The sequence below is a fragment of the Pseudomonas sp. WS 5532 genome (genome assembly GCF_012985445.1).
GTDB classification, from domain to species: domain Bacteria; phylum Pseudomonadota; class Gammaproteobacteria; order Pseudomonadales; family Pseudomonadaceae; genus Aquipseudomonas; species Aquipseudomonas edaphica.
Genome location: NZ_JAAQWK010000011.1, coordinates 172,235 through 229,905 on the forward strand (window position 1 = coordinate 172,235; position 57,671 = coordinate 229,905).

The window sequence follows — 57,671 nt, forward strand, 5'->3', positions numbered from 1 at the left end:
CCAATAACTGGAAACGCTGGCGCACTTGCTGTTTGTAGAGGTCGGCGGCCGCCCAGGCGACGATGACCGTCAGCGCTCCACCTGCCAATAACACCACCAATGCCACCAGCCAAGCCGACGCCTGCTCACTGATAAAGCCTAGTATTTTCGGGCGAACGGCTTGCATCGGCATAGGCAACACTCACAACGCCAGCGTGCGGGGGGTGTCACTTTGGCTAGGCGTTAAGTTATAACCATGAGGCCGGTGTTTGACCAGTGCAAAAAAGCCGCAAGCCCGGAATATTCCGGGCTTGCGGCTTTTTGGTGCAGCTTGAGTGTGGCGATCAGCGAGCGGTGATTTTCCAGGCCCGGTGAATCTTCGCGTTACGTGCGAAGTCCGGGTCCAGGGTTTTGTCGCTGATTTCCTCGACCGCATAGCGCTCGCTGAGGTTGTCCTCCAGCACGAACTTGCGGAAGTTGTTCGAGAAGTACAGCACGCCGCCAGGGGCCAGGCGCGCCATGGCCAGGTCGAGCAACTGCACGTGGTCACGCTGTACGTCGAAGATGCCTTCCATGCGCTTGGAGTTGGAGAAGGTCGGCGGGTCGATGAAGATCAGGTCGAACTCATCACGGCTCGCCTCCAGCCAGGCCATCACATCACCTTGCTCCAGGCGGTTCTTGTCAGAGAAACCGTTAAGGGAGAAGTTGCGACGCGCCCAGTCCAGGTAAGTCTTGGACAAGTCGACGCTGGTGGTGCTGCGCGCGCCGCCCTTGGCTGCGTGCACACTCGCGGTGGCGGTGTAGCAATACAGGTTGAGGAAACGCTTGCCGGCCGCTTCCTTCTGGATGCGCATGCGCATCGGGCGATGGTCGAGGAACAGGCCGGTGTCCAGGTAGTCGGTGAGGTTGACCAGCAGCTTCACGCCGCCTTCGCTGACCTCGGTGAACTTGCCCTGAGCGCTTTGACGTTCGTACTGCTTGGTGCCGCTCTGACGTTCGCGACGCTTGACCACCACGCGGCTCTTGTCGACATTCAGCGCCTGGGGAATCGCGGCCAGCGCATCGAACATACGCGCAGAGGCTTTTTCCGGGTCGATGGATTTAGGCGCGGCATATTCCTGCACATGCACCCAATCGTGGTACAGGTCGATGGCCATGGAGTATTCCGGCATATCGGCGTCGTACACACGGTAGCAGTCAACACCTTCGCGCTTGGCCCATTTGCCCAACTGCTTGAGGTTCTTTTGCAGGCGGTTGGCGAACATCTGCCCGCCTTCGCTCAGGCGCGCCTGCTCAACCACCGGGGCTGGAGCCGGCTTGATCGGGTTGCCGTTCTTGTTGTACTGGCGCTCGACCGGCTCGGTCGGGGCTTGATCGTAAGCGGCTTGCTCACGCTCGGCCTGACGCTGCTCCGGGGTGCGGCGCTCGCCAGTGACGAACTGGTCCGGGTTGACCTTGATCAGCAGCAACTTGCACGGCAACGCGCCGTTCCAGAACGAATACTGTTTGTGGCTGCGGATGCCCATGCGCTTGCCCAGGTCCGGCGCGCCGGTGAACACCGCCGCTTCCCAGCCCATGCAGGCCTGGCGCAAGCGCTCGCCGAGGTTCTGGTAGAGGTACAACAGGCTGGCTTCGTCACCGAGACGCTCGCCGTAGGGCGGGTTGCAGATCACCAGGCCTTTCTGGTTCTGGTCCGGGCGCGGCTCGAAAGTACCGACTTCGCCCTGGTACACCTTGATCCAGTGGCTTAAGCCTGCGCGTTCGATGTTGTTACGGGCGGGCTGGATCAGACGCGGGTCAGCCTCATAGCCACGCACCCACAATGGCGGCTTGTTCATGCCAATGGCAGCACGCTCGGTGGCCTCGGTGTGCAGCTTCTTCCACAGCGCCGGTACGTGACCGAGCCAGGTGGTGAAGCCCCACAGCTCACGATTGAGGTTGGGCGCCATGTCGGCGGCGATCATTGCGCCTTCCACCAGGAAGGTGCCCACGCCACACATCGGGTCCGTCAGCGCGCCGCCTTCGGCCGCAATACGCGGCCAGCCGGCGCGAATCAGGATCGCGGCTGCCAGGTTTTCCTTCAACGGTGCGGCGCCCTGCTGCAGGCGATAACCGCGCTGGTGCAGGCTGTGACCGGACAGGTCCAGGGAAAGGATGGCTTCGCCACGGTCCAGGCGCAGGTGAATGCGCAGGTCCGGGTTGATCTTGTCGATGGACGGGCGTTCGCCGGTCGGGGTGCGCAGTTTGTCGACAATCGCATCCTTGACCTTCAGCGCGCCGAAGTGGGTGTTGTCGATGCCCGAGCCGTGGCCACTGAATTCAACGGCCAGGGTGCCGTCCGGGACCATGTGGTCGGCCCATTCGATATCCAGCACGCCGTGGTAGAGGTCCTCGGCGTCCTTCATCGGGAAGCGCTTGAGCACCAGCAGCACGCGGTTGGCGAGGCGCGACCAGAGACACAGGCGGTAGGCGGTTTCCATGTCGGCCATGCCGCGCACGGCCGAGGTGTGCTCGCGGGCTTCCTCAAGGCCAAGCCCGACGGCTTCCTCGATCAGCAGGCCTTCGAGGCCCTTGGGGCAGGTGAGGAAGAGTTCAAAACGGTCCGACATGGGGCATTCCAGGCTTTTCAGCAATAAATGAACGGGCGACGCATCGCCGGCTCGGTTTTCAATCAAGCACTTTTCTTGAAGAGTGCTCGCGTGGCACGAATGTGCCGTTCCACCCCGGCTACCGGGCGTTTGAGCCTGAATTGCCGGGGCAGATAAATAAATCATCGCAACAAAAAGAAATATTCCGACCCTTCGTCGAATAATAACCGACTGCAACAGGCGGGCATTCTCACTAAAGGATTAAACCCATCCTCTATGCAGGGCACATCATAGCTGGGTTTGCCTATTAAATGGGGCGAAAAGCCATCCCAGCTTATGGCTATAGCATCGTTATCGTTACGTGCTTATGACAAAACGATCATTGAATCCATGTGACCTATTGGTTAGAACTCAACACAGGTTGGCGCCGTAACGACGCCGACACATAGGCTCGCCACGCCGGCAGCGAGCCCACCAACGGCAGGAAAACCCTGCCCGGCCCCACGCGGGGCCGAAGGATATCTAGACAGTCAACAAGTGAGGGAAACACCCTATGAGAAGACTTAAGCGTGATCCGTTGGAAAGAGCATTTTTACGCGGATATCAATATGGCGTTCATGGTAAATCCCGTGAGCTTTGCCCATTTACTCTACCGTCGGTACGCCAAGCCTGGATCAACGGCTGGCGAGAAGGACGCGGCGACAACTGGGACGGTATGACTGGCACTGCGGGAATCCACAGACTCAACGAACTTCACGCCGTCGGCTGACACGGGGCACTTAATCCGACAACCACCTTGAAGATTTTGTAACGACTTAACCACGCACGTCCTATCCGGGCGGCGGGCTTCGGCCCAGGGGGCTCCTTTTGGAGCCCTTTTTAATGCTCGGAAATTGGCTGATCGTTCCCACGCTCTGCGTGGGAACGCCTCCCAGGACGCTCCGCGTCCAACCTGAGGTCTTGCGCAACGGCGACGCAGAGCGTCACAGGATGCATTCCCACGCAGAGCGTGGGAACGATCTATTGGCTGATCTATCAGCGCAAAGCCGCGATGGCATCCACCGACTCGCGAATCAACGCCGGGCCTTTGTAGATAAAGCCGGAATAGAGTTGCACCAGGCTGGCGCCGGCAGCGATCTTCTCGGCTGCGTGCTTGCCTTCGGTGATGCCGCCCACGGCGATGATCGGCAAGCGCCCCGCCAGTTCAGCGGCCAGTACCTTGACGATATGGGTGCTCTGGTCCCGCACCGGCGCGCCCGACAGGCCGCCCGCTTCGTCACCATGCGCCAGCCCTTCAACGCCGACGCGGCTTAAGGTGGTGTTGGTAGCGATCACCGCATCCATGCCCGAATCCACCAGGGCCTGGGCGACCAGCACGGTTTCTTCATCGCTCATGTCCGGGGCAATCTTGATGGCCAACGGCACGCGCTTGCCATGGCGCACGGCCAGGTCTTCCTGGCGCTGGCGCAAGGCTTCGAGCAATTGCTTGAGGGAATCACCAAACTGCAGGCTGCGCAGGCCTGGCGTGTTGGGCGAACTGACGTTGACCGTGACGTAGCTGGCGTGGGCGTAGACCTTGTCCAGGCAGGTCAGGTAATCATCCACGGCGCGCTCGACCGGCGTGTCGAAGTTCTTGCCGATATTGATGCCGAGAATGCCTTTGTACTTCGCGGCTTGAACCCGCGACAGCAAGTTATCAACGCCCAGGTTGTTGAAGCCCATGCGGTTGATGATTGCCTCGGCTTCGGGCAAACGGAAGATACGCGGCTTCGGGTTACCCGGTTGTGGTCGTGGCGTGACGGTGCCTATCTCGACAAAGCCGAAACCCAGTTGCGCAAAACCGTCGATGGCCGCGCCGTTCTTGTCCAGACCCGCAGCCAGCCCGACCGGGTTGGGAAAATCGAGCCCCATCACCGAAACCGGCATTTTTGCCGGTGCCTTGCATACCAGACCATTGAGCCCCAGGCGGCCACCGGCACCGATCAAGTCCAGGGACAGATCGTGGGAGGTTTCCGGGGAGAGTTTGAACAACAGCTGGCGGGCCAGGGTATACATGGGCGGGCTAGACTCGGATGGCGGCGAAAGGTGGCGCGATTATAGCCGGGGTGGCACGCCGGGTGCGAGGCGTGCCGTCCATTCGTCACTGGCGATGTGCAACCAACGCTTCATACTGCGCCCAGATTTTTTCTGCATAACGCAGGCGCAATGCCTCACGCTCGGGTGCCGGCCCGGCATTATAGGACCCCACGGCTGTCCAGTTGTAACCGAAGCGCTGGATGAAGTCGGCCAGGATCGAAGCCCCCACCTCGATCGATAAACACGGCTCAGTCAGCAACCTTTCCTCGGTAATCCCCTGCTTGGCCAGACGAGGCAAGTGCATGCTGTTGATCTGCATCAGGCCAATGTCTCGCGAACCATCGCTATTACCCGGGTTCATCGCGCCCGCGCGTGCGCCCGACTCCACCACAGCAATGGCTTTCAACAGCTCCGGCTCAATGTCATACCGGCCGGCGACTTCCTCCCAACAACTGGCCCAGGCCGGGTAGCTGCCCATCAGCAGGCACAGCAGCAAGCCTTTGCGCAAACGCTTAATCATGGTTCACCTGGCCACAGGCCGAACAGATGCGAGGCACACACGCCTGCCCTGGTAGCCGTTGGGTGTGTTGCCGAACGGTGACGGCACAAGTAAAGCGATACCCCCTGCCATAGATCGTCTTGATAAAGCCTTTGTCTTCTCTCAAGTGCTTGCGCAATTCATAGATACAACGGGTGAGCGACTCTTCCGCAACCTCGCCACGGGACCAGGCCTGCTCGAGTAAACGGTCCTTGGTCATCAGCACACCACCGGATGCCAACAGCAACCGCAGCACCTGCCACTCCTTGGGTGGCAGCTGAATATCCACACCCTCACCCGTTAACCGGCCATCAACATGCAAGGTCCATCCGGCAAAAAACCACGAGGCTGCCAGCCCTTCATTCGCGAGGGTCATATTCACCTCTGTACCTGATCTACTGACATTGATTTCCTTGTTTCCAGAAACGGTCGATACGCCAACCCCGCGACTATAGAAAGTCGGCCCCTGAGCAACGTTAGGGAAAAACCCATGTAATCGAAGCTTTGTGTGCGTATCGCGTAGGACTTTTCGCCATTACCGGCAACGAACACTCAGGAAAGCGTTGATAGGCGTTCAGAAAGTTATTGGATGTCAGAGGCTTCGCGGTTTTCGCGCACAAATGCACGTTGCACACGCTCATATTGACTTTGCGTCAGCGGCGGCGGCCCGATAGCACCCGCCAGCATCCGCGGCTCTGCACCAACCGCCCGGGCCTGGATCACAAACAGCCGTACCTCGGCGCGCCGACCGGAACCCACGCCGCCCTCACGTTCAAACGCGCCCAGCCACAGTCGCTTGCCCTGAGGCACGCGCACCACCGTGTTGATTCCCACCCGCCCTACTGCCCCGACCGAGCCTGGCTCGAGTTTGCTGTCCAGTTGACGGCCATCCTCAAGGGTCAGCTGCATTTCAATCTGATTCGCTGCCGCAAAGCGTGGTAGCACGCTGGCTTCGGTGCCATACCCAACGGGCTCCCACTTGCCGCTGTCAGCACCAGGCTTGGGCAGGTAAAAAGTATGGTTGTCCTGGAAAACCGCTGGAACATTCTCTTGGGTAAGCAGCACGGGGAACGCGGTGATCCTGGCTTTGCGTCGCCGCTCAAGAACACCGAGCTGTGCCATCAAACGGCTGTCATCCAAGGGCTCCAGCACCCGCGTCACGGAGGCTCCGGTGCCGGTTTCCTGAGCCCAGGCCACGCCCATCTTGTCGAGTTCTCTACGGTCTACATCGATCTGCCACAGCGACACTTCGATTGGTCGCTTGGGCTTGTCCAACTCCGCCACCAGTTCCTCTATCACCTTGACCTGATCAGGCTTGCCCTTGATCAGCAAGCTGTTGGAGTCCGGGTAGGCCATCACCAACAGGCTCTTGTCAGCCAGCAAACCCGGAGGGCGCTGCCTGGCATCCTTCTGCTCGATAGCCAACAGGTTCTCGATCATAGTGGCCATGCCCGGTACATTGACCTTGTCGTCACCCATGACGTACTGACGGTCTGCCACATGGGTGTTGAACACCTGCACCACACCGAAGGCCTGTTTACCGACACGCACTTCGGTGCGCGGCCTGTCCATCAGTTGGGCCAGGTGCAACACCTGGTTCACATAATTAGGTGGCCCGGACACATAGAACGTGCGCGCGCCGCTCTCTCTGAGCGGATAACGTGATTCATCAAGCCCCGAACGGCGCATGAACCCGCGCAACCTGTCGACCGGAATGTGCCGCAGCGCAACCGCCGAGCTTTTTGCTTCGCTGGCGTCATACAGGTAAAGCACCTGCCCGTCGCTGTACCAGATCAGGCCCTGCTGCTCGGCGACGGTCGCGAGGGTCTGCTGCGCAGCCTCCAGATCGAAGGTGCCGCAAATGCGTTTACGCGCCGCTTCGCGGCTGACAACGACGGGCACCCCCAAAGAATGCGACAACGCACTGAAAAAGGTATGCAGGCTTTCATCCCGGGCTTCGTAGCTTGCGCCCCAGGCGCAGGCATTGGCCCACAGCAACGCACCGCACAGCAGCCAGCGGCATAGCCAGGGAGAGCTCATCGGTGGTAGCTCATCAGGATCGGTGAATCGATAGGCAACTTGAGTGTTCCTAGCAGTCGGGCGCAAAGAAGCGGCCATACTGAAAGGCACTCGAGTTTCAATCTTGATGGAAAGGTGACGGCAGGTTCCATCCGCCTGCCCGTGGCATGTGCCTTGCTACGGACTCTGCATCAGAGCCCGCGCCAACGTCGGAGCAGGCTTACAGACAAAGGCGTCGTTACCCGGCAATGGCTTGTACTGCCATGCGAAGGAGCGATGCTTTTTTTTTGACAGAAAAGGTAGGTGTTGATGAACGACTCGGTCGGCAACAGCCCGGTGAACACCCCACTGGCGTGGGTCAACGGCAGTGACGCCCCGGAAAAGAGCAGCCTGGACCTGGGTTTCATGGCACTCACCGACTGCGCTTCATTGGTGGTCGCCGCCACCCAGGGATTTGCCCAACCCTACGGCCTGACGCTGAACCTCAAGCGCCAATCCTCCTGGGCCAGCCTGCGCGACAAACTGGTCAGCGGTGAACTGGACGCCGCCCACAGCCTGTACGGGTTGATCTATGCCGTACACTTGGGCATTGGCGGCGTAGCGCCCACCGACATGGCGGTACTGATGGGGCTCAACCAGAACGGCCAGAGCATCAACCTGTCCCACGGCCTGCAACAGCAGGGCGTGACCACTCCTGAGGCGCTCGACCGCCACGTGCACCAAAGCCGAACAAAGCTGACGTTCGCCCAGACATTTCCCACAGGCACCCACGCCATGTGGCTGTATTACTGGCTGGCGAGCCAAGGCATTCACCCGTTGCAAGATGTAGACAGTGTGGTGGTGCCGCCACCGCAGATGATCGCGCACCTGCAAGCCGGGCGCATCGACGGTTTTTGTGTCGGTGAGCCCTGGTGCGCCAGCGCGGTCAAGCAAAACCAGGGGTTCACCCTGGCCACTACCCAGTCGATCTGGCCAAACCACCCAGAAAAAGTGCTCGGCTGCACCCAGGCGTTCGTCGATCAATACCCAAACACCGCCCGCGTACTGGTTATGGCGATCCTCGAGGCCAGCCGTTTTATCGAACAAAGCCAGGAAAACCGCCGCTCTACCGCACAACTGCTCAGCGCTCGCGAGTACCTCGATGCCCCGCTCGACTGCATCGAACCCCGCTTGCTGGGGGCTTATGACGACGGCCTCGGCAACCAGTGGCAAGACCCGCACGCCCTGCGCTTTTTTGCTGATGGCGAGGTGAACCTGCCGTACCTCTGCGATGGCATGTGGTTCATGACCCAGTTTCGACGTTGGGGCCTGCTGCGCGAAGACCCGGACTACCTGGGCGTGGCTCGCCAGGTGCAGCAACTGGACCTGTATCGCCAGGCCGCGACTGCCGTTGGCGTCCCGGCCAACGCCCAAGACATGCGCAGCAGCCTGTTGATCGACGGCAAGATCTGGGACGGCTCCGACCCCGCCGCCTACGCCCGCAGCTTCCGACTGCATGCCCTGGCGAACCTTACCAGCCGCCAGGCACTGCGCTGACAGGACCACGACTATGTTACGAATCCTGTTGATCAACGACACCCCGCGCAAGGTTGGGCGCCTCAAAGCCGCTTTGACCGAGGCCGGTTTCGAGGTGATCGATGAGTCCGGCTTGACCATCGACTTGCCGGCGCGCGTCGAAACGGTGCGCCCGGACGTGATCCTGATCGATACCGAGTCACCCGGTCGCGATGTGATGGAGCAAGTGGTGCTGGTCAGCCGCGACCAGCCGCGACCCATCGTGATGTTCACCGATGAGCACGACCCGAACGTGATGCGCCAGGCGATCAAGTCCGGGGTCAGCGCCTACATCGTCGAAGGCATTCAGGCCCAGCGCCTGCAGCCGATTCTCGATGTGGCCATGGCCCGCTTTGAAAGCGACCAGGCCTTGCGCGCCCAGCTCCAGGCCCGTGACCAACAGTTGGCCGAGCGCAAGCGCATCGAGTTGGCCAAGGGCATGCTGATGAAAATGAAGCACTGCAATGAGGAAGAGGCCTACACCCTGATGCGCCGCCAGGCCATGAGCCGCCAGCAGAAATTGATCCAGGTGGCCGAGCAGATCATCGCCATGAGTGAGCTGCTCGGCTGAACTGGCGCAGCTCTTGCTAAGCACTTATTACAGGTAGCCAACGGCGGTTGCCCCTTCTACGACAAAGACGTCGCTCATCCGGTTTGCACTCGCGAACTCGATGGCGGCGTTTTTTTTCGTTTTGGCCCCGGCGATTGGGGCCAACAGGCCTTCTGACAAGACCCCCAACCGTTGAGGTGCGTGATGAAATCAAGCTTCTGGAAATCCGGGCACACCCCGACCCTGTTTGCCGCGTTCCTGTATTTCGACCTGAGCTTCATGGTCTGGTACCTGCTGGGGCCACTGGCGGTGCAGATTGCCGCCGACCTGCACCTGACCACCCAGCAACGCGGCCTGGTGGTGGCCACGCCAATCCTGGCAGGCGCGGTGCTGCGCTTTTTGATGGGCATGCTGGCCGACAAGCTGTCACCCAAGACCGCCGGGCTGATCGGCCAGGTGATTGTGATCGCCGCCCTGTTCGGCGCCTGGAAACTCGGCATCCATACCTACGAGCAAGCGCTGTTGCTGGGCGTGTTCCTGGGCATGGCCGGTGCATCCTTTGCAGTCGCCCTGCCCTTGGCTTCCCAGTGGTATCCGGCTGAGCACCAAGGCAAGGCCATGGGTATTGCCGGCGCCGGCAACTCCGGCACCGTATTTGCCGCCTTGCTGGCGCCGGTATTGGCCGCCGCATTTGGCTGGAGCAATGTGTTCGGCTTCGCGCTGATCCCGCTGGTGCTGACACTGATCGTGTTCGCGTGGCTCGCGCGCAATGCGCCCGAGCGCCCGAAAGCCAAGTCCATGGCCGACTATTTCAAAGCCTTGGGCGACCGCGACAGCTGGTGGTTCATGTTCTTCTACAGCGTGACGTTCGGCGGCTTTATCGGGCTGGCCAGCGCTTTGCCCGGCTACTTCAACGACCAGTACGGCCTGAGCCCGGTGACCGCCGGCTACTACACCGCCGCCTGTGTGTTTGGCGGCAGCTTGATGCGCCCCTTGGGCGGTGCACTGGCCGACCGCTTCGGTGGGATTCGCACCCTGCTCGGCATGTACGGCGTGGCAGCGATTTGCATCGCCGCCGTGGGTTTCAACCTGCCAAGTTCCTACGCCGCACTGGCGCTTTTCGTCTGCACCATGCTCGGCCTCGGTGCAGGTAATGGCGCGGTGTTCCAACTGGTGCCCCAGCGTTTTCGCCGCGAAATAGGCGTGATGACCGGCCTGATCGGCATGGCGGGCGGCATTGGCGGCTTTGCCCTGGCGGCAGGCATGGGCGCGATCAAACAGAGCACCGGCAGTTATCAGCTGGCCTTGTGGTTATTTGCCAGCCTTGGCGTGTTGGCCTGGTTCGGCCTGCACGGCGTCAAGCGTCGCTGGAGAACCACGTGGGGCTCGGCCGCCGTGACCGCCGCACGCGTCTGATGAGCCTGCAACTGAGCGTCGCCCAGGCCAGCGCCATCGGCCCGCGGGCAGAAAACCAGGATGCCCTGCGGGTGGTCACGCCCATGCCGGAACTGGCCGCAAGCAAGGGTTACCTGTGCGCCATCGCCGATGGCGTCAGCCAATGCGCCGACGGTGGCCTGGCCGCCCGTTCAACCTTGCAGGCGCTGGCCCTGGACTACTACGCCACGCCGCAAACCTGGGGTGTGGCCCAGGCACTGGAGCGACTGTTACTGGCACAGAACCGCTGGTTGCAGGCCAACGGCGGTGGCCAGCCGCTGCTGACCACCCTCAGCGCCCTGGTATTTCGCGGCCAACGCTTCACCCTGGCGCATGTGGGGGATTGCCGGGTGTATCGCTGGCTGGACGGCGAGTTGCAGCGCATCACGCAAGACCATGTGTGGGAACAACCGGGCATGCAGCATGTGCTCAAGCGCGCCCTCGGCCTGGATCAGCACCTGGTGCTGGACTTTCTCGACGGTGAACTGCGCGAAGGCGAGTGCTTCCTGCTGCTCAGCGATGGCGTGTGGGCCACGTTGGGCGACCACAGCATCAGCGCGATCCTGCGCGAACAAACCAATCTCGATGTGGCGGTGAACACGCTCGTCAGTGCCGCACACCTGGCCGCCAGCCAGGACAATGCCAGCGCGCTGCTGGTGCGTATCGACCAGCTAGGCGCCGCGACCCTGGGCGATGCGCTGGTGCAGTTGCAGCAATGGCCGCTGCCACCGCCCCTGAAGGCCGGGCAACGCTTTGAAGGCTGGCAGGTTGAAAGCCTGCTGGCGCAAAGCCGACAGTCATTGCTGTACCGCGTGCGCGATGCCCAGCAACAAGCTTGGCTGTTGAAAACCTTGCCGCTCAACCGCGACGATGACAACGACGCCGGCCAAGCCTTGCTGTCGGAAGAATGGTTTCTGCGACGAGCGGCCGGGCGCGCGTTTCCTGAAGTGCATGCGGCCAGTGGGCGTCAGCATTTGTACTACGTGATGCGTGAATATTCGGGGCAGACCCTCGCGCAGCTGTTCCAGCAACAAGGCCCGCTGCCCTTGGCGCAATGGCAGTCCATTGCCGAGCGTTTGCTGCGGGCAGTGGGCCTTCTGCATCGACGGCAGATCCTGCACCGTGACATCAAGCCGGAAAACCTGCTGCTGGGCGATGATGGCGAATTACGCGTGCTGGATTTCGGCCTGGCCTACTGCCCGGGGCTTTCCGAGGACCGCGCCCATTTGCTGCCCGGCACCCCAAGTTTTATCGCGCCCGAAGCCTTCAGTGGCGAACGTCCTACGCCGCAACAGGATTTATACAGTATCGGTGTCACGCTCTATTACCTGCTGACCGGGCATTACCCCTACGGTGAAATCGAAGCTTTCCAGCGGCCACGTTTCACCCAGCCCGTCAGCGCCAGTCGTTACCGCCCCGATTTACCGGACTGGTTGCCGTTGAGCCTGGAACGCGCTGTGGCCGCACAGCCCGCAGAACGTTATGAAACCGCCGAGGAATGGTTGCTGGTGCTGGAACAGGCCGACCGCCGTGAATTGAGCGTACGACCCAAACCGTTGCTGGAGCGCGAGCCGCTCAAGGTCTGGCAAACCCTGGCGACCGTCTCGCTGCTGGTCAATCTGGTGCTGCTGTACTGGCTGCTGCACCACTAGGGGGCGAATTCCCACGCAATATCGATGGGAATCCCAATAAAACGGGCGTCCGGCGACTTGGCACAACCGCTGCATTAGCTTCATCAACAACTCACATATAGCCGCCCCTTCAACGTCGAAGGGTCGAGCTTCCCGAGAGAACGGGACCGGACAAAGGTGTCCTCGCCAGGTAACTGGTGGGGGCGCCTTTTTTTGTTTGCGCACGATTTGTCGAGCCATTGCGGAGAACGACATGAAGAAACTCAAACTGGTGATGATCGGCAACGGCATGGCCGGGGTTCGCACCCTTGAAGAATTGCTCAAGCTGAGCAGCGACCTGTACGACATCACGGTGTTCGGCGCCGAGCCCCACACCAACTACAACCGCATCCTGCTGTCACCAGTGCTGGCCGGCGAGCAGACCTTCGAAGAGATCGTGCTCAACGACCTCGACTGGTACCTGGACAACCACATCAAGCTGTTGCTCAACCGCAAAGTGGTGCAGATCGACCGCGTAAGACGCATCGTCATCGCTGAGGACGGCAGCGAGGCCGAGTACGACCGCCTGTTGATTGCCACCGGCTCGACGCCTTTTATCCTGCCAATCCCCGGCAATACCTTGCAGGGTGTGATCGGCTACCGCGACATCGCCGACACCCAGGCCATGATCGACACCGCCAGGACCCACAAGCACGCGGTGGTCATCGGCGGTGGTCTGCTCGGCCTGGAAGCCGCCAACGGCCTGATGTTGCGCGGCATGCACGTGACCGTGGTGCACATCGGCGAATGGCTGCTGGAACGCCAGCTGGACAAGACCAGCGGCCAGTTGCTGCAAACCGAACTGGAAAGCCGTGGCCTGGTGTTTCGCCTGTGCGAGCAAACCCAGGCCCTGCACGACGCCGGCAATGGTCGTGTCGGCTCGGTGCAGTTCAAGAATGGCGACATCATCCCCGCCGACTTGGTGGTGATGGCCGCCGGCATCCGCCCCAACACCGAACTGGCAGAGAAATCCGGCATCCCCTGCAACCGAGGGATTCTGGTCAATGACACTCTGCAAACCTACGACCCGCGCATCTATGCCATCGGCGAGTGCGCCAGCCACCGTGGGATCGCCTACGGCCTGGTGGCGCCGCTGTTCGAACAGGCCAAGGTCTGCGCCAATCACCTGGCCCAACTGGGCTTTGCCACTTACAAAGGCTCGGTGACCTCGACCAAGCTGAAGGTCACCGGCATCGACCTGTTTTCCGCCGGGGATTTCATGGGTGGCGAAGGCACTGAGACCATCACCCTCTCCGACCCGATTGGCGGCGTGTACAAGAAGCTGGTGATCAAGGACGACATCCTGGTTGGCGCGTGCCTGTACGGCGATACCGCCGACGGTGGTTGGTATTTCCGCCAGATCCGTGAGAACCACGCGATTGGCGAGATTCGTGATCACCTGATGTTTGGCGAAAATGCTTTAGGCGATGTCGGCCACCAAGGCCAGGACAAAGCCATGAGCATGGCCGACAACGCCGAAGTCTGCGGCTGCAACGGCGTGTGCAAAGGCACCATCGTCAAGGCGATCCAGGAACACGGGTTGTTCAGCGTTGACGATGTGAAGAAGCACACCAAAGCCGCCAGCTCCTGCGGATCCTGCGCCGGGCTGGTGGAACAGATCCTGATCAACACCGTGGGCGGCGCCGCCGACGTCCAACCCAAAAGCGAAAAAGCCATCTGCGGCTGCAGCGACCTCAACCATGGGCAAATCCGCCAGGCGATCCGCGACCAGCACCTGCTGACCATCGCCGGCACCATGAGCTACCTGAACTGGCGCACCCCCAACGGCTGCGCGACCTGCCGCCCGGCCCTGAACTATTACCTGATCTCCACCTGGCCCGGCGAGGCCAAGGACGACCCGCAATCGCGCCTGATCAACGAACGCGCCCACGCCAACATTCAGAAAGACGGCACCTACTCCGTAGTCCCACGGATGTGGGGCGGTGTGACCAATCCGTCGGAGCTGCGGCGCATTGCTGACGTGGCCGACAAGTACAACGTGCCGATGGTCAAGGTCACCGGCGGCCAGCGCATCGACCTGCTGGGCATCAAGAAACAGGATTTGCCCGGTGTGTGGAAGGACCTCGACATGCCCTCCGGCCACGCCTATGGCAAATCCATCCGCACCGTGAAGACTTGCGTGGGCAGCGAGTTCTGCCGCTTCGGCACGCAGAACTCCACGCAGTTGGGTATCGAGTTGGAGCACGACCTGTTCAATATGTGGTCGCCGCACAAGGTCAAGCTGGCGGTGTCCGGTTGCCCACGCAACTGCTCGGAAGCGGGCATCAAGGACGTCGGCATTATCGGCGTCGACTCCGGCTGGGAGATGTACATCGGCGGCAACGGTGGGATCAAGACCGAAGTCGCGGAGTTTTTCGTCAAGCTGAAAACTGCCGAAGAGGTGCGTGAATACAACGGCGCGTTCCTGCAGCTGTATCGCGAAGAGGCTTTCTACCTCGAGCGCACCGTGCATTACCTGCAACGGGTAGGCATGGAGCACATCAAGAAAGCCGTTCTGGAAGACCCGGCCCGGCGCCAAGCCCTCAACGAGCGCCTGCAATTCTCGCTGTCATTCGAACAAGACCCGTGGAAAGAACGCCTGGAACAGCCGCTGCTGAAAAAGGAATTCGAGGTCATCCCCGTCAAACAGCTGGAGGTGTCGGCATGAACTGGCTGGATATCTGCGCCCTCGATGAAATCAACGCCCTGGGCTCGCGCATCATCAATGGGCCAAAAGGCGATATTGCGATTTTTCGTACCAGTGACGATGAGGTTTTCGCTCTTGATGACCGCTGCCCACACAAAGGCGGGCCGCTGTCCCAAGGCTTGATCTACGGCAAGCGCGTGGCCTGCCCGCTGCACAACTGGCAGATCGACCTGGCGTCGGGCGAAGCCCAGGCGCCGGACATCGGTTGCGCCCATCATCACCCCGCCCGTGTGGAAAACGGCCGGGTGATGCTGGCCCTGCGGGACGCCGGTTGATGAACCGCCAGACCACCGCGTCCACCTGCTGTTACTGCGGGGTGGGTTGCGGCCTGCTGATCGAGCATGACGGCGTGCAGATCCTGGGTGTGCAAGGCGACCCGAACCACCCGGCCAACTTCGGCAAGTTGTGCAGCAAGGGTTCGAGCCTGCACCTGACCGGCGACCTGACCGCCCGTGCCTTGTACCCGGAACTGCGCCTGGGCAAAGGCCTGTCCCGCGCCCGCACCGACTGGGACACCGCCCTGGACCACGCGGCCAACGTGTTCGCCGACACCCTTGCCGAACATGGACCGGACAGCGTGGCGTTTTACATCTCTGGCCAGTTGCTGACCGAGGACTACTACAGCTTCAACAAGCTGGCCCGCGCGCTGGTGGGCACCAACAATATCGATAGCAATTCGCGGCTGTGCATGTCTTCGGCAGTGGTCGGCTACAAGCGCAGCCTGGGCGCCGATGCGCCGCCGTGCAGCTATGAAGACCTGGAGGCAAGTGATTGCGTGATGATCGTCGGCAGCAACATGGCCTACGCCCATCCGGTATTGTTCCGACGTCTTGAGGAAGCCAAGGCGCGGCGCCCGCAGATGAAAGTGCTGGTGATCGACCCACGGCGCACAGACACTTGCGATTTGGCCGACCTGCACCTGGCGATCCTGCCGGGCACCGATGTGGCGCTGTTCCATGGGATCTTGCACCTGTTGCTGTGGGAAGACTGGATCGACCGCGACTTTATCCAGACGCATACCGATGGGTTGCTCGAGTTGAAACGACTGGTGCATGACTACACGCCGCAGATGGTCACGCAGTTGTGCGGCATCAGCGTCGAGCAGTTGCGCGTGTGTGCAGAGTGGGTCGGCACCTCCGGCAGTTTTCTCTCGCTGTGGTGCATGGGGCTCAACCAGTCCACCGCCGGCAGCGCCAAAAACAGTGCGCTGATCAACCTGCACCTGGCCACCGGCACCATTGGTCGGCCGGGTTGCGGGCCGTTTTCCCTGACCGGCCAGCCAAATGCCATGGGCGGGCGCGAAACCGGCAGTTTGTCGAACCTGCTGCCGGGGCATCGCGAGGCGGCCAACCCTGAGCACAGGGCTGAAGTCGCGGCCTATTGGGGCGTTGAATCGTTGCCGGCGCCTACCGGGCTTACGGCTATCGAACTGTTCGAACAGATCCAGGCCGGCAAGATCAAGGCCGTGTGGATTGCCTGTACCAACCCCGCGCAATCCTTGCCGGACCAGAACAGCGTGCGTGCGGCATTAGCGGCCTGCCCGTTCGTGGTGTTGCAGGAGGCTTTTCGCACCACCGAAACCGCCGCCTACGCCGACCTGCTGTTACCCGCCGCCAGTTGGGGCGAGAAAGAAGGCACGGTGACCAATTCCGAACGGCGGATTTCCCACGTACGCCGCGCCATCGACCCACCCGGGGAAGCACGGCCGGACTGGGCGATTACCGTGGATTTCGCACAGCGCCTTGAGCAACGCTTGCGTCCGGGGTTGCCGAGTTTGTTCGCCTTCGAGCAACCGGCGCAGATCTTTGATGAGTACAAGATGTTGACCCGTAACCGCGACCTAGACCTGTCGGGTATCAGCCATGCCCTGCTCGACCAGCTCGGCCCGCAGCAATGGCCATTTCCCGTGGGCGCACAAGCGGGCACGCCGCGCCTGTACACCGAGGGTGTGTTCCCGACACACAGCGGCCGCGCGCACTTTATCGCCGACCCTTACCGCGCCGCCAAAGAACAACGTGACGCGCGCTTCCCACTGACCCTGATCACCGGGCGCCTGCGCGATCAATGGCACGGCATGAGCCGCACCGGCACAGCCGCGCAGTTGTTCGGGCACGTCAATGAAGCACTGCTGAGCCTGCACCCGGATGAGCTGCGTCGGCACCGTTTCAAAGAGGGCGATCTGGTCAGCCTGAAAAGCCGTCGTGGCAGCGTGATTATCGCCGTCAGCAGCGATGACAGCGTGCGCCCGGGCCAGGCATTCCTGCCGATGCATTGGGGTGATCGCTTTCTCAAGGGCGGTGTTAATGCCCTTACCCAGCCGGCGTTCGACCCCTTGTCGAAACAGCCCGAACTCAAACACAGCGGCGTGCGCCTGGAGCCAGTGCAACTGCCGTGGCAGCTGTTCGCGCTGATCGAGGGAAATGTGCAGCAACACTTTGACGCCCTACGCCCGCTGTGTGAGGGCTTTGCCTACGTCAGCTTGAGCCTGGCCGGGCGTGAACGGCCGGCTCTTCTGGTGCGCGCAGCCCATACCGAGGCGCCCGACTTGCAACTGTTAACCCGTATCGACGAACTGCTGGGCCTCAATGACGGCCCGGTCATGGCCTATGACGATCCGCGGCGTTCGATTGGCAAGCGGGTAAAAATCGAAAAAGGCCGCATCACCGCGCTGCGCCTGGCCGGCGAAACCCTGGCACGGCATTGGTTGCAGAGTTTGTGGTTGGAAGGCCGTGCCGACGATCAACTACGGCGCTGGTTACTTGCGCCGCTCAGTGCACCACCGGGCGGCGCGGCAGCCAGCAGTAAAATTTTGTGCAACTGCAAGAGCGTCAGTGAAAGCGCGGTATGCGCCGGTATCGGCCGTGGCCTGGACCTGGCCGGGCTTAAGCAGGAACTGGGCTGCGGCACGCAGTGCGGCTCTTGTGTACCGGAAATCAAACGTCTTTTGGCCAGCACGTCGCTGCCAATCGCAATCAGTGTGTGAGGGGATAAACATGAGCGCAAAAGTCTGGCTGGTAGGCGCAGGCCCCGGTGATCCGGAGTTGTTAACCCTCAAGGCGGTACGCGCCCTGCACGCAGCCGATGTGGTGCTGATCGATGATTTGGTCAACCCGAGGGTGCTGGAGCACTGCCCGGACGCTCGGGTGATAACCGTGGGCAAGCGCGGCGGCTGCCGTTCGACACCCCAGGATTTTATCCACCGCCTGATGCTGCGCTATGCGCGCCAAGGCAAATGCGTGGTGCGACTTAAGGGCGGCGACCCGTGTATTTTCGGCCGGGGCGGCGAAGAAGCGCTGTGGTTGCGTGAACGCGGGGTTGAGGTGGAATTGGTCAACGGGATTACCGCGGGCCTGGCAGGTGCAACGAACTGCGATATTCCCCTGACGCTGCGCGGGGTCAGCCGCGGTGTGACGCTGGTCACGGCGCATACCCAGGACGACAGCAGCCTGAACTGGCGTGCCTTGGCCGAGGGCGGTACGACATTGGTGGTGTATATGGGCGTGGCGAAGCTGGAGGAGATTCGTCAGCAATTGCTGGAGGGCGCAATGGCAGCGGATACGCCGGTGGCGATGATCGAGAACGCATCATTGCCTCAGCAACGCGAGTGCCGCAGCACTCTGGCGCACATGCATACCGATGCACAGGTATTTGCTCTGAAAAGCCCTGCAATCCTGGTGATCGGCAGTGTTGCTGGCGCAGGGCAAGCCGCCTCTATTACTGTGTCAGCCAGCGCCTGAGGTAAATTTCAGGCAAAAAAAAGCCCGGCCTAAGCCGGGCTTTTTTCTACCACTCAGTAATTACTGAGCTTGAGCTTCAACCGACGCTTCTACGCGACGGTTAACAGCGCGACCAGCTTCAGTTGCGTTGTCAGCAACTGGGCGGGATTCGCCGTAACCTACCGCGGTGATGCGGCTAGGAGCAACGCCGTCTTTAACCAGGACTTGCTTAACAGCGTCAGCACGACGCTGGGACAGCTTCTGGTTGTAAGCGTCTGGACCGATGGAGTCAGTGTGACCAGCAACTTCTACGTTGGTAGCTGGGTACTGAGCCATGAAGTCGGCCAGGTTTTTCACGTCGCCGTAGCTGTTAGGCTTAACAACCGACTTGTCGAAGTCGAACTTAACGTCCAGCTCAACACGAACAACCTGAGCAACTGGAGCTTCTGGCTCTGGAGTTGGCTCTGGAGCTGGTGCTGGGGTAGGAGCTGGAGCAGCTGCGCCAGCGTTACCGCCGAAGTTCACACCCAGGCCGACCAGTGCGGAGTAGTCCCACTTGCCGTTGTCCAGTGCGTAGTCAGCTTCAACACCGGCACGAGCGTACACGTTGTTGGTGAAGTAGTACTTCACGCCAGCGCCGGCGATAGCCAGGGTGGACTGGTCGCGACCGCTGTGGCCGTCAGCTTTGACGTTGCCACGGCTTTGGTGGCCGAAACCGCCTTCTACGTATGGACGCAGGCTGTCAACGCCAGCCTGGCCGAAGTGGTACTGAGCAGTCAGGCTGCTAGTGTCGCCACCGATCTTCTGGCTGCCAGTACCGTCGTTCGAACGGGTGTGGTTGGTTTTGTCGTAGGACAGGTTCAACGACAGGTCGTCGGTCAGGAAGTAACCAATGCGAGCGCCTGGGTTGAAGCCGTCTTCGATGTGCTTAACGCTATCGTTGTACTGCTTCTTGTAGAACAGCTCGCCTTCAACTGCGCCTTGGCCTTGTGCCAGTGCGCCGAAAGAAGTAGCGGCAATAATAGAACCAATGGCAAAGCCCAAGGTGTTTTTCAGTTTCATCCGTTAAATCCCCATCTGGTGATTGTAAAGCAGTCCCACAAACCGGGGGACAACTCGGCGACAAGTCTAACAGAACTTGCCTACACGTAAGAGATATTTGCCACGCACTAAGTTTCAGTCTCGCCCGCAAATTTCTCACGTAATTTATCAAGAGCACGCTTGTAACGCATTTTTGTAGCACTCAAACCCATGTGCATGATGTCAGCAATTTCCTGAAACTCCAGCTCTGCGACAAATCGTAGCACCAGAATTTCCCGGTCAATCGGATTCACATGCACCAACCAGCGATCAAGTCCGGCCTTTTCCTCGGGTACCGGCGCCTTTTCTTCAGACGCTTCCTCAAGGGGGTCCAGACTTAAAGCGTCCATCAAGCGACGCTTTCGCCGTTCCTTACGATACTGCGTGATGCACTCGTTGTACGTGATGCTATAGAGCCATGTCTTGAACTTCGATTTGCCCTCGAAGTTCTTCAGGCCGTACAGCACCTTGAGCATCACTTCCTGACAGACATCATCCGCATCTCTATCGTTCCCTAAATACCTTGAACAAACGTTGAACAGAGTGCGTTGATACCTGCGCATCAATTCTTCGTACGCGCGTGTTACGTGAAACAGCTCCGTGTGCGAGCGCGCGACCAACTCCTCATCAGAGAGCTCACGGGGGTCATAGCGCGTGGACAGCGTTTGGGCTTTATTCAAAACAAGTCGTGCCGACAGTCAGGTCAATGTCCGCTACAGCCCGGTCTCCCGGGTTTGCGGCGGCGTACATTAGCAGGATTTGCCGGGTTAGCGGCTACTGACCTGCTGCTCGAGGAGAATCCGATTGGACAGCGATACCAGCTCACCGTCATCGGTCAGCACCGTCGTCTTGACCGTGCCGATCTCCTCGATTTGCCCTTCGACCTCGCCCACACGCACCTGTTGCCCAACCTGATACAGCTCACGCACATAGATTCCCGCAAGAATCTGACCGGCAATTTCCCGGCTTCCCAAACCCATGGCCAGCGCAACTGCCAGACCAACGGTAATCAAAACAATCACAATCACGTGGTTTAGAAGGTCAGTTTTGACCTCCAGCTGGCTGATCGCGACGGAAATACTGATGATGATCACCAGCCCCTGGGCAATTCGCCCCAGGCCCGCAGCATAGTCCAACCCCACGCCTTCAGCAGCACCGCGCACCAGCCCGTTGGCCAGTTGCGCCAGTAAAACACCTACCAGCAACACCAGCGCGCCGCCGAAAACCTTCGGCAAATACAGCGCCAGCATGTCGAGCGTAGCTGAAACTCGCTCAAGTCCAAGGGATTGAGCCGCAGAAACCAGAAAAATAAGCAGAACGAACCAATAAACGATCTTACCGATGAGGGTTGAGATCGGCACTTGCAGCCCTGCACGGCCCAGCAGCTTGGTCAGGCCGGTGCCCGCCATCAAGCGATCCAGCCCCAATTTTGCGAGCAATTTGGACAGCAGGGTGTCGAGCAACTTGGCCACGACAAAGCCCAGCAACACCAAAACCAGAGCACCAAACAGGTTGGGAATGAAATTCGCCACCTTGGTCCACAATGCGGTCATCGCGGTGACCAGGCTCTGGGTCCAGAGATCAAGTTCCATATTCAATCAGCCTTATCAGCAGTGCGAGCAAGAGGTTTACGACGCGAAACCGGCGATACGTGGGCCGAACCATTGTTCAGGGCCATCATCAACGCCGGCAACCAACGACCCAGCAGACCGAACAGGTCACCCGCCCCTACCTGACGGTTGGCGGTTTTCAACACGCGGCCCAGGCATGCATCGTCATCACGGTTGGATGGCGACGCATTGAGCATGTCACGCAAAGACTGTTCGAACGGATCGTGCATAAAGACCTCTCGCAAGTGAGTTAAAAGACGAGGGTTAAATTCTTTGGGTCACATGTGCCCCTGCCTGTGTTCAGGTCATATTCAGGTCAAACCCAGCGCAATCGTCGAAATAGCCACCATTGCCCCAGTGCTACCGAGACCATCAACAAGCAGGCAATCACGAATCCATAGGGGCTGGCAGAGAACGGAATCCCGCCCACATTTATACCCAGCAAACCGGTCAGAAAACTCATCGGCAGGAAGATCCCGGTGATGATCCCGAAGCGGTACATGGTGCGATTCATGCGTACGCTCAAGCGCCGGTCTTCGGCCTCAAGTACCAGCCCCACGCGCTCCCGGGTCAGTTCGAGCTCTTCCAGGTAGCGCGTCAGGCTGTTGTTCAATTCGTTCCAGTAGTCAGCATCGTCATCACAAAACCACGCTAATTTGATCCGCGTCAGCTGCGCAAAAATATCCCGCTGCGGCGCCAGGAAACGCTTCAATCCGGCAGCCCGTCGACGGATCTGCAAGACGTTGCCGTGCTCCGGAGTATACCGTTCGTCGGCATCGAGTTTTTCTTCCTCTAAATCGACGACTTCGGACAGGTCGGTGACCAGATCCTGCACTTTATTGGTCAGGTACTGCGCCATATAAAGGATGAGTTCAGAGGCGGTTTTTGGCCCTTTGCCCTCAGCCAGTTGCACCAGCAGCTCATCGGTAGCCCGCAATGGGCGCAAGCGCAGGGAAATCACGCGACTGGCTGCCGCGAAAATACGCACCGAGACCATGTCTTCCGGCTCGGCGCCAGGGTTGAGGTTGACTCCGCGCAGAAACAACAGCAATTCGCTGTCCGGCAGCGGCAACAGGCGCGGTCGGGTGTTTTCCTCCAGCAACAAGTCGCAGGCAAATTCGCTCAAACCGCTGGATTTACGCAACCAGGTCTGGGTTTGTGGATGGCTGCGATCCCAATGCAGCCACAGGCTTTCCTGAGGCTGCAGCTGCAAATCATCGAGCTCAGTCCGGGCAATCGAACGCGCACCGCCTTTACCGTCCAGCACCAGGGCATGCACCAGCCCCCATTGCGCGTTTTCTTCCTCGAACATCCTCACCCCTTTCGGCTACTGCGGTTTATTCAGGCATTTTCAGCGGGCTTGGCGAAACGATCACGCCATTATTGTCGGCGTAGACGTACTCACCAGGGCGGAATGTCACGCCGGCAAACGTCACCACCACGTTCAGGTCGCCAATGCCGCGCTTGTCGGTCTTCATGGGGTGAGGCGCCAGCGCCTGCACACCCAGGTCTGTCTGGGCGAGGACGTCGACATCACGCACGCAACCGTAGATCACCAACCCTTCCCAACCATTTTTTGCAGCTTTCTCGGCGATCATGTCGCCCAGCAGCGCGCGACGCAGGGAACCGCCGCCATCGACCACCAGTACTTTGCCGGCGCCTGGTTGGTCGGCCTGTTCCTTGACCAGCGAATTGTCTTCGAAGCACTTGATGGTGACGATTTCACCGCCAAAGGAGTCTCGGCCACCGAAATTACTGAACATCGGCTCAACTACCTGCACCAGCTCCGGGTAGGCGTCGCACAGATCGGGCGTCACGTAATGAATCATCGGGAAACTCCTGTCATCAAGGAAGAGGTCGAACATCCCACGGTGTACATCAGAAAAACGCGTCACAGCGGCTGAAGTTTAAGCGCTCACCCCTCAGCGGCGGCCATGATCAGACCCACGCCATCGCAACGCAATAGCGACTGCGCGACTGAATATGACCAGAAGCGTCTGACGCGTCATATCTTAGCCGCAACCTCTCTGGAGTGAAACGCCCTTGGCAGAGCGGTTATGCTAAACCGTTGCAGCTACCTGGGGCTCTGCTGCGAATAAAGGTGTCAGTGGATCTTTCAGCCATTGCGCCATCAACGGCCACACTTCGGCCTGCGCGGCCTTGCTGACCAGCATCTCGACGTGCCCGAAATCCCCGCTGAAGCCTTGCTTGCGCCCCAGGCACAGGTATTGGCGGTGTTCAGAGCCAACTTGTTCGAACAACTTGCGACAAGCCCAGTCCGGGTCCTGTTGATCGCCAGCAGCGCTGACCGCCAGCAGCGGCACGTCGACATCGGCCAGGCCTTTCCACCAGTCCTGCTTGCCATCGCCAAAACGACCGAACAGGCCGTTCCAGCGCATGGCTTCGATCATCACGCCCGCCGGCTCGTCCTCGGGGCCGCGTTTGAGCCGTACACCGGATACTTCACCAAAGCGTTTCAAGAGCAAACGGCCGGTCCACTCCAGCGGCGGAATCTTCAACGGCCAGTGGGTGCGGCTGACCTGGCAGCCAAACAGGGCTACCGACGCCACGGCTGGCGCGCCAAGGTGCTGACCGCCCAAAGCCGCTGCCAAGGCAGTGCCGCCCAGGGAGTGGCCGATCCAGTGCGGGATTTGTGCGCTTTGCTCACGGACAAACGCGCCGATCGCCGGCAAATCGTAACGCGCATAATCGGCGACGCGGTTTCTGGCGTAATCCTGATTGCGCTTGGACAGGCCATGGCCGCGCATTTCCGGGATCCACACATCAAACCCCTGACGCGCCAGGTAAGCGCCCAGGCCGATACCTTTGGGCGAATACCAGAAGCGCCGATTGGAAAAACTGCCGTGCAATAAAATTACCGGCGTGCCCCGGTTTTCCGGGACATCTGCCAGGCCCAAACGGGTCACAGCCAGCTCAACGGTGCCGTCGGGGCTGTTGCCGGGTTTGAGGCGGTACACATCTTCACTCAGGTCGCCACGACGTTCAGCGCTGATCAAGGCGACGGGAAATAGGTTGCTGCTGCTTTGCATAATGCTCTTGCACAAAAAAGGGCGGCGTCCGGATGGAATTCCGCCCTGTACAGATAAGAATGCCGGTCACCCAGGCTGGGTGACCGGCACTTTTGACGTCACGCCCTTAAGCGGACGCTTGGCCTTCCGCCAGGAAGAACCAGGTTTCCAGCACGGAGTCGGGGTTCAGCGAGACGCTCTCGATACCCTGTTCCATCAGCCATTTGGCCAGGTCCGGGTGGTCGGAAGGGCCTTGGCCGCAGATACCGATGTACTTGCCGGCCTTGTTGCAGGCCTGAATGGCGTTGGCCAGCAGCTTCTTGACCGCAGGGTTACGCTCATCAAACAGGTGCGCGATGATCCCCGAGTCACGGTCCAGGCCCAGGGTCAACTGGGTCAGGTCGTTGGACCCGATGGAGAAGCCGTCGAAGAACTCCAGGAACTCCTCGGCCAGGATGGCGTTGGACGGCAGTTCGCACATCATGATCACGCGCAGGCCATTCTCGCCGCGGGACAAGCCGTTTTCAGCCAGCAGGTCGACGACTTGGCTCGCTTCGCCCAGGGTCCGTACAAACGGCACCATGATCTCGACGTTGGTCAGGCCCATCTCGTTGCGCACGCGCTTGAGGGCACGGCATTCGAGTTCGAAGCAGTCACGGAAGGCTTCGCTGATGTAACGCGAAGCACCACGAAAGCCCAGCATCGGGTTTTCTTCTTCGGGCTCGTAGAGCTTGCCGCCGATCAGGTTGGCGTACTCGTTGGACTTGAAGTCCGACAGACGCACGATGACCTTTTTCGGGTAGAACGCCGCCGCCAGTGTGCTGATGCCTTCCACCAGCTTCTCGACGTAGAAACCCACTGGATCGTTGTAGCCGGCGATGCGCTTGTCGACGCTTTCCTTGATTTCCAGCGGCAGGCCGTCGTAATTCAACAGCGCCTTAGGGTGTACGCCGATCATGCGGTTGATGATGAACTCGAGGCGGGCCAAGCCCACACCGGCGTTCGGCAACTGCGCGAAATCGAACGCACGGTCGGGGTTGCCGACGTTCATCATGATCTTGAACGGCAGGTCCGGCATCGCATCGATGGAGTTTTGCTTGATATCGAAGCCCAGTTCACCTTCAAAGATGAAGCCAGTGTCGCCTTCGGCACAGGACACGGTCACACCCTGGCCGTCTTTCAACAGTTGGGTGGCGTTGCCGCAACCGACGACTGCGGGAATCCCCAACTCACGGGCAATGATCGCCGCGTGGCAGGTACGCCCGCCACGGTTGGTGACGATGGCGCTGGCGCGCTTCATCACGGGTTCCCAGTCCGGGTCGGTCATGTCGGAGACCAGCACGTCACCGGGCTGGACTTTGTCCATTTCAGACACGTCCTTGATGATCCGCACTTTGCCGGCGCCGATGCGCTGGCCGATGGCACGACCTTCCACCAGCACAGTGCCGGTTTCTTTCAACAGGTAGCGTTCCATCACGTTGGCCGAAGTGCGGCTTTTCACGGTTTCCGGACGCGCTTGCACGATGTACAGCTTGCCGTCGTCACCGTCCTTGGCCCACTCGATGTCCATCGGGCACTTGTAGTGCTTTTCGATGATCATCGCTTGTTTGGCCAGTTCGCTGACTTCAGCGTCGGTCAGGCAGAAACGCGCGCGTTCGGCCTTGTCGACTTCAACGGTTTTCACCGAGCGACCGGCCTTGGCCTCGTCGCCGTAGATCATCTTGATGGCCTTGCTGCCCAGGTTGCGGCGCAAGATGGCCGGGCGGCCGGCCTCAAGGGTGTGTTTGTGGACGTAGAACTCGTCCGGGTTAACCGCGCCTTGTACGACGGTTTCGCCCAGGCCGTAGGCGCCGGTGATAAACACCACGTCACGGAAACCGGATTCGGTGTCCAGGGTGAACATCACGCCGGCGGTGCCGGTTTCCGAACGCACCATGCGCTGCACACCGGCAGACAAGGCCACCAGCTTGTGGTCGAAACCCTGGTGTACGCGGTAGGAAATAGCGCGGTCATTGAACAGCGAGGCAAACACTTCCTTGGCGGCGCGGATCACGTTTTCAACGCCGCGGATGTTCAGGAAAGTTTCCTGCTGGCCAGCAAAAGAGGCGTCCGGCAAGTCTTCGGCGGTGGCCGAGGAGCGCACGGCAACTGCCATGTCCGGGTTGCCGGCCGACAGTACTGCGAAGGCGGTACGGATTTCTTCGTTGAGCTTCTCGGGGAACTCGGCGTCCATGATCCATTGGCGGATCTGGCTGCCGGTTTTCGCCAGGGCATTGACGTCATCGACGTCCAGGGCGTCCAGCGCGGCGTGGATCTGGGCGTTGAGGCCGCTCAGCTCGAGGAAATCGCGGTAAGCCTGGGCCGTGGTGGCGAAACCACCGGGCACCGACACACCAGCGCCTGCAAGATTACTGATCATCTCGCCGAGGGATGCGTTCTTGCCCCCCACATGCTCTACATCATGGACGCCGAGCTTATCGAGGGAAACTACGTACTCTACCAAGGTGATCTCTCCACTTTCTGTGTTGGAAAAGCTCAGGACGCCGGCGGCTCAGCAGGAGCAAACGCCAGCGCTTGTGGCCTGGACCTGGAAAATAAGTGAGAATGCGGCCCACTGCGGGACGGCAAAATCGCGCCTATCATATCCAAGATTCGCCATCAGCTTAAGGCCCAGGGCTCAAATGAAACGATCTGCTTTCTTTATCTCCGACGGCACCGGCATCACAGCCGAAACATTGGGTCAGAGCCTGCTCGCGCAGTTCGAAAACATTACCTTCGCCAAATTCACGCGGCCTTATATAGACAGCGTGGATAAAGCGCGGGCCATGGTACAACAAATCAATCTGGCGGCTGAAAAAGACGGTTTTCGCCCGATCATTTTCGACACCATCGTCAATCAAGACATTCGTGAGATCCTGGCAACCTCCAATGGTTTCATGATCGACATCTTCTCTACGTTCCTGGCGCCATTGGAACAGGAGCTGAGTGAACATTCCTCCTACTCCGTGGGCAAGTCCCATTCCATTGGCCACAACTCCAACTATATGGAGCGTATCGAGGCGGTGAACTTCGCCCTCGACAACGATGACGGCGCCCGCACCCACTACTATGACAAGGCTGACTTGATCCTGGTGGGCGTGTCTCGCTGCGGCAAGACCCCGACCTGCCTGTACATGGCCATGCAATTCGGTATCCGCGCAGCCAACTACCCGCTCACCGAAGACGACATGGAGCACCTGACGCTGCCTGCCGCCCTGCGTGCGCATTCGCACAAGCTATTCGGCCTCACCATCGACCCGGACCGTCTTACCGCCATCCGCAACGAGCGCAAGCCCAACAGCCGTTACTCCAGCTATGCCCAGTGCGAGTTCGAGGTGCGCGAAGTGGAAAATCTATTCCGTCGCGAGAATATTGCGCACATCAATTCCACGCATTTTTCGGTGGAAGAGATTTCGGCGAAGATTCTGGTGGAAAAAGGTGTGGAGCGCCGCTTCAAATAGTGGGTGCCTGCACGGCCCCCATCGCAGGCAAGCCAGCTCCCACAAGGGAATGCATTCCAAATGGGGGAGATTCTGGTGGAGACCTGAACTGGCCCCAGCAAGCCAGCTCCCACAGGGGAATGCATTCCAAATGTGGGAGCTGGCTTGCCTGCGATGAACGATAACGCGGTAAACCTGCCTACAGCTGAAACCTGTCACCGCCCTGCCCCAGCGCGGTGGCCAGCGCATCAAAGCCCTCACGCAGCAACTGATCATCGCCTGACGTATTACAAATACTCGCCCGAATAAACTGCGGCACCGCCGTCTGCCCTACGGCAAATGCCTCAGCGGTGGCGATCAGGTAATTATTCTGCTTGAGCTCCGCCTCGATTTCCGACGCACGCCAGGGCTCCGGCACTTCAATCCAGAAGTGCGGGCTGTTGAGGTGAGTGCGGTATTCCAGCCCCACCAGCAGATCACGCACCAGAGCCTTGCGCCGGCTGATTTCGTTGATTTGCTGGCGCAGCAGGTATTCCGCCGTGCCGTTTTCGATCCATTGCGTCGCCAGCTCCAGCGTCACCGGCGTAGCCATCCAGCAGGTCGAGCGCAAGGCCGCCGAAATCCGGCTGACCAATGCCGGTGGCGCATGCACATACCCCACCCGCAGCCCGGCAGACACCGCCTTGCTCAGGCTGCTGATCAAAATCGTACGCTCGGGCGCGAAAAAGCTCAGCGGTGGCGGGCGATCTTCCACCAACACGCCGTGGGCTTCGTCCTCCAAAATCAGCAGATTATGCTCGCGGCACACCTTGGCCAGCGCTTCCCGGCGTGCGACCGACAGCACGGCCGTGGTCGGGTTCTGGATCGTCGGCGTGCAGTACAGCGCCGAAACCCGGTGATTACGACAGACTTCATCCAGCGCACCCGGCAGCACGCCTTCGTCATCCATCTCCAGGCCGATCAGCCGTACACCGAGCATACGTGCGGCGGTGATAAGCCCTGGGTAAGTCAGTTGCTCAGTGACCACCGTATCCCCCGCCCGCAGCAACGCCATCATGGCGCAGAGCAGGCCATGCTGGCCGCCGTTGACGCAGATGACCTGCTCGGGAATCGGATGAAAATCGCGCTGCACCAGCCATTGCGCACCGGCCTCGCGGTAGCGCGGCAAACCGGCATCCGGCGTATAGGCGCTGATGTCCTGGAGGAATTTGGCGTTGGTCGACAAGGTTTGGAAGCTCTGGGCCAGAAACACCGTCTCTTGCCCGGGAATGTGCATGTTGCGGCTCATATCGAAGTACTGGCGTGGCTCTTCGCTGACGTTGCGAAAGCCTTCATCACGCTGGCGCTCCATCCCACGCTTGCGCACGAAAGTGCCGTCACCGACACGCGCCACCACTAACCCCAGGCGTTCCAGCTCGCCGTAGGCTCGGCTGATGGTGCCGATGGTCACGCCGAGGTTATCGGAAAGAACCCGATGGGGCGGCAGTTTGCGCCCCGGCTCAATCAAGCCTTCAAGGATGCCCCGCTCCATCACATCGGACAGGCGTTTGTACTTGACGCCCTGACCGCTGGACAACCCCTCACGCATAATTGACACCATGTCAATATTTGTTTTGACAGCCATCATTCGCCCTAATAGTGTGCTTTTACGGGTTCAATCACCGGATGAAACAACTTAATACACAGTCAATATAGAGTTCAATTCCGGCTCAGGGAAGCAATAAACGATGCCAATGTCCGCCGTTCTTGAAAACACTACAAAAACAAAAAATCAGAAACAGTGGTTGGCCGGTCTGGTCACCAGCGTGATGTTTCTTATCGTGTGCCTGAGTTGGGGCACCACCTGGCTGGGCATCAAGATCGCCGTCGAAAGCGTGCCGCCGCTGACGTCCGCCGGGCTGCGCTTTCTGATCGCATTCCCGCTGTTCCTGTGTTTTGCCCTGGTGCGCCGCGAGCCGATCCTGTTCCCGCGCGAAAGCCGCTGGTTCTTCGTATTTGTGACCCTGTCGTACTTCAGCGTTCCCTATTACTTGCTCAACTACGGCGAGATGCACGTGTCGTCCGGCCTCACCGCGCTGCTGTTCAGCTGCATGCCGGTGTTCATCCTGATTTTTTCCGCGCTGTTTTTGCGCGAGCGCATCTACTTTTCCCAGGTGGTCGGCATCGGCATCGGTTTCGGCAGCCTCTACATGATCATCAAGAGCCAGGGCCTGCACCTGGACCACGCCGAATTCTTCGGCGTGCTGGCGATTCTGACCGCCGCGATCATGCATGCCTTGTGCTACGTCATCACCAAGCAAAAAGGCAGCGCCATCAGCGTGATTACCTACAACACATTGCCCATCGGCATCGCCGGGTTGATGCTGTTCGTGGCCGGCCTGTGGTTTGAAACACCGACGTTCGAAAACATCACCCTGCGTTCATGGAGTGCCTTGTTCTACTTGGGATTGGTGGCGTCGGTGGGCGGGTTTATCGTGTACTTCATGTTGCTCAAACGTTTGAGCCCGATCATTTTGTCATTCGTGTTCATCATCTTCCCGGTGTTCGCGGTGATCATCGGCGCCTGGTACGAGGGCGTGGAAATTTCCCGTGACCTGATGCTGTACTCGGCCATCCTGCTGGCCGGCTTTGCGATCACCAAGTTGCCAGTTGAAAAACTCCTGGCCAAGAAAAATTGACCCTTAAACCACAACTACAACAACGCGAGAGAAACATGGAAGTCCTCCGCCCCACCGCTCTGGAACAGATCTATGCCCATGCCAGCCGCAGCTACCCGGAAGAATGCTGCGGTTTTGTCTTCGCTGATGGCAGTGTGTACCTGGGCAACAATATCCAGAATGAGCTGCACCACAAGAACCCCGAGATGTACCCGCGCAGCGCGGCCAATGGCTATACCTTTTCGGTGGCCGACACCCTGCTGATGAACAAGGCGTTTCGCAGCGACAACCCGGTGGTGGTGATCTACCACTCCCACCCGGACGTCGGCGCCTATTTCAGTGATGAAGACCAGGACAAGGCACTGTTCCTGGGTGAGCCGATCCACCCCGTCAGCTACCTGGTGGTGGACGTGCGCCAGGGCCAGGCCCTGGGCTCAAAGCTGTTTGCCTGGGATGGCAAGCAATTCGCCCTTAAACCCTTCAACGACCTGCACACGGAGTTGTCCATGAACGCTGTCTCTTTCCCCGATATTCTGGTTCGCGTGGCCAAGCTGCCGGAATCGACCCTTGAGGGCACTGGATCGACATTGCGCGAAGTCATTGAAAGCCTCTGCAGCAGCCACCCACAGCTGCGCACGCACCTGTTTCATGAAAAGAACAACCAGCTCAAGGAACACTTCCTGTTCACCGCCGAGGAAGAACTGATCGGCGCCGATGAGCAGTTGCCGGAAAAAGCCAAAATCGAAGTGCTGCTGGCCACCTCCGGTGGCATGGACGTCGACCAACTGAGCAACGAAGAAGTGCAGCGCTACGTACGCCACATCACCCTGCCCGGCGTCGGCCGGGAAGGCCAGTTGAACCTGAAAAAAGCCAAGGTATTGATCATCGGCACCGGCGGCCTGGGTTCGCCCATCAGCCTGTACCTCGCGGCAGCCGGCATCGGCACCCTGGGCCTGGTGGATTTCGACGTGGTCGAGAGCAGCAACCTGCAACGCCAGATCGTGCACGGCAACAGCACCTTGGGCATGCCCAAGGTCGAGTCGGCCAAGCGGCGGCTGCAAGACCTCAACAGCCATATCCAGATCAATGCCCACGACACCGCTCTCAACGCCGACAATGCGTTGGAGCTGGTCGGCGCTTATGACCTGGTGATCGACGGCACTGACAACTTCGACACCCGCTACCTGGTCAACGATGCCTGTGTGCAGCTGAGCAAGCCACTGGTGTACGGCGCCATCTACCGCTTCGATGGGCAGATCAGCGTGCTCAACTACAAAGGCGGGCCGTGCTACCGCTGCCTGTTTCCTTCAGCACCGCCGGCCGAGTTGGCACCCAATTGCAGCGCCGGGGGCGTGATCGGTGTGCTGCCGGGTGTGGTCGGGATGATCCAGGCCACCGAAGCGATTAAATTACTCATCGGCATCGGCGAACCGCTGTCGGGCCGCCTGATGCGCTTCGACGCGCTGGCCATGAAGTTCAGCGAGATCCGCTTCAAACGCCGTGCCGACTGCCCATGCTGCTCAGACCTGCGCCACAGCGAAAGCGTCGCGCCAGCCGTTTGCGCGGACGCCCTCCCGAGCCAGCCCGCGTTGGCCGAGGAGCGCTACATCAAACCACGCGTGCTCAAGCAACTGCTCGAACACCCACGCAGCGCCGACGTGCTGCTGGATGTGCGCGACGCCAGCGAGCTGGAGGTGTGCAAATTGCCGGGCGTGGTGCATATCCCCCTGGCCGAACTGGATGGGCAGTTGGACAGCCTCAGCCGCGACAATACCCATTACCTGATCTGCTACGCCGGAACCCGCGCCGAGCAAGCGGCCGGCACCCTGCTGGCCGCCGGCTTCGCCAATACCAAAGTCCTGCAGGGCGGCATGAAACATTGGGTTCGCGACGTCGAACCCGACATGCCTTTGTACTGATCCGGGGGCTGAGCGATGTTGCATAACTCCATTCTCGACGTGATCGGCCATACGCCGATCGTGCGCCTGGCGCAGTTTTCCGAAGACCTCGGCATCGAGGTCTACGCCAAGCTCGAATCCCTCAACCCTGGCGGCAGCCACAAGGCGCGTATTGCCCTGGGCATGATCCTCGACGCAGAACGCCGAGGCGTGCTGATTCGCAACTGCGGGCAAACCATCATCGAGCCCAGCGGCGGCAATACCGGCATTGGCCTGGTGATGGCCGGCAATGTGCTGGGCTACAAAGTGGTGCTGGTGATCCCTGACAACTACAGCCCCGAAAAACAGAAACTGCTGCGTTTATACGGCGCCAAGGTGGTGCTGTCGGACAGCCGTCTGGGCAACAACTCCCACGGCGAAAAGTGCATGGAACTGCAGTTGGAAAACCCCAACTTCGTGATGCTCAACCAGCAGCGTAATGGCGCCAACCCGCAGACTCACCGCGACACCACCGCACCGGAAATCCTCCGCGCCTTCGGCGAGCAGCGGGTGGACTACTTCGTCAGCGGCATCGGCACCGGTGGCCATATCACCGGCATCGGCGAAACCCTCAAGGCAGCCTGGCCCGCGATGCGCATCATGGGTGTGGAACCGGAAGAGTGCGACCTGCTCAAGGACCAGCACGCGCCGCACCATATTCAGGGCCTGTCGATCGGCTTGATCCCGAGCATTCTTAACGTGGGTGTACTGGACGGCATGCTCAAGGTCTCACGCCTGGCGTGCCTCGACATGATGAAACGCATCATGCGCACCGACGCCATCAGCTTGGGTTTGTCTTCGGCCGCCAACATGGTTGCCATTGCCCAACTCGCTCCCGAACTCCCGCCTGAAACGGTGGTGTTGACCATGGTCTACGACAATGCCGATAGCTACCTGCCCAATTTCGAATAATCGGTTTTTCAACCATCCAGACTGTGGGGGTGCCTCCATGGGGGGCTTTATCGACATGCAACAGCTGCACGATGAGTTGCTCACTCACCTCATCCAGACCCTGACGCCTGCGCAGATGAAGCAGTTGGAGCCGCATTTGGCGCCATTGATCCAGAACGCCGCCCAGGCCGTGGCAGAGGACTTGATTGCCTATGCCTATCGCGACCCGGCGTCCCGTGGGCGTGGCGAACTGATCCTGGAATCCTACGCGTCGTTCAAGGCAGTGCTGTTCTACCGGCTGGCACACTTAGTGTGGAATTTTCCCGACCCGGCCAACGGTGTGTTTTCACGCATGGCTCTCAAGCTCAGCAACCAGGGCAAAATCCTCTCCGGCGCCGAAATCCACCCCGCAGCCCGCATTGGCCGGCGCTTTGTGCTGGATCACGGCTTCGGCACCGTGATCGGCGAAACCTGCGAGATCGGTAATGATTGCTACATCCTCTGCGGCGTGACCCTCGGCGCCCGAGGCATTGCCAACAACCCGGACGGCAAACGCCACCCGCGCCTGGGCAATAACGTCGAGGTCGGCTCCGGCGCCCGTGTGCTGGGCTATGTGCTGATTGGCGACAACGTGTTTATCAGCCCTTCGTGTGTGATCACCCAGGATGTGCCGGCGGGCACCAAGGTCAAGGTGGTCAACCAGATCCAATTACAAAAGAATGCCGAATCGGATCACAGCAATTACCTGGGGGCTTTCGCGCTGGATGAGCGTTTGCACGTGGTTGGCGAAGTCAGCGCCAGCCACAAGGTCACGGTGCTGGATGCCGACTTTCACCCTTTGCAGGGGCTGCTGCTGGAGCCCACGGTGAAGGAGCGCCATCATTTGCAGTTTCGTCTGCGTCGCCTGGATACCGGCGACCATCTGCCACGCTTGCCGCTGAACCTGAAAGTCTGTGGCCCCGAATTTGAGATCACCCTGCTCTCCCCGCCTGGCTTAAGCGCAATGGTGCGTCACCTGCTGCAAGCCAGCCCACTGATCGTCGGAGGTTGAACATGTCCGTGCATACCATGGAAACCCTGGCGCTGTTTGACAGCGCGCCCTACCAGAACGCCTTCAGCGCCCGGGTGATTGCCGTCAGTGAACAAGGCATTGCCCTGGAACACACGCTGTTCTACCCCACCGGCGGTGGGCAACCGGGCGACACCGGGCACCTGACCCTGGCCGACGGCACGCGGGTCAACGTGACCGGCACCGTGCGCGACCCGGTGTTGCGCTCGATCATCTGGCACCAGGTTGAACACTGCCCCGAGCAATTGGCGGCGGGCGTGCAGGTGGATGCCGGCCTGGATTGGGAACGGCGCTACCAGCACATGAAGATGCACACCTGCCTGCACCTGCTGTGCTCGATCATTGATGCGCCCGTCACCGGCTGCAGCATCAGCGCAGACAAAGGCCGCCTGGATTTCGATTTACCGGAAATGACCCTCGACAAGGACAGCATCACCCGCGACCTTAATGCCTTGATCGAACAAGCCCATGCCGTGAAGACCCTGTCGATGCCCGCCTCGGAATACTCGACCCTGCTGCAGATCACCCGCACCCAGGCGGTGGCGCCACCGGTCATCCAGGGCTCGGTGCGGGTAATAGAAATCGCCGGGATCGATATCCAGCCGTGCGGTGGCACCCACGTGATCAATACCGAAGAAATCGGCCGGGTGTTCTGCGAAAAAATCGAGAAGAAGAGCAAGCATAACCGCCGGGTGATCCTGCGGTTTGAGGGATAAAGTACGCGAGTCGGCCAAGCGTGGGCGCTGGAGACCCACGCTTGCCGAAGTGAAGCCAAGCCTTACTGCTTCGCCTCGTCAAGGTGCTTTTTCAACACTTGAACCTGTTCCTCAAGCAATGAAATTTGTGTGCTGTAGTAGGACTTCATCTCAGCAATACCCGCTTCGATATTAGCGTTGTCCACCCTGAATTGATCAGCGGTGGGCAGTGCCTGCGTGGGTGACTCGTTGGTCGGATCTGCCGGCTCATCGCTGGTGGTCATAATGGACTTATCCGCTGGCGCCGTTGGCGCCTGGGTTTCAGGTTTGGTCATCGTCTTGACGTGCTCAGTCATACTTTTAAGCTCCTTGCCCAACGCTTCAAAGGCCTCTTTCATCTGCTGCATGAGCTCGCCGATATCATCGCGCAACTGCGTATTTAGCTTGAGCGCCTCCTCAAGCTCTTGATCCTGGGCAACTTCAGTTGTCCGAGCGTCTTGAACAACCTGCTTAACCGACTCTTGAGGTGTTTGAGGCAGTTCTACGGGGGCCTCGTCGGTGTCTTTGCATGGAGCACTCAGTTGCTCACGCAGTTCGACAATATCGTTTTTAAGATTGACGATTTTCTCCTGGCACTCGGTGATAAACGCCTTGAAGTCGATCAGGAGCTGGTTATTTTTACCCAACAACTCCAGGGTCTCAGCCTGTGGGCCGACCTTATGCAATTGCGGCTGGTTAACGAGGGTGTTGTGGCTCGAAAACTGACCGCGTTGCTCTGCCGTCACGGGCGGCCGAGGAGCTGCAGCATCGCCCTGTGTGTCGACACCCGTTGAGGTATCGGCCATGTTTTTCTGACGAAGGGGCTGCGAATATTGCGACGCCTCGTAGCCCGTTGGGGAGTTCGTTTGTGGCCGGGTATTTACGCTATTCATAGGGTGCTTTCTCAAATCCAGACAGTGCTGAGTTGTGGGTTGGCAGAGACTTGCTGCGGCAAGTGATCTGACCCATTGATTGGCATTTATCTGAAAGCGGTTCCCGGGATACAGGATGTGTGGGTAGCTAATTATGTCGGCAGCTCAATCAGTCTTTTCCTGAAGGTTGATCAACGCAGGCAAAACCGGTGCCCAAGCCGCAGTTCGTACAGGAAACTGACAGCAAATTTATGTGCTTGTAACATTCAGAAACGTACAATCCCGCCAGCAATGCATCGTTGCCCCTGACTCACGAAAACAGCGCCCGTCCCTCCCGGTGGGGCATTCGTGCAGCAGCTAAGCTCACTCCCATTACGCCCCTGAATCTGAACGCTGCAGGACTGAATGCCTATGAACAAAGTGTTCCGCGATTACCTGCCGGCATCCACCCTGCGCTTACTGCCCAACCGCTGGGACCTGGTCGCGCTGCCGCTGGTGATCGGCTTTCTGCTGTTTTTCTCCCTTACCGCGCGGGAAACCTGGGCGCCCATCGCCACGTTGCAAAGTGAAGTCATCTCCCTCGACCCGGCCAACCTGCCGGAATACGCGATGCGCACCACGATGCGCATGCTCGCGGCCATGGTCGCGGCGCTGGTTTTTACCCTGCTGTACGGCACCCTGGCCGCCAAAAGCCGACGTGCTGAAAAGCTGCTGGTGCCGGTGCTCGATATCCTGCAATCGGTGCCAGTGCTCGGCTACATCTCATTCACGGTGACGTTCTTCCTGCTGCTGTTCCCTGGGCGCGTGCTCGGCGCCGAACTCGCGGCGATCTTTGCGATCTTCACCAGCCAGGCCTGGAACATGACGTTCAGCTTCTATCAGTCGCTGCGCATGCTGCCCCACGATTTGGTAGAGGTGTCGACCAACCTGCGGCTTTCCGGCTGGCAGAAGTTCTGGAAGCTCGATGTGCCGTTCGCCATGCCGGGGCTGGTGTGGAACATGATGATGAGCATGTCCGGCGGCTGGTTCTTCGTGGTCGCCTCCGAAGCCATCACCGTCGGCGACAAGACCATCACCCTGCCGGGCGTAGGTTCGTACCTGGCCTTGGCGATCGCCCAGAAAGACCTGCACGCCGTGGGTTACGTGATTTTGGCGATGATTGTGGTGATCCTGCTGTACGACCAGTTGCTGTTCCGCCCGCTGGTGGCCTGGGCTGACAAGTTCCGCATGGAAACCACTGCGTCCCAGGGCGCTGCGCCACAATCCTGGCTGCTGAACCTGATCCAGCGCACGCGCATCGTGCAACGCAGTCTGCGCCCTATTACCCGCACCTTCAGCCGGATCGGCAACAAACGCTTCAGCCTGGCGGGCGGTGCGCTCAAGGCGTTGCCGGCAGAAACACCGGCGGCGTCAAAAGTGATCGACTGGGTGTGGGGCACGTTGATTGCGTTGCTGGCCGCGTATGCGCTGTACCACATCGTGCAATACGTCGGCACCGAAGTGACCTTCGCCGAAGTCGGCCACGTGTTTGTACTGGGCCTGATCACCTTGCTACGCGTGGCCGGGCTGATTCTGATCGCCTCGCTGATCTGGGTGCCTTTAGGCGTAATGATCGGCTTGCGCCCTGCACTGGCGGAAAAAATCCAGCCGCTGGCACAGTTTCTCGCGGCTTTCCCGGCGAACCTGCTGTTCCCGGTGTTTGTGATCGTGATCCTGCACTACAACCTCAACCCGGATATCTGGCTGAGCCCGCTGATCGTGCTGGGCACCCAGTGGTACATCCTGTTCAACGTGATTGCCGGCGCCAGTGCCTTCCCCAATGACTTCAAGGAAGCCGCCGCCAACTTCCGCATCCGTGGCTGGCTGTGGTGGCGCAAGGTGATGCTGCCGGGGATCTTCCCCTATTACGTCACCGGCGCCATTACCGCCTCGGGCGGTGCCTGGAACGCCAGCATCGTGTCCGAGTACGTGTCCTGGGGCCAGGACAATGTGGTCGCCCATGGGCTGGGCGCCTACATCGCGCAAACCACCGCGGCCGGCGACTTCCCGAAAATTGCCCTGGGCGTGGTGGTGATGTCGATCTTCGTGGTGGCGTTCAACCGCGCAGTCTGGCGGCCGATGTACGCCATCGCTGAAAACAAACTTCGTCTGAATTGATGGGATTCGCCGTGATGACTACCTACACCGAAAACACTGCCGATACCCCGCAAATCTACTCGCTGAAAAACGTCAACCGGGTGTTCGGTAAAGGTAAAGACGAGCTGCAAGTGCTCAGCGGCGTCGACCTGAGCCTGCACGAAGGTGAGATCGTCGGCATGCTTGGCCGTTCCGGCTCGGGTAAATCCACCTTGCTGCGCATCATCGCCGGGCTGATCCAGCCATCCTCCGGCGAAGTCCGCTACAACGGCGCGCCGCTCAACGGCCCGGCCGAAGGTGTGGCCATGGTGTTCCAGACCTTTGCCCTGTTCCCCTGGCTTACCGTGCTGGAAAACGTCGAAGCCGGCCTGCAAGCCTTGCAAGTCGAGCGCAAGGAAACCCGCCGGCGCGCCTTGGCCGCCATCGACTTGATCGGCCTCGACGGGTTTGAAAACGCTTACCCGCGCGAACTCTCCGGCGGCATGCGCCAGCGCGTGGGGTTTGCCCGTGGCCTGGTGGTCAACCCGACGCTGTTGCTGATGGACGAGCCCTTCTCGGCCCTTGACGTGCTCACCGCCGAGACGTTGCGCACTGACTTGCTCGACCTGTGGAGCGGCAAACAGCTGCCGATCAAGTCGATCCTGATCGTGACCCACAACATCGAAGAAGCGGTGCTGATGTGCGACCGTATTCTGGTGCTGTCATCCAACCCCGGCCGCGTGGTGGCCGAGATCAAGGTGCCGTTCGCGCACCCGCGCAACCGCCTGGACCCGACGTTCCGGCAAATGGTCGACGACATCTACGCACTGATGACCGACCGACGCAGCGCCGATGCCAGCCGTGGAATACCCGAGCTGAAAATGGGCAGCCTGCTGCCGGAGGTATCCACCAACCTGATGGCCGGCCTGATCGAAACCCTGGCCGCCGAGCCTTACAACGGCCACGCCGGCTTACCGACCGTGGCCGAACGGCGCTTGTTGGAAGTCGATGATCTGTTCCCGGTGGCCGAGATGCTCGAGCATTTGGGTTTCGCTGAACTCAAGGGCGCGGACATCACCCTCACCGAGGCCGGCAAGCTGTTCGCCGACTACGGCACGCAAGAGCGCAAAACCCTGTTCGCCGAGCACTTGATCAAACACGTGCCCCTGGCCGCGCGGATTCATCAAGTGTTGCTTGAGCGCAGCGGGCACCGTGCGCCACGGGTGCGTTTTGAGCAGGAGCTGGAAGACTCGATGACCGAAGCCTTTGTGGAGAAAACCCTGGAAAGCGTGGTGGCGTGGGGGCGGTATGCGGAGATTTTTTCCTATGACGACCATACCGAGACATTCAGCCTGGATGATGTGGAAGGCAGTATGTAATGGACCAAGTGGGAGCGGGCTTTTTGTGGGAGCTGGCTTTTGTGGGAGCTGGCTTGCCTGCGATGCAGGCGACTCGGTGTTTCTGAAGTACCGAGGTGATGCTATCGCAGGCAAGCCAGCTCCCACACAAGCTAGCTCCCCCGTTAGTTTTTTGGTGTTTGTCAGATCACAAACAGGTCCACAAACCGATTCACCGGCGTAGCCTCAAGCCGCGCCTGATTCTTGCACAACGCAAAAATCTCGCCACTGCGCTGCGCGGTAAACCGCGTGGCCAGGTTGGCTTTGAACTTGTCCTCCAGCAATGGGATGCCATCCACCCGACGGCGGCGATGCCCAATCGGGTATTCCACCGCGACTTGTTCAGTGTGGGTGCCATCCTTGAAAAACACCTGCACGGCATTGGCGATAGAGCGCTTGTCGGCCTCCAGGTATTCGCGGCTGTAGCGCAAGTCCTCAACGACCTCCATCTTTTCGCGCAGCTCATCGATGATCGGGTGCGCCGCGTGGAATTCATCCTCGTACTGCTCGGCCACCAGATTACCGAACGCCAACGGCACCGCAGTCATGTACTGCAGGCAGTGGTCGCGGTCGGCAGCGTTGGCCAGTTTCCCGACCTTGGAAATGATGCGAATCGCCGACTCGTGGGTGGTGATCACGATGCGTTCGATTTCATGCAGACGATCCTTGACCAACGGGTGCAAGGTCACCGCCGCTTCACAGGCTGTTTGCGCGTGAAACTCGGCCGGGAAGCTGATCTTGAACAGCACGTTTTCCATCACATAGGTGCCATAAGGCTGGGACAGGCTGAACGCACGCTTGTCCTCAGGCTTAAGCGCCAGGTCTTTATTGGTGTGGCTGAACAGCACGTCATAAAAACCCCATTGCGGCGCGCTCAGCACACCGGGGATGCCCATCTCGCCGCGCAGCGCGATATCCGCCAGGCGTACGCCACGGCTCGATGCATCCCCGGCCGCCCAGGATTTGCGCGAGCCGGCATTCGGCGCATGGCGATAGGTGCGCAGCGCCTGCCCATCGACAAACGCGTGGGACAACGCCGACAGCAGCTGTTCACGGTTGGCGCCCATCAGCTTGGCGGTGACCGCCGTGGAGGCGACTTTCACCAGTAACACATGGTCGAGGCCGACGCGGTTGAAGGAATTTTCCAGGGCAATCACGCCCTGGATTTCGTGGGCCATGATCATCGCTTCCAGCACCGCACGCACGGTCAGTGGCGCATCGCCGTTGGCCACGCGTTTTTGCGACAGGTGATCGGCCACGGCGAGGATGCCGCCGAGGTTATCCGAAGGGTGGCCCCATTCGGCGGCGAGCCAAGTGTCGTTGTAGTCGAGCCAGCGCACGATGCAGCCGATGTCCCAGGCGGCTTTGACCGGGTCCAGACGCAATGAAGTGCCCGGCACACGCGCGCCGAACGGCACGACGGTGCCCTCGACGAGCGGCCCCAGGTGCTTGGTGCACTCGGGGAAGCGCAGGGCCAGCAGGCCGCAACCGAGGGTGTCCATCAGGCAATTGCGTGCAGTGTCCAACGCGTCGCGGGAATCGATGCGGTAATTGAGGACGTAGTCGGCAATGTCCTGCAGGACCTGGTCGTAGTCGGGGCGGTTATTCTGGTCGACGTTGGCGCTCATGGCAGTACTCCAAAGTGGGTTGGGGTTAGTCCTCGGGCTTACGGTTATTGGAAAGCAGATCTTGGGTGTCTGCCTTGAAATAGAGAATCACCTGTGGGAGCCGGGCTTGCCCGCGATGGCATCACCTCGGTTCATCTGAAACACAGAGGTGATGCCATCGCAGGCAAGCCAGCTCCCACACAAGCCAGCTCCCGCAAGGGTTAGAACGCGTCGCCGGGCACGCGCACGAAGCCTTCCATCAACACCCGTGCGCTGCGGCTCATGATGGCTTTTTTCACCACCCATTCGCCGTTCACCTGGGTGGCTTCGGCACCGACGCGCAAGGTGCCGGACGGGTGCCCGAACCGCACCGCGTTGCGCTCGACACCACCGGCCGCGAGGTTGACCAGGGTGCCGGAAATCGCCGCCGCCGTGCCAATCGCCACCGCTGCCGTGCCCATCATCGCGTGGTGCAACTTGCCCATGGACAGTGCGCGCACCAGCAAATCCACATCACCGGCCTTGATTGCCTTGCCACTGGAGGCCACGTAATCCAAAGGTTTGGCCACAAACGCGACCTTCGGCGTGTGCTGGCGCTGGGCGGCTTCGTCCAAGTGTTTGATCAGGCCCATGCGCAACGCGCCATAGGCCCGCACGGTCTCGAACATTGCCAGGGCCTTCGGGTCGCTGTTGATCGCGCCTTGCAGCTCGGTGCCGGTGTAGCCGAGGTCTTGGGCGTTGATGAAAATCGTCGGGATACCGGCGTTGATCAACGTCGCCTTGAAGGTGCCGACACCCGGTACTTCCAGGTCGTCGATCAGGTTGCCGGTGGGAAACATCGAGCCACCGCCGCCCTCTTCTTCCGCTGCCGGGTCCATGAACTCCAGCTGCACTTCGGCAGCCGGGAAGGTCACGCCGTCGAGCTCAAAGTCGCCGGTTTCCTGCACCGCGCCGTCGGTGATCGGCACGTGAGCGATGATGGTCTTGCCGATATTGGCCTGCCACACCCGCACCACCGCCACACCGTTATGCGGCACGCGGGCCGGGTCAAACAGGCCGGCGCTGATGGCAAACGAACCCACCGCCGCCGACAGGTTGCCGCAGTTGCCGCTCCAGTCGACAAACGGCTTGTCGATGGAGACCTGGCCAAACAGGTAATCCACGTCGTGATCGGCCCGGGTACTTTTGGCCAGGATCACGGTTTTGCTGGTGCTGGAGGTTGCACCGCCCATGCCGTCGATTTGCTTGTCGTAGGGATCGGGGCTGCCGATGACCCGCAACAGCAAGGCATCGCGAGCAGCACCCGGCACCTGCGCCGACTCGGGCAGGTCCTTGAGGCTGAAAAACACGCCCTTGCTGGTGCCGCCACGCATGTAGGTGGCGGGGATCTTGATTTGCGCTGCGTGTGCCATGGTTATCCCCTTAAGCCGTCGCCGCCGATTCCAGGAAGTCCTGGGCAAAACGTTGCAACACGCCGCCCGCCTCGTAGATCGACACTTCTTCGGCGGTGTCCAGGCGGCACGTCACCGGCACTTCGACACGTTCGCCATTCTTGCGGTTGATCACCAGCGTCAGTTGCGCACGCGGGGTGCGTTGGCCGACCACGTCATAGGTTTCGCTGCCGTCGATCTTCAGTGTGTGGCGGTCGGTGCCCGGCAAAAATTCCAGCGGCAACACGCCCATGCCCACCAGGTTGGTACGGTGGATGCGCTCGAACCCTTCGGCGGCAATCGCCTCCACACCGGCCAGGCGTACGCCCTTGGCCGCCCAGTCGCGGGACGAGCCCTGGCCGTAGTCGGCGCCGGCGATAATGATCAGCGGCTGCTTGCGTTCCATGTAGGTTTCGATGGCTTCCCACATCCGCGTGACCTGGCCTTCGGGCTCGATACGCGCCAGGGAACCCTGCTTGACCTTGCCGTTTTCCACGACCATTTCGTTGAACAGCTTCGGGTTGGCGAAGGTTGCGCGCTGCGCGGTCAAGTGGTCGCCGCGATGGGTCGCGTAAGAGTTGAAGTCGACTTCCGGCAGGCCCATTTTCGCCAGGTATTCGCCGGCGGCGCTGTCGAGCATGATCGCGTTGGACGGCGACAGGTGGTCGGTGGTGATGTTGTCCGGCAGTACCGCCAGCGGGCGCATGCCCTTGAGCGGCCGCGCACCCGCCAGCGCACCTTCCCAGTACGGTGGGCGACGGATATAGGTACTCTGCGGGCGCCAGTCGTACAGCGGCGCGACTTTGGGGCCGGTGTCTTCGTGGATCGCGAACATCGGGATGTAGACGGCGCGGAACTGCTCCGGTTTGACCGACGCCTTGACCACAGCGTCGATTTCTTCGTCGCTTGGCCAGATGTCTTTCAGGCGGATTTCCTTGCCGTCGGCATCCAGGCCCAGCACATCCTTTTCGATGTCGAAGCGGATGGTACCGGCAATCGCATAGGCCACCACCAACGGCGGCGAAGCCAGGAACGCTTGCTTGGCATACGGGTGAATACGCCCGTCGAAGTTGCGGTTACCCGACAGCACGGCAGTGGCGTACAGGTCGCGGTCGATGATTTCTTGCTGGATCACCGGGTCGAGTGCGCCGGACATGCCATTGCAAGTGGTGCAGGCAAAGGCCACCACGCCGAAGCCGAGTTTTTCCAGCTCATGGCCAAGGCCGGCTTCTTCCAGGTACATGGCCACGGTTTTCGAGCCCGGCGCCAGCGAGGATTTGACCCACGGTTTGCGCGTCAGCCCCAGCTGGTTGGCGTTACGTGCCAGCAAGCCTGCGGCAATCACGTTGCGCGGGTTGCTGGTGTTGGTGCAACTGGTAATGGCGGCGATGATCACCGCGCCGTCGGGCATTTGCCCCGGCACATCATCCCACTGACCGGAGATGCCTTGGGACGCCAGATCGCTGGTGGCAACACGCGCATGCGGGTTGCTCGGGCCGGCCATGTTACGCACGACGCTGGACAGGTCGAAGGTCAAGCCGCGCTCGTATTGCGCGCCCTTGAGGTCATCGGCCCACAGGCCGGTGTGGCGGGCGTATTGCTCGACCAACGTGACTTGTTCGTCTTCGCGGCCAGTGAGTTTCAGGTAGGCGATGGTCTGCTGGTCGATGTAGAACATCGCGGCGGTAGCGCCGTATTCCGGGGCCATGTTGGAGATGGTCGCGCGGTCGCCCAGTGTGAGTGCCGAAGCACCCTCGCCGAAGAACTCCAGCCACGCACCCACGACTTTCTGTTTACGCAGGAACTCGGTCAGCGCCAGCACCATGTCGGTGGCGGTGATGCCCGGTTGCAGCTTGCCCGTCAGCTCCACGCCGACACTTTCCGGCAGGCGCATCCACGAGGCGCGCCCCAGCATCACGCTCTCGGCTTCAAGGCCACCGACGCCGATGGCGATCACGCCCAGGGCATCCACGTGCGGGGTGTGGCTGTCGGTGCCGACGCAGGTATCGGGGAAGGCCACACCGTCACGCACCTGAATCACCGGGGACATTTTCTCCAGGTTGATCTGGTGCATGATGCCGTTGCCCGGCGGGATCACGTCGACGTTCTTGAAGGCCTTTTTGGTCCACTCGATAAAGTGAAAACGGTCTTCGTTGCGACGGTCTTCGATGGCGCGGTTTTTCTCGAATGCGTCCGGGTCAAAACCACCGGCTTCCACGGCCAGGGAGTGGTCGACGATCAGTTGGGTCGGCACCACCGGGTTGACCTGCGCCGGGTCACCGCCTTGCAGGGCGATCGCATCGCGCAGGCCGGCAAGATCCACCAACGCGGTCTGGCCGAGGATGTCATGGCACACCACACGTGCCGGGAACCAAGGGAAGTCGAGGTCGCGTTTGCGTTCGATCAGTTGGCTCAGGGAAGCGTTGAGGGTGGCCGGGTCGCAGCGGCGTACCAGGTTTTCGGCGAGCACGCGCGAGGTGTACGGCAAGGTGGCATAGGCGCCGGGCGTGATTGCCTCGACAGCCGCGCGGGCGTCGAAGAAATCCAGGCGGCTGCCGGGCAGCGGTTTGCGAAATTCAGTGTTCATCGTCAGGACTCGGTCACGGTAGGTTCACAAGGCGAACTGTCGACACTGGCCTGGCTCTCTGTGGGAGCTGGCTTGCCTGCGATGGCATCACTGCGGTGTGACAGGTACACCAGGGTGATGCGATCGCAGGCAAGCCAGCTCCCACAGAAAAGCACATAGGCCAATGTGCCTGGTTCATGCCACTCAGCGACGTTCGATTGGCACGAACTTGCGCTGCTCAACGCCGATGTACTCGGCGCTTGGACGGATGATGCGGTTGTTGGCGCGCTGCTCGAACACATGCGCAGCCCAGCCGGTCAGCCGTGAGCACACGAAGATCGGCGTGAACAGCTTGGTCGGGATGCCCATGAAGTGGTACGCCGAGGCATGGTAGAAGTCAGCATTGGGGAACAGCTTTTTCTGTTCCCACATGGTCTTGTCGATGGCTTCGGAGACCGGGAACAACACTTTGTCGCCGACCTCATCCGCGAGTTGTTTCGCCCAGCCCTTGATCACTTCATTACGCGGGTCGCTGTCTTTGTAGATCGCGTGGCCAAAGCCCATGATCTTGTCTTTGCGCGCCAGCATGCCGAGGGTGCCTTCGACGGCTTCTTCGGCCGAACCGAAACGCTCGATCATCTCCATCGCGGCTTCGTTGGCGCCGCCATGCAACGGACCGCGCAGCGAGCCGATGGCGGCAGTCACGCAGGAATACAGGTCGGACAGGGTTGAAGCACACACGCGGGCGGTGAAGGTCGAGGCGTTGAATTCGTGCTCGGCGTAGAGGATCAGCGATACGTTCATGACTTTTTCATGCAACGCGCTGGGCTTCTTGCCATGCAGCAGGTGCAGGAAGTGGCCGCCGATGCTTGGCTCGTCGGTCACGCAGTCAATCTTCTTGCCGTCGTGGCTGAAGCGATACCAGTAGCACATGATTGCCGGGAAAGCGGCGAGCAGGCGGTCGGTGACATCGTGCTGCGCGCTGAAGTCTTTCTCGGGTTCGATATTGCCCAGGAACGAGCAACCGGTGCGCATCACGTCCATCGGGTGGGCGTCGGCAGGAATGCGTTCCAGCACTTCTTTAAGCGCTTGCGGCAGGTCGCGCAGTTTGCTGAGTTTGGCGCTGTAGGCAGCCAATTCGGTTTTGCTCGGCAACTCGCCGTAGAGCAGCAGGTAGGCGACCTCTTCAAATTGCGCATCGGCGGCCAGTTCACGCACGTCATAACCGCGATAGGTCAAGCCGGCACCGGCCTGGCCGACGGTGGACAGTGCAGTCTGCCCGGCCACCTGGCCACGCAGGCCGGCACCACTCAGTACTTTTGCTTCAGCCATGGTTCTTCTCCAATTTTGTAGTTATTCAGGGAGGCGCGTTCGTTACTTTTTCGCGGCGAACAGCGCGTCGAGCTTCTGCTCGAAGGTGTGGTAGTCGATGCGATCGTAAAGCTCCATGCGGGTTTGCATGGTGTCGATGACGTTCTGTTGCGTACCGTCGCGACGAATCGCGGTGTAGACGTTCTCGGCAGCCTTGTTCATGGCGCGGAAAGCCGAGAGCGGGTACAGCACGATGGAAACATCGGCAGATTTCAGTTGATCGACTGTGTAGAGAGGGGTTGCACCGAACTCGGTGATGTTGGCCAGGATCGGAGCTTTAACCTTTGACGCGAAGAGCTTGTACATCTCCAGCTCAGTGATGGCTTCCGGGAACACCATGTCGGCACCGGCTTCGATGCAGGCGGCGGCACGCTCCAGCGCCGACTCCAAACCTTCAACCGCCAGCGCGTCGGTGCGCGCCATGATCACGAAGCTGTCATCGGTGCGCGCGTCTACGGCGGCCTTGATGCGGTCGACCATTTCCTGCTGGGACACGATTTCTTTGTTCGGGCGATGCCCGCAACGCTTGGCGCCGACCTGGTCTTCGATATGGATGGCGGCGGCGCCGAACTTGATCATCGACTTGACGGTGCGCGCCACGTTAAAGGCCGAGGAGCCGAAACCGGTGTCGACGTCGACCAGCAGCGGCAGGTCGCACACGTCGGTGATGCGGCGTACGTCGGTGAGTACGTCGTCCAGGCCGGTGATGCCCAAGTCCGGCACGCCCAGGGAACCGGCAGCTACGCCGCCGCCTGACAGATAAATCGCCTTGAAACCGGCACGCTTAGCCAGCAGCGCGTGGTTGGCATTGATTGCGCCAACCACCTGCAAGGGCTGTTCGCTGGCAACGGCGTCACGAAAACGCTGGCCTGGAGTGGTTTTATTGTTGGAACTCATGACTCACCTCGTGATGAAGGAGCGCCGTCCGGGAAATGACGGGCAATATTGCGTTTGGAAGCGCCGATATGGCGGCGCATCAACAACTCGGCCAGTTCACCGTCGCGATCGGCAATCGCGTCAAGAATGCGGTGATGCTCGGCAAAAGCCTGGCGTGGACGATTCGGGGTGGCGGAGAACTGGATGCGGTACATACGCACCAATTGGTACAGCTCGCCGCAGAGCATTTGGGTAAGGGTGCGGTTACCGGCGCCTTGAATTATCCGGTAATGAAAATCGAAGTCGCCCTCCTGCTGGTAGTAGCCCAGGCCCGCCTGAAACGCTTCGTCGCGCTCATGGGTGTGCAACACCTGGCGCAGCTCTTCGATTTCGGCGTCGGTCATGCGCTCGGCGGCCAGGCGGCAGGCCATGCCTTCCAGGGACTCGCGGATTTCATACAGTTCGATCAGCTCGGCATGGCTCAAGGACACCACTCTTGCGCCCACATGAGGCACACGCACCAGCAGGCGCTGACCTTCGAGGCGGTGGATAGCCTCACGCAACGGGCCACGGCTGATGCCGTAGGTGCGCGCCAGTTCCGGTTCGGAGATCTTGCTGCCGGGAGCGATTTCACCCTTGACGATGGCGGCCTGGATACGCCGGAAGACGTTCTCTGACATGGTCTGGGAATCGTCTTGCGACACCACCGGAGTTTCCAGCTGATCCAGCATATTGTCGACACCTTTAAAAGCAATGTCGCAAAAACTAGCCAATCAAGCCTTATTAGTCAAAGAATAAATCCATATTGTCGACAATCATCTAATAACCCTTGCCGCACCTTCGCTGGGCATGGCCGCCTGCCAGCGCTGGCGCCAGAAAAGCATCATGTTAGAATGCCCGCCGCTTTTGCCTGACATCACTTGATGAAACGGCGCACGAGGGAGTTTGCGCAGCAATGCCAGTCGCCTTGAATTAAACATCGCACTGCACCGCGTCAGGATCTATGAGACTCAAGCCCTTCCTTCTTATTTGCCTACTGTGCATACCTGGCCTTGGCGTTGCCGCCGAGAAGACCGTGTATGGCCTGAATGAATACGCCAAATTGGCCGGCATCGACCTGGAAGTCGCCGCCAAACTCGACACCGGCGCCAAGACTGCCTCGTTGAGCGCCCGCGATATCAAGCGTTTCAAGCGCGACGGCGAATCCTGGGTACGCTTTTATCTCGCCATCGACACCGCCCATTCCCACCCCATCGAACGCCCCCTGGCCCGCGTCAGCAAGATCAAGCGCCGCGCCGGTGACTACGACCCCGATGAGGACAAGAACTACACCGCCCGCCCAGTGATCTCCCTGGATATCTGCATGGGCACCGCTTTACGCAGCATCGAAGTGAACTTGACTGACCGCAGCGCCTTCCAATACCCGCTGCTGATCGGCTCCGAAGCGTTGAAACGCTTTGATGCGCTGGTCGACCCCAGTCTTAAATACGCAGCGGGCAAACCCGCCTGCGCCGCCGACGCTCATACCGCCGAGTAAACCGAATGCGCTCTCTGACCCTGCACCTGAGAATCCTGATCACCATCCTGGTGGTGTTGGGTATTTCGGTCACCGCCTATCAGATTTTCGTGCTGGGAATTCCCGTCACCGAAGACGCCACCGACGACCTGTGGAACATCGACGCCAAGGTCGAGTTCGTCGCCAACCCCAAGGACCCGGTGAAGATCTCGATGTTCGTGCCGCCCCTGAGCCGCGACTTCGTCAGTCTCAATGAAAGCTTTATTTCCAATAACTACGGCGTGAGCGTCAACCGCACCGACGGCAACCGCAAGGTCACCTGGTCGGCGCGCCGGGCCAAAGGCAAGCAGACCCTGTATTACCGCCTGGTGCTGACCAAGCGCTACAGCGGTGAAAAGGTCAAGGTCAAAGGCCCGACCTTCCGTGACAGCATCGCTGTGGAAGGCCCGGAAAAAATCGCCGCCGAAGCCCTGCTGGCGCCGATCCGCCAGCATTCGGCCGACGTCGAGACCTTTATCACCGAGGCGATCAAGCGCACCAACAACCTCAACGACGACAATGTAAAGCTATTGCTGGCGGGCGACCCGTCCACGCCACACAAAGCCAAGATCGTCGAACTGTTGCTGTCCATCGCCCATGTGCCGGTGGAAAAAGTCCACACCATCCGGCTAGTCGCCGACCAGCCGCAAACTCCGGAACTGTGGTTGCGCAGCTTCAACGGCAATGACTGGCTGTACTTCAACCCGGAAACCGGCGAGCAAGGCCTGCCGTCCGACCGGCTGCTGTGGTGGACCGGCGATGAAAACCTGATCACGGTGGATGGCGGCAAGAAGGCCGCAGTGACCTTCAGCCTCAACAACAGCGAGATGAACGCGATTCGCCTGGCCAAGCTGACGGACGAAAACACCGACGCCAATTTCCTCGAATACTCGTTGTACGGCCTGCCGCTGCAAACCCAGCAAACTTTCATGATCATGGTAATGATCCCCATCGGCGTGCTGGTGATTCTGATCCTGCGCAACCTGATCGGCCTGCAAACCCTGGGCACCTTCACCCCGGTACTGATCGCCCTGGCGTTTCGCGAGACGCAATTGGGCTTCGGCATTGCGCTGTTTACTATCATCACCGCGCTGGGCCTGTCGCTCAGATCGTACCTGGAACACTTGAAGCTGCAGATGCTGCCGAGGCTCTCGGTGGTGCTGACCTTTGTGGTGGTGCTGATTGCGGCCATCAGCCTGTTCAGCCACAAGCTGGGCCTGGAACGCGGGTTGTCGGTAGCACTGTTCCCGATGGTGATTCTGACCATGACCATCGAGCGCCTGTCGATCACCTGGGAAGAACGTGGCGCCAACCATGCGTTGAAAGTGGCCGTGGGCACACTGTTCGCCGCCGCCCTGGCGCACATCATCATGAGCGTGCCGGAGCTGGTCTACTTTGTGTTCACCTTCCCGGCCATCCTGTTGATCCTGGTGGGTTTCATGCTGGCCATGGGTCGCTATCGCGGCTATCGCCTGACCGAGCTGGTGCGTTTCAAGGCCTTCCTCAAGGCTGATTCGTAATGTTCGGCTTCTGGAAAACCTGGAAGGCCCTCGAAGCACGAGGGATCATGGGCATCAACCGGCGTAACGCCGACTACGTGCTCAAGTACAACAAGCGCAGCCTGTACCCGATCGTAGATGACAAGATCATCACCAAGGAACGGGCGATTGCGGCGGGCATCCATGTGCCCGAGATGTACGGGATCATTTCCACCGAGAAGGAAATCGACAAGCTCGACGAGATCATCGGCGGGCGCAGCGACTTCGTGATCAAACCGGCCCAGGGTGCCGGCGGTGATGGCATCCTGGTGGTAGCCGACCGGTTTGAAGGGCGCTACCGCACGGTGTCCGGCAAGATCATCAGCCATGAAGAAATCGAGCACCAGATCTCCAGCATCCTCACCGGTTTGTACTCCCTGGGCGGCCACCGCGACCGCGCACTGATCGAATACCGCGTGGTGCCCGACCAGATCTTCAAGAGCATCAGCTACGAAGGCGTGCCGGATATCCGCATTATCGTGCTGATGGGCTACCCGGTGATGGCCATGCTGCGTCTGCCGACCCGCCAGTCCGGCGGCAAGGCCAACCTGCACCAGGGCGCGATTGGCGTGGGTGTGGACCTCGCCACCGGCCTGACACTGCGCGGCACCTGGCTGAACAACATCATCACCAAACACCCCGACACCACCAACGCGGTGGATGGCGTGCAACTGCCCAACTGGGACGGGTTCATGAAGCTCGCGGCCGGCTGCTATGAGCTGTGCGGGCTGGGCTATATCGGCGTGGACATGGTGCTGGACCAGGAAAAAGGTCCGTTGATCCTGGAGCTGAATGCGCGACCGGGGCTGAATATCCAGATCGCTAACGACTGCGGTTTGACGTTGCGTACCCATGCGGTTGAAGCGCGACTGGACGAACTCAAAGCGGCTGGCGTGACCGAAACTGCGGAAGAACGGGTGAAGTTTGTGCAGGAAATGTTTGGGCATATTCCTGCGGTAGAAGGCTGATGGCCTCATCGCAGGCAAGCCGGCTCCCACATGAGAACGCGATCAACCAGTGGGCGCTGGTTTGCCTGCGATAGCTTTCTGACAAGCAACACCTCTATCTAGCTATCACCGACATCCCCTCTAGGACCAAACCCTTCAGGGGACTACAATCGCCACCCCCACGCCAACAGCTGATCCACCCTGCAATGTCGACCTGCTCCGTACACCCGCTGCCCTACCGGACCAACCCCGCCGACTACTTTGCGGCGATTCGTCATGCCCCTGGCGCAGTGCTGCTCGACAGTGGCCGCCCGGCTGCCGAACGCGGGCGTTATGACCTGCTCAGCGCCTGGCCGCGAGCGACATTGACGGTTGCGCCTGACGAAAGTGGCGGTGATTTCCTGCAACGCTTGCGGACCAACCTGACGCAGTTGGGCGAAGCGGATCTGCCTGCAGGTTATGCGCTACCGTTTGCTGGCGGCCTGATTGGCTACTTGAGTTATGACTTTGGCCGGCACTTGGAGCAAATGCCTGATTGGGCAGTGGATGACCTGCACCTGCCGGATGCGCGCTTCGGGCTGTATGCCTGGGCGCTGATCAGCGATCACCAGGCACAGACCAGCCAGTTGGTCTTTCACCCCACGCTGGCCGACAGCGAACGGCTGCGGTTGGTCAACCTGTTCGGGCAACCTGCTGCTGAATCATCTGACACCTTCAAGCTCAACGGTCCCATGGCACCGGAGCTCACGCCCGAGGCCTACCGACAGGCCATCGCGCGTATTCAGGACTACATCCAGGCGGGCGACTGCTACCAGGTCAACTTTGCGCAACGTTTTCGCGCGCCCTGTAGCGGCGATCCCTGGGTGGCGTATTGCGCGTTGCGCGAGGCCTGCCCTACCCCGTTTTCCGGGTTTCAGAGCCTGCCCGATGACGGCGCGGTACTCAGTCTGTCGCCGGAACGCTTCGTGCAGATCAGCAAACGCCAGGTCGAAACCCGCCCAATCAAAGGCACCCGCCCGCGGGGTTTGACGCCAGAAGAAGACGCCGCCAACGCCGCCGAACTTCTGGCCAGCGCCAAGGATCGCGCCGAAAACCTGATGATCGTCGACCTGCTGCGCAATGATCTCGGCCGCACCTGCCGCACCGGCTCGGTGAAAGTGCCGGAGTTGTTCAGCCTGGAAAGTTATCCCAATGTGCACCATTTGGTGAGCAGCGTGACGGGGGTGCTGGCCGACGACAAAGACGCCCTCGACCTGATCGCCGGCAGCTTCCCTGGCGGCTCCATCACCGGCGCGCCGAAGATTCGCGCAATGCAGATCATCGATGAGCTGGAGCCGACCCGACGCGGGTTGTACTGCGGCTCGCTGGTGTATCTGGATGTACGCGGCGAGATGGACAGCTCCATCGCCATCCGCAGTTTGCTGGTCAAGGATGGGCACGTGAACTGCTGGGGCGGTGGCGGGATCGTGGCGGATTCGGAGTGGGAGGCGGAGTATCAAGAGTCACTGACCAAGGTGCGGGTCTTGTTACACACTTTGGAAAACCTGTAGCACCCCGCCTTTCCTGGCGCTCGTACGCGGCGCCCAGTGACAGAAAAAACCTGAATCAGAACGGCTGTGGACGCAGTATGAGCGGGCGGATAGCGTCCGGCTCAGACCGTCCACCCGCCACCTGTGAAGGATCACATGAAGCGAATGCCTACTCGTCAGAAATTATTTCCGGGATTGCATCTCACACGAACCCCACCTAATATCTCCCAAATTGGGAGGGCGCAGCGATGCGGATAATCGCCCTCTCTACCTTAAGGACATTCTGGGAAAGCCATCGCGCTCATACCGATGCCAAAACACCGCTGGTCGAACTGTATCGCCATATGGAGAGGACCACTTACACAACGCCACAGGCACTCAAGGCAGAGCTTGGAACGGCGAGCATTCTCAAGGGCGGCAGAGTTGTTTTCAACGTGGGCGGCAACAAGTATCGAGTGATCATGGCGATCGACTATCAACGACAGCTGGGGTTCGTGCGTTTCGTGGGAACCCATATGCAGTACGACCAGATAAACGCGGAGACCGTGTGATGAACATCAAACCTATTCATTCCCAGGAAGACCTGACCGCTGCGCTTGTGCGTGTGGAGCAGCTCTGGGGCGCGGACATTGGCTCGCCAGAGGGTGACGAGCTGGAAATTCTTGCCGTGCTTATTGAGAAATACGAGGCGGAACACTTTCCCATGCCGCCTTCGGACCCAGTGGAGGCGATCAGATTTCGCATGGAGCAATTAGGCATGACTGCCCGTGATCTGGAGCCCTTTATCGGCACCAGTGGGCGGGTGTCAGAGGTGCTGAACCACAAGCGCAAGCTGAGCCTGTCGATGATCAAGCGGCTGCATGAAGGCTTGAGCATTCCATATGAGCGGTTACTGGCCGGGGTTTAGGCAGTGGCCGCACGGGCCTCATCGCAGGCAAGCCAACTCCCACAGGTTGACCGCATTCAGTGTGGGAGCTGGCTTGCCTGCGATGGGGCCATCAACAGCACTGAGTCACTTACAGGCTCAACTGCCGATTCGACGCTTTGATGAACGCTTTCTTCAAGTCCTCAAAGGTATGCACCGCCGGGAACTGCGGGAACTCGCGAATCACGTTTTCTGGCGCATGGAACAGAATCCCACGGTCAGCTTCACCCAGCATCGTGGTGTCGTTGTAGGAATCGCCAGCGGCGATCACGCGGTAGTAAAGGGTCTTGAACGCCAGCACGGATTGGCGCTTAGGGTCTTTCTGACGCAGTTGATAGCTCACCACTCGATCATTTTCATCAGTGATCAGGCGGTGGCACAACAAGGTCGGGAAACCCAACTGGCGCATCAACGGCTGGGAGAATTCGTAGAAGGTGTCCGACAGAATCACCACCTGGAAGCGTTCGCGCAACCAGTTGACGAACTCGATGGCGCCGTCCAGCGGCTTGAGGGTCGCGATTACTTCCTGGATATCGGCGAGTTTGAGGCCATGCTCGTCAAGAATGCGCAGACGCTGCTTCATCAACACGTCGTAATCGGGAATGTCACGGGTGGTTGCCCGCAGGGATTCAATACCGGTTTTTTCGGCGAAGGCGATCCAGATTTCCGGAACCAGTACCCCTTCCAGGTCGAGACAGGCAATTTCCACAAGACACTCCTATTGGATGTTGTTAGTTGAGCGAGCAAAAGGACTGCCGAACTCTAGCGATTCAAGCGCGGCGCCGCAACGCAGAGCGGATTTTGATACCATCACTCCCCTATAGAGCGCTCAGCGCCACTGACCTGTAGGAACCGTCCTGATGAACCAAGCCTTCGACGTCGCTGAACTCGCCGCGACTTATGCCAACAAATCCGCTCAGGACATTCTCAAGCTGGCATTCAGCCAGTTTGGTGATGACCTGTGGATTTCCTTCAGCGGTGCCGAGGATGTGGTGCTGGTCGATATGGCTTGGAAGCTGAACAAGAACGTCAAGGTGTTCAGCCTCGACACCGGCCGTCTGCACCCGGAGACCTACCGGTTTATCGAGCAGGTGCGCGACTTCTACAAAATCGACATCGAGCTGATCTCGCCGGACCAGAGCAAGCTGGAACCCTTCGTCAAGGAAAAGGGCCTTTTCAGCTTCTATAAAGACGGCCATGGTGAATGCTGCGGCGTGCGCAAGATCGAACCGCTGCGGCGCAAACTGTCCGGCGTAAACGCCTGGGCCACCGGCCAACGGCGCGACCAGAGCCCCGGCACCCGCAGCCAGGTGGCGGCGCTGGAGATCGATACAGCGTTCTCCACCCCGGAGCGCACCCTGTACAAATTCAACCCGCTGGCGCAGATGACCAGCGAGGAAGTCTGGGGCTACATCCGCATGCTGGAGCTGCCCTACAACAGCCTGCATGAGCGCGGTTTTATCAGCATCGGCTGCGAGCCCTGCACCCGCCCGGTATTGCCTAACCAGCATGAGCGCGAAGGCCGCTGGTGGTGGGAAGAAGCCACGCAGAAGGAATGCGGGCTGCATGCCGGGAATATCATCAGCAAGGCTTGAGGGCTGACGCGGTAAAAATGTGGGAGCGGGCTTGCCCGCGATTGCGGTGGATCAGTCACTTATAAGTCGGCTGAGAGGCCGCCTTCGCGGGCAAGCCCGCTCCCACATTTTGTTTTGGGCAGCCCATAGAAATGTACACACTAATGTAACCATAAGTGCCATTTATGTGTGCAATCCGTATTCTCCCGCACCAAAACGTAACACTCATTTCCTAACGCTGCTTCCCTCTAAAATAAAGCGCCTCCCCACAAAAAATAAATACCTGTTCAATCGGTCAATTTATATTGCTTTTAATTCAGCAATTTATTTAACAAACCTATAAAAACGAAATTAGCACTGATTTTCATAGACCCAAAACTGGCACGCATGTGGCTTAAGGTGAATTGCTCTTTGTATACAATAAATACAAAACATACATACACTTTGCCATCTGCAGCGTTCCTGCAGATGCGCCGGAGCCTGCCGGAATGCGTACAAGCCTCTCGAATGACATCGCACTGGATCTGCCCTCCTCCGCCCTGAACCTCGAGGCCGCAAGCCCCGGCCCATTGGTGCTCAGCCCGCGCCTGCACAACAAGGACCTGGCCCCCACCAAAGCCGAAGGACGACGCTGGGGGCGCTACAGCATCTTCGCGTTGTGGACCAACGACGTGCACAACATCGCCAACTATTCGTTTGCCATCGGCCTGTATGCGCTGGGCCTCGGCGGCTGGCAGATTCTGCTGTCCCTGGGGATCGGCGCAGCGCTGGTGTATTTCTTCATGAACTTGTCGGGGTTTATGGGCCAGAAAACCGGCGTGCCGTTTCCGGTGATCAGTCGTATCAGTTTCGGCATCCATGGTGCGCAGATCCCGGCGTTGATCCGTGCGGTGATTGCGATTGCCTGGTTTGGTATCCAGACCTACCTGGCCTCGGTGGTTTTCCGTGTGTTGCTGTCGGCAATTCATCCAGGATTTTCCGACTATGACCACAACTCCATTCTCGGCCTGTCGACCTTGGGTTGGGCGTGTTTCATCACGATCTGGTTTGTGCAACTGGCGATCCTGGCGTACGGCATGGAAATGGTGCGCCGCTATGAAGCCTTCGCCGGGCCGGTGATTCTGGTGACCGTGGCTTCGCTGGCCGGTTGGATGTACTTCCAGGTCGGCGGCAATATTGCCTGGTCGATCCGCGAGCCTTTGAGCGGCGGCGAGATGTGGCGCAACATCTTTGCCGGTGGCGCGCTGTGGCTGAGCATCTATGGCACGCTGATCCTCAATTTTTGCGATTTCGCGCGCTCCTCGCCGTGCCGCAAGACCATCCTGGTCGGTAACTTCTGGGGTTTGCCGGTAAATATCCTGGTGTTTGCCGCGATCACCGTGTTGCTCTGCGGCGGGCAATTCCAGCTCAATGGCCGGGTGATCGAAAGCCCGACCGAAATCATTGCGGCCATCCCCAATACCTTCTTTCTCGTGCTCGGCTGCCTGGCGTTCCTGATCGTTACCGTGGCGGTGAACATCATGGCCAACTTTGTCGCGCCAGCCTTTGTGCTCAGCAACCTGGCGCCCAAGTACCTGAACTTCCGGCGGGCCGGGCTGATCAGCGCCACCGTGGCGGTGCTGATCCTGCCGTGGAACCTCTACAACAGCCCGCTGGTGATCGTGTATTTCCTCTCCGGGCTGGGTGCGCTGCTGGGGCCGTTGTATGGGGTGATCATGGTCGATTATTGGCTGATCCGTAAAAGCCAGGTGGATGTACTGCAACTGTATAGCGAAGACCCGAATGGCGTTTATTACTACAGCCGTGGGGTCAATTTACGCGCGGTCGCGGCGTTTATTCCTGCGGCAATCATCGCCATTCTGCTGGCACTGTTACCCGGTTTTGCCAGCGTCGCACCGTTTTCCTGGCTGTTTGGCGCCGGTATTGCAGGGCTGTTGTACTTGCTGATCGCCAAGCGCCAAACGTTCTACGCCGATGTCAGCGGCGAAAGCATTGCAGTCGATAACGCCAGTCATTAATCAAGGACATTCCATGCGCATCCTCGTGGTCAAC

49 protein-coding genes (2 of these 49 running past the window's edge) are annotated in these 57,671 nt (G+C 60.0%); 26 read left to right on the forward strand and 23 right to left on the reverse strand.

Features of this window, described 5'->3' with window-relative positions; translation table 11 throughout:
- A protein-coding gene (locus HBO23_RS19725; protein WP_170039283.1) for a diguanylate cyclase crosses the window boundary here: on the reverse strand, window positions 1-172 show its 5' portion. Its footprint begins 2,213 nt before the window's first position; 172 of the gene's 2,385 nt are visible here — the first part of the coding sequence; it begins with the start codon at window positions 170-172; its stop codon lies beyond the left edge, outside the window.
- A 151-nt stretch (window positions 173-323) separates the two neighbouring features.
- On the reverse strand, window positions 324-2,588 hold the full coding sequence (rlmKL, locus tag HBO23_RS19730) for a bifunctional 23S rRNA (guanine(2069)-N(7))-methyltransferase RlmK/23S rRNA (guanine(2445)-N(2))-methyltransferase RlmL (protein ID WP_017134773.1): 2,265 nt from the start codon (window positions 2,586-2,588) through the stop codon (window positions 324-326).
- 532 nt (window positions 2,589-3,120) lie between these two features.
- Between rlmKL and HBO23_RS19735 the strand changes: the two genes are divergently transcribed.
- Complete coding sequence (locus HBO23_RS19735; RefSeq protein WP_002553055.1) at window positions 3,121-3,336, forward strand: ribosome modulation factor; 216 nt, start codon at window positions 3,121-3,123, stop codon at window positions 3,334-3,336.
- 266 nt (window positions 3,337-3,602) lie between these two features.
- Here the strand turns inward: HBO23_RS19735 and HBO23_RS19740 are convergent, their stop codons facing one another.
- From HBO23_RS19740 to sctC, 4 genes are all read right to left on the reverse strand, one after another.
- Window positions 3,603-4,622 carry a quinone-dependent dihydroorotate dehydrogenase gene (locus HBO23_RS19740; protein ID WP_017134772.1) on the reverse strand — a complete coding sequence of 340 codons (1,020 nt, stop codon included), beginning with the start codon at window positions 4,620-4,622 and terminating at the stop codon, window positions 3,603-3,605.
- 85 nt (window positions 4,623-4,707) lie between these two features.
- Window positions 4,708-5,163, reverse strand: coding sequence for a transglycosylase SLT domain-containing protein (locus tag HBO23_RS19745; RefSeq protein ID WP_099548806.1), 456 nt, complete (start codon window positions 5,161-5,163; stop codon window positions 4,708-4,710).
- Entirely contained in the window at window positions 5,156-5,557 is a 402-nt protein-coding gene (locus tag HBO23_RS19750; protein ID WP_169984961.1) for a winged helix-turn-helix domain-containing protein, read from the reverse strand. Before HBO23_RS19750 ends, HBO23_RS19745 begins: the two co-directional genes overlap by 8 nt.
- 206 nt (window positions 5,558-5,763) lie before the next feature.
- A complete protein-coding gene (gene sctC, locus HBO23_RS19755; RefSeq protein ID WP_170039285.1) occupies window positions 5,764-7,221 on the reverse strand; it encodes a type III secretion system outer membrane ring subunit SctC in 1,458 nt (485 codons plus the stop codon).
- 288 nt (window positions 7,222-7,509) lie between these two features.
- Here sctC and HBO23_RS19760 point away from each other — a divergent pair, with 288 nt between their 5' ends.
- The 8 genes from HBO23_RS19760 to cobA all read left to right on the forward strand — a co-directional run bounded on the left by HBO23_RS19760 (window position 7,510) and on the right by cobA (window position 18,852).
- Complete coding sequence (locus HBO23_RS19760; RefSeq protein ID WP_170039287.1) at window positions 7,510-8,736, forward strand: CmpA/NrtA family ABC transporter substrate-binding protein; 1,227 nt, start codon at window positions 7,510-7,512, stop codon at window positions 8,734-8,736.
- Window positions 8,737-8,749: 13 nt separating this feature from the next.
- Window positions 8,750-9,325: an ANTAR domain-containing protein gene (locus tag HBO23_RS19765; protein ID WP_053257467.1), complete on the forward strand. Its 576-nt coding sequence runs from the start codon at window positions 8,750-8,752 to the stop codon at window positions 9,323-9,325.
- 183 nt (window positions 9,326-9,508) lie between these two features.
- Window positions 9,509-10,720, forward strand: a complete 1,212-nt coding sequence (locus HBO23_RS19770; protein ID WP_170039289.1) for a nitrate/nitrite transporter — start codon at window positions 9,509-9,511, stop codon at window positions 10,718-10,720.
- A complete protein-coding gene (locus HBO23_RS19775; protein WP_170039327.1) occupies window positions 10,720-12,390 on the forward strand; it encodes a bifunctional protein-serine/threonine kinase/phosphatase in 1,671 nt (556 codons plus the stop codon). Before HBO23_RS19770 ends, HBO23_RS19775 begins: the two co-directional genes overlap by 1 nt.
- A gap of 232 nt (window positions 12,391-12,622) precedes the next feature.
- Window positions 12,623-15,076 carry a nitrite reductase large subunit NirB gene (nirB, locus tag HBO23_RS19780; RefSeq protein ID WP_170039291.1) on the forward strand — a complete coding sequence of 818 codons (2,454 nt, stop codon included), beginning with the start codon at window positions 12,623-12,625 and terminating at the stop codon, window positions 15,074-15,076.
- Window positions 15,073-15,390, forward strand: a complete 318-nt coding sequence (gene nirD, locus HBO23_RS19785; RefSeq protein WP_017134764.1) for a nitrite reductase small subunit NirD — start codon at window positions 15,073-15,075, stop codon at window positions 15,388-15,390. Before nirB ends, nirD begins: the two co-directional genes overlap by 4 nt.
- Window positions 15,390-18,098: a nitrate reductase gene (locus tag HBO23_RS19790; protein ID WP_170039293.1), complete on the forward strand. Its 2,709-nt coding sequence runs from the start codon at window positions 15,390-15,392 to the stop codon at window positions 18,096-18,098. Before nirD ends, HBO23_RS19790 begins: the two co-directional genes overlap by 1 nt.
- A gap of 10 nt (window positions 18,099-18,108) precedes the next feature.
- A complete protein-coding gene (gene cobA / locus HBO23_RS19795) occupies window positions 18,109-18,852 on the forward strand; it encodes a uroporphyrinogen-III C-methyltransferase (RefSeq protein ID WP_099548799.1) in 744 nt (247 codons plus the stop codon).
- 60 nt (window positions 18,853-18,912) lie between these two features.
- Here the strand turns inward: cobA and HBO23_RS19800 are convergent, their stop codons facing one another.
- The 8 genes from HBO23_RS19800 to ppsA form a co-directional block, all read right to left on the reverse strand.
- Window positions 18,913-19,893: an OmpA family protein gene (locus tag HBO23_RS19800; protein WP_017134761.1), complete on the reverse strand. Its 981-nt coding sequence runs from the start codon at window positions 19,891-19,893 to the stop codon at window positions 18,913-18,915.
- 107 nt (window positions 19,894-20,000) lie between these two features.
- Window positions 20,001-20,591, reverse strand: a complete 591-nt coding sequence (sigX, locus tag HBO23_RS19805; protein WP_017134760.1) for an RNA polymerase sigma factor SigX — start codon at window positions 20,589-20,591, stop codon at window positions 20,001-20,003.
- Between the two features lie 87 nt (window positions 20,592-20,678).
- The gene (locus tag HBO23_RS19810; protein ID WP_003193288.1) at window positions 20,679-21,503 is read right to left on the reverse strand and encodes a mechanosensitive ion channel domain-containing protein; all 825 of its coding nucleotides are present in this window, start codon (window positions 21,501-21,503) and stop codon (window positions 20,679-20,681) included.
- Between the two features lie 2 nt (window positions 21,504-21,505).
- A complete protein-coding gene (locus HBO23_RS19815) occupies window positions 21,506-21,751 on the reverse strand; it encodes a hypothetical protein (protein WP_005790375.1) in 246 nt (81 codons plus the stop codon).
- Between the two features lie 86 nt (window positions 21,752-21,837).
- Window positions 21,838-22,833: a zinc transporter ZntB gene (locus HBO23_RS19820; RefSeq protein ID WP_138814349.1), complete on the reverse strand. Its 996-nt coding sequence runs from the start codon at window positions 22,831-22,833 to the stop codon at window positions 21,838-21,840.
- Between the two features lie 25 nt (window positions 22,834-22,858).
- Window positions 22,859-23,347, reverse strand: a complete 489-nt coding sequence (gene rraA / locus HBO23_RS19825) for a ribonuclease E activity regulator RraA (RefSeq protein ID WP_169985266.1) — start codon at window positions 23,345-23,347, stop codon at window positions 22,859-22,861.
- Window positions 23,348-23,581: 234 nt separating this feature from the next.
- Window positions 23,582-24,571 (reverse strand): alpha/beta fold hydrolase, encoded by a 990-nt coding sequence (locus HBO23_RS19830; protein WP_017134757.1) that lies wholly within the window; start codon window positions 24,569-24,571, stop codon window positions 23,582-23,584.
- A 106-nt stretch (window positions 24,572-24,677) separates the two neighbouring features.
- Window positions 24,678-27,053, reverse strand: a complete 2,376-nt coding sequence (gene ppsA / locus HBO23_RS19835; RefSeq protein WP_017134756.1) for a phosphoenolpyruvate synthase — start codon at window positions 27,051-27,053, stop codon at window positions 24,678-24,680.
- 178 nt (window positions 27,054-27,231) lie between these two features.
- On the opposite strand from ppsA, the gene HBO23_RS19840 reads away from it, so the two are divergent.
- Entirely contained in the window at window positions 27,232-28,050 is an 819-nt protein-coding gene (locus HBO23_RS19840) for a pyruvate, water dikinase regulatory protein (RefSeq protein WP_003193298.1), read from the forward strand.
- Window positions 28,051-28,228: 178 nt separating this feature from the next.
- Here HBO23_RS19840 and HBO23_RS19845 read toward each other — a convergent pair whose 3' ends face one another.
- Complete coding sequence (locus HBO23_RS19845; protein ID WP_099548997.1) at window positions 28,229-29,653, reverse strand: PLP-dependent aminotransferase family protein; 1,425 nt, start codon at window positions 29,651-29,653, stop codon at window positions 28,229-28,231.
- A gap of 160 nt (window positions 29,654-29,813) precedes the next feature.
- Between HBO23_RS19845 and HBO23_RS19850 the strand changes: the two genes are divergently transcribed.
- Genes HBO23_RS19850 through HBO23_RS19870 form a run of 5 tightly spaced genes read left to right on the forward strand, consistent with a single transcriptional unit; the run spans window position 29,814 to window position 35,299 of the window.
- The gene (locus HBO23_RS19850) at window positions 29,814-30,707 is read left to right on the forward strand and encodes an EamA family transporter (protein ID WP_017134754.1); all 894 of its coding nucleotides are present in this window, start codon (window positions 29,814-29,816) and stop codon (window positions 30,705-30,707) included.
- A gap of 35 nt (window positions 30,708-30,742) precedes the next feature.
- Entirely contained in the window at window positions 30,743-32,605 is a 1,863-nt protein-coding gene (gene moeB / locus HBO23_RS19855) for a molybdopterin-synthase adenylyltransferase MoeB (RefSeq protein WP_170039295.1), read from the forward strand.
- A 15-nt stretch (window positions 32,606-32,620) separates the two neighbouring features.
- Window positions 32,621-33,535, forward strand: coding sequence for a cysteine synthase family protein (locus HBO23_RS19860; protein ID WP_017134752.1), 915 nt, complete (start codon window positions 32,621-32,623; stop codon window positions 33,533-33,535).
- Window positions 33,536-33,572: 37 nt separating this feature from the next.
- Window positions 33,573-34,565, forward strand: a complete 993-nt coding sequence (locus tag HBO23_RS19865; protein WP_017134751.1) for a serine O-acetyltransferase — start codon at window positions 33,573-33,575, stop codon at window positions 34,563-34,565.
- Window positions 34,566-34,567: 2 nt separating this feature from the next.
- On the forward strand, window positions 34,568-35,299 hold the full coding sequence (locus tag HBO23_RS19870) for an alanyl-tRNA editing protein (protein WP_099548796.1): 732 nt from the start codon (window positions 34,568-34,570) through the stop codon (window positions 35,297-35,299).
- 62 nt (window positions 35,300-35,361) lie between these two features.
- Here the strand turns inward: HBO23_RS19870 and HBO23_RS19875 are convergent, their stop codons facing one another.
- Window positions 35,362-36,210, reverse strand: coding sequence for a hypothetical protein (locus tag HBO23_RS19875; RefSeq protein ID WP_138449327.1), 849 nt, complete (start codon window positions 36,208-36,210; stop codon window positions 35,362-35,364).
- Between the two features lie 390 nt (window positions 36,211-36,600).
- Here HBO23_RS19875 and HBO23_RS19880 point away from each other — a divergent pair, with 390 nt between their 5' ends.
- The gene (locus HBO23_RS19880; RefSeq protein WP_099548794.1) at window positions 36,601-38,346 is read left to right on the forward strand and encodes an ABC transporter permease subunit; all 1,746 of its coding nucleotides are present in this window, start codon (window positions 36,601-36,603) and stop codon (window positions 38,344-38,346) included.
- Between the two features lie 14 nt (window positions 38,347-38,360).
- Complete coding sequence (locus HBO23_RS19885) at window positions 38,361-39,683, forward strand: nitrate/sulfonate/bicarbonate ABC transporter ATP-binding protein (protein ID WP_138449325.1); 1,323 nt, start codon at window positions 38,361-38,363, stop codon at window positions 39,681-39,683.
- A 161-nt stretch (window positions 39,684-39,844) separates the two neighbouring features.
- On the opposite strand, the gene prpD is transcribed toward HBO23_RS19885, so the two are convergent.
- The 6 genes from prpD to HBO23_RS19915 form a co-directional block, all read right to left on the reverse strand.
- Window positions 39,845-41,329, reverse strand: coding sequence for a 2-methylcitrate dehydratase (gene prpD / locus HBO23_RS19890; RefSeq protein WP_170039297.1), 1,485 nt, complete (start codon window positions 41,327-41,329; stop codon window positions 39,845-39,847).
- A 200-nt stretch (window positions 41,330-41,529) separates the two neighbouring features.
- Window positions 41,530-42,720, reverse strand: coding sequence for a 2-methylaconitate cis-trans isomerase PrpF (prpF, locus tag HBO23_RS19895; RefSeq protein ID WP_170039299.1), 1,191 nt, complete (start codon window positions 42,718-42,720; stop codon window positions 41,530-41,532).
- Between the two features lie 10 nt (window positions 42,721-42,730).
- The gene (acnD, locus tag HBO23_RS19900; protein ID WP_170039301.1) at window positions 42,731-45,325 is read right to left on the reverse strand and encodes a Fe/S-dependent 2-methylisocitrate dehydratase AcnD; all 2,595 of its coding nucleotides are present in this window, start codon (window positions 45,323-45,325) and stop codon (window positions 42,731-42,733) included.
- A gap of 183 nt (window positions 45,326-45,508) precedes the next feature.
- Window positions 45,509-46,636: a 2-methylcitrate synthase gene (gene prpC / locus HBO23_RS19905; RefSeq protein ID WP_099548790.1), complete on the reverse strand. Its 1,128-nt coding sequence runs from the start codon at window positions 46,634-46,636 to the stop codon at window positions 45,509-45,511.
- A 42-nt stretch (window positions 46,637-46,678) separates the two neighbouring features.
- Window positions 46,679-47,572, reverse strand: a complete 894-nt coding sequence (prpB, locus tag HBO23_RS19910; RefSeq protein ID WP_017134742.1) for a methylisocitrate lyase — start codon at window positions 47,570-47,572, stop codon at window positions 46,679-46,681.
- Window positions 47,569-48,282, reverse strand: coding sequence for a GntR family transcriptional regulator (locus HBO23_RS19915; RefSeq protein ID WP_017134741.1), 714 nt, complete (start codon window positions 48,280-48,282; stop codon window positions 47,569-47,571). Before HBO23_RS19915 ends, prpB begins: the two co-directional genes overlap by 4 nt.
- A gap of 272 nt (window positions 48,283-48,554) precedes the next feature.
- On the opposite strand from HBO23_RS19915, the gene HBO23_RS19920 reads away from it, so the two are divergent.
- The 6 genes from HBO23_RS19920 to HBO23_RS19945 all read left to right on the forward strand — a co-directional run bounded on the left by HBO23_RS19920 (window position 48,555) and on the right by HBO23_RS19945 (window position 54,027).
- Complete coding sequence (locus HBO23_RS19920; protein WP_017134740.1) at window positions 48,555-49,088, forward strand: ATP-dependent zinc protease; 534 nt, start codon at window positions 48,555-48,557, stop codon at window positions 49,086-49,088.
- Between the two features lie 5 nt (window positions 49,089-49,093).
- Window positions 49,094-50,626 (forward strand): inactive transglutaminase family protein, encoded by a 1,533-nt coding sequence (locus HBO23_RS19925; protein WP_017134739.1) that lies wholly within the window; start codon window positions 49,094-49,096, stop codon window positions 50,624-50,626.
- On the forward strand, window positions 50,626-51,612 hold the full coding sequence (locus tag HBO23_RS19930) for an alpha-L-glutamate ligase-like protein (protein WP_017134738.1): 987 nt from the start codon (window positions 50,626-50,628) through the stop codon (window positions 51,610-51,612). The genes HBO23_RS19925 and HBO23_RS19930 overlap by 1 nt, the downstream gene beginning before the upstream one ends.
- A gap of 185 nt (window positions 51,613-51,797) precedes the next feature.
- Window positions 51,798-53,141, forward strand: coding sequence for an aminodeoxychorismate synthase component I (gene pabB / locus HBO23_RS19935; RefSeq protein WP_170039303.1), 1,344 nt, complete (start codon window positions 51,798-51,800; stop codon window positions 53,139-53,141).
- 227 nt (window positions 53,142-53,368) lie between these two features.
- Window positions 53,369-53,671: a type II toxin-antitoxin system HigB family toxin gene (locus tag HBO23_RS19940; protein WP_017134736.1), complete on the forward strand. Its 303-nt coding sequence runs from the start codon at window positions 53,369-53,371 to the stop codon at window positions 53,669-53,671.
- A complete protein-coding gene (locus HBO23_RS19945; RefSeq protein WP_017134735.1) occupies window positions 53,671-54,027 on the forward strand; it encodes a transcriptional regulator in 357 nt (118 codons plus the stop codon). The genes HBO23_RS19940 and HBO23_RS19945 overlap by 1 nt, the downstream gene beginning before the upstream one ends.
- Window positions 54,028-54,136: 109 nt before the next feature.
- On the opposite strand, the gene thrH is transcribed toward HBO23_RS19945, so the two are convergent.
- Window positions 54,137-54,754, reverse strand: a complete 618-nt coding sequence (thrH, locus tag HBO23_RS19950) for a bifunctional phosphoserine phosphatase/homoserine phosphotransferase ThrH (RefSeq protein WP_017134734.1) — start codon at window positions 54,752-54,754, stop codon at window positions 54,137-54,139.
- Window positions 54,755-54,905: 151 nt separating this feature from the next.
- Here thrH and HBO23_RS19955 point away from each other — a divergent pair, with 151 nt between their 5' ends.
- From HBO23_RS19955 to HBO23_RS19965, 3 genes are all read left to right on the forward strand, one after another.
- Window positions 54,906-55,640 carry a phosphoadenylyl-sulfate reductase gene (locus HBO23_RS19955; RefSeq protein WP_017134733.1) on the forward strand — a complete coding sequence of 245 codons (735 nt, stop codon included), beginning with the start codon at window positions 54,906-54,908 and terminating at the stop codon, window positions 55,638-55,640.
- A gap of 467 nt (window positions 55,641-56,107) precedes the next feature.
- Entirely contained in the window at window positions 56,108-57,637 is a 1,530-nt protein-coding gene (locus HBO23_RS19960) for an NCS1 family nucleobase:cation symporter-1 (protein ID WP_099548787.1), read from the forward strand.
- 13 nt (window positions 57,638-57,650) lie between these two features.
- Window positions 57,651-57,671, forward strand: partial view of an aspartate/glutamate racemase family protein gene (locus HBO23_RS19965; RefSeq protein WP_099548786.1) — the 5' portion only. 702 nt of this gene lie beyond the right edge of the window; 21 of the gene's 723 nt are visible here — the first part of the coding sequence; the start codon lies at window positions 57,651-57,653; its stop codon lies beyond the right edge, outside the window.

Coding starts and splice junctions, on each gene's coding strand:
- HBO23_RS19860 (WP_017134752.1), top strand. CDS start 32,621: ATGTTGCATAACTCCATTCTCGACGTGATCGGCCATACGCCGATCGTG.
- HBO23_RS19960 (WP_099548787.1), top strand. CDS start 56,108: ATGCGTACAAGCCTCTCGAATGACATCGCACTGGATCTGCCCTCCTCC.
- sctC (WP_170039285.1), bottom strand. CDS start 7,221: ATGAGCTCTCCCTGGCTATGCCGCTGGCTGCTGTGCGGTGCGTTGCTG.
- HBO23_RS19760 (WP_170039287.1), top strand. CDS start 7,510: ATGAACGACTCGGTCGGCAACAGCCCGGTGAACACCCCACTGGCGTGG.
- HBO23_RS19865 (WP_017134751.1), top strand. CDS start 33,573: ATGGGGGGCTTTATCGACATGCAACAGCTGCACGATGAGTTGCTCACT.
- HBO23_RS19740 (WP_017134772.1), bottom strand. CDS start 4,622: ATGTATACCCTGGCCCGCCAGCTGTTGTTCAAACTCTCCCCGGAAACC.
- HBO23_RS19945 (WP_017134735.1), top strand. CDS start 53,671: ATGAACATCAAACCTATTCATTCCCAGGAAGACCTGACCGCTGCGCTT.
- HBO23_RS19800 (WP_017134761.1), bottom strand. CDS start 19,893: ATGAAACTGAAAAACACCTTGGGCTTTGCCATTGGTTCTATTATTGCC.
- HBO23_RS19775 (WP_170039327.1), top strand. CDS start 10,720: ATGAGCCTGCAACTGAGCGTCGCCCAGGCCAGCGCCATCGGCCCGCGG.
- HBO23_RS19920 (WP_017134740.1), top strand. CDS start 48,555: ATGAGACTCAAGCCCTTCCTTCTTATTTGCCTACTGTGCATACCTGGC.
- acnD (WP_170039301.1), bottom strand. CDS start 45,325: ATGAACACTGAATTTCGCAAACCGCTGCCCGGCAGCCGCCTGGATTTC.
- HBO23_RS19750 (WP_169984961.1), bottom strand. CDS start 5,557: ATGACCCTCGCGAATGAAGGGCTGGCAGCCTCGTGGTTTTTTGCCGGA.
- nirD (WP_017134764.1), top strand. CDS start 15,073: ATGAACTGGCTGGATATCTGCGCCCTCGATGAAATCAACGCCCTGGGC.
- HBO23_RS19930 (WP_017134738.1), top strand. CDS start 50,626: ATGTTCGGCTTCTGGAAAACCTGGAAGGCCCTCGAAGCACGAGGGATC.
- HBO23_RS19770 (WP_170039289.1), top strand. CDS start 9,509: ATGAAATCAAGCTTCTGGAAATCCGGGCACACCCCGACCCTGTTTGCC.
- HBO23_RS19915 (WP_017134741.1), bottom strand. CDS start 48,282: ATGCTGGATCAGCTGGAAACTCCGGTGGTGTCGCAAGACGATTCCCAG.
- HBO23_RS19875 (WP_138449327.1), bottom strand. CDS start 36,210: ATGAATAGCGTAAATACCCGGCCACAAACGAACTCCCCAACGGGCTAC.
- HBO23_RS19955 (WP_017134733.1), top strand. CDS start 54,906: ATGAACCAAGCCTTCGACGTCGCTGAACTCGCCGCGACTTATGCCAAC.
- HBO23_RS19820 (WP_138814349.1), bottom strand. CDS start 22,833: ATGTTCGAGGAAGAAAACGCGCAATGGGGGCTGGTGCATGCCCTGGTG.
- HBO23_RS19880 (WP_099548794.1), top strand. CDS start 36,601: ATGAACAAAGTGTTCCGCGATTACCTGCCGGCATCCACCCTGCGCTTA.
- HBO23_RS19810 (WP_003193288.1), bottom strand. CDS start 21,503: ATGGAACTTGATCTCTGGACCCAGAGCCTGGTCACCGCGATGACCGCA.
- HBO23_RS19925 (WP_017134739.1), top strand. CDS start 49,094: ATGCGCTCTCTGACCCTGCACCTGAGAATCCTGATCACCATCCTGGTG.
- HBO23_RS19845 (WP_099548997.1), bottom strand. CDS start 29,653: ATGGCTGTCAAAACAAATATTGACATGGTGTCAATTATGCGTGAGGGG.
- cobA (WP_099548799.1), top strand. CDS start 18,109: ATGAGCGCAAAAGTCTGGCTGGTAGGCGCAGGCCCCGGTGATCCGGAG.
- prpC (WP_099548790.1), bottom strand. CDS start 46,636: ATGGCTGAAGCAAAAGTACTGAGTGGTGCCGGCCTGCGTGGCCAGGTG.
- prpF (WP_170039299.1), bottom strand. CDS start 42,720: ATGGCACACGCAGCGCAAATCAAGATCCCCGCCACCTACATGCGTGGC.
- pabB (WP_170039303.1), top strand. CDS start 51,798: ATGTCGACCTGCTCCGTACACCCGCTGCCCTACCGGACCAACCCCGCC.
- HBO23_RS19735 (WP_002553055.1), top strand. CDS start 3,121: ATGAGAAGACTTAAGCGTGATCCGTTGGAAAGAGCATTTTTACGCGGA.
- moeB (WP_170039295.1), top strand. CDS start 30,743: ATGGAAGTCCTCCGCCCCACCGCTCTGGAACAGATCTATGCCCATGCC.
- prpB (WP_017134742.1), bottom strand. CDS start 47,572: ATGAGTTCCAACAATAAAACCACTCCAGGCCAGCGTTTTCGTGACGCC.
- HBO23_RS19815 (WP_005790375.1), bottom strand. CDS start 21,751: ATGCACGATCCGTTCGAACAGTCTTTGCGTGACATGCTCAATGCGTCG.
- HBO23_RS19765 (WP_053257467.1), top strand. CDS start 8,750: ATGTTACGAATCCTGTTGATCAACGACACCCCGCGCAAGGTTGGGCGC.
- HBO23_RS19885 (WP_138449325.1), top strand. CDS start 38,361: ATGACTACCTACACCGAAAACACTGCCGATACCCCGCAAATCTACTCG.
- HBO23_RS19940 (WP_017134736.1), top strand. CDS start 53,369: ATGCGGATAATCGCCCTCTCTACCTTAAGGACATTCTGGGAAAGCCAT.
- nirB (WP_170039291.1), top strand. CDS start 12,623: ATGAAGAAACTCAAACTGGTGATGATCGGCAACGGCATGGCCGGGGTT.
- HBO23_RS19790 (WP_170039293.1), top strand. CDS start 15,390: ATGAACCGCCAGACCACCGCGTCCACCTGCTGTTACTGCGGGGTGGGT.
- prpD (WP_170039297.1), bottom strand. CDS start 41,329: ATGAGCGCCAACGTCGACCAGAATAACCGCCCCGACTACGACCAGGTC.
- HBO23_RS19830 (WP_017134757.1), bottom strand. CDS start 24,571: ATGCAAAGCAGCAGCAACCTATTTCCCGTCGCCTTGATCAGCGCTGAA.
- HBO23_RS19840 (WP_003193298.1), top strand. CDS start 27,232: ATGAAACGATCTGCTTTCTTTATCTCCGACGGCACCGGCATCACAGCC.
- HBO23_RS19745 (WP_099548806.1), bottom strand. CDS start 5,163: ATGATTAAGCGTTTGCGCAAAGGCTTGCTGCTGTGCCTGCTGATGGGC.
- HBO23_RS19870 (WP_099548796.1), top strand. CDS start 34,568: ATGTCCGTGCATACCATGGAAACCCTGGCGCTGTTTGACAGCGCGCCC.
- rlmKL (WP_017134773.1), bottom strand. CDS start 2,588: ATGTCGGACCGTTTTGAACTCTTCCTCACCTGCCCCAAGGGCCTCGAA.